At 42.4% G+C, this 57,671-nt stretch carries 50 protein-coding genes and 1 pseudogene (1 of these 51 cut by a window edge); 40 read left to right on the top strand and 11 right to left on the bottom strand.

Annotated features, from left to right (window positions below; all coding sequences use genetic code 11):
* The 9 genes from A5883_RS10010 to A5883_RS09970 all read left to right on the top strand — a co-directional run.
* A protein-coding gene (locus A5883_RS10010) for a MarR family winged helix-turn-helix transcriptional regulator (protein ID WP_016608175.1) crosses the window boundary here: on the top strand, window positions 1-211 show its 3' portion. 161 nt of this gene lie to the left of the window's left edge; 211 of the gene's 372 nt are visible here — the last part of the coding sequence; its start codon lies off the left edge, out of view; its stop codon occupies window positions 209-211.
* A 172-nt stretch (window positions 212-383) separates the two neighbouring features.
* A complete protein-coding gene (locus tag A5883_RS10005; RefSeq protein WP_016608173.1) occupies window positions 384-1,496 on the top strand; it encodes an NADH-dependent flavin oxidoreductase in 1,113 nt (370 codons plus the stop codon).
* 170 nt (window positions 1,497-1,666) lie between these two features.
* Window positions 1,667-2,977: an ABC transporter substrate-binding protein gene (locus A5883_RS10000; RefSeq protein WP_016608172.1), complete on the top strand. Its 1,311-nt coding sequence runs from the start codon at window positions 1,667-1,669 to the stop codon at window positions 2,975-2,977.
* A 30-nt stretch (window positions 2,978-3,007) separates the two neighbouring features.
* Window positions 3,008-3,892 (top strand): carbohydrate ABC transporter permease, encoded by an 885-nt coding sequence (locus A5883_RS09995; RefSeq protein WP_176323970.1) that lies wholly within the window; start codon window positions 3,008-3,010, stop codon window positions 3,890-3,892.
* Window positions 3,893-3,913: 21 nt separating this feature from the next.
* Window positions 3,914-4,729: a carbohydrate ABC transporter permease gene (locus A5883_RS09990; protein ID WP_015509354.1), complete on the top strand. Its 816-nt coding sequence runs from the start codon at window positions 3,914-3,916 to the stop codon at window positions 4,727-4,729.
* Between the two features lie 241 nt (window positions 4,730-4,970).
* Window positions 4,971-6,017 (top strand): hypothetical protein, encoded by a 1,047-nt coding sequence (locus tag A5883_RS09985; protein ID WP_015509355.1) that lies wholly within the window; start codon window positions 4,971-4,973, stop codon window positions 6,015-6,017.
* A gap of 227 nt (window positions 6,018-6,244) precedes the next feature.
* A complete protein-coding gene (gene licT, locus A5883_RS09980) occupies window positions 6,245-7,081 on the top strand; it encodes a BglG family transcription antiterminator LicT (RefSeq protein ID WP_010747835.1) in 837 nt (278 codons plus the stop codon).
* Window positions 7,082-7,197: 116 nt separating this feature from the next.
* Complete coding sequence (locus tag A5883_RS09975) at window positions 7,198-9,069, top strand: beta-glucoside-specific PTS transporter subunit IIABC (RefSeq protein ID WP_034857644.1); 1,872 nt, start codon at window positions 7,198-7,200, stop codon at window positions 9,067-9,069.
* A gap of 16 nt (window positions 9,070-9,085) precedes the next feature.
* Window positions 9,086-10,513: a 6-phospho-beta-glucosidase gene (locus A5883_RS09970; protein WP_016608167.1), complete on the top strand. Its 1,428-nt coding sequence runs from the start codon at window positions 9,086-9,088 to the stop codon at window positions 10,511-10,513.
* 80 nt (window positions 10,514-10,593) lie between these two features.
* Here the strand turns inward: A5883_RS09970 and A5883_RS09965 are convergent, their stop codons facing one another.
* Window positions 10,594-11,541 (bottom strand): AraC family transcriptional regulator, encoded by a 948-nt coding sequence (locus tag A5883_RS09965; RefSeq protein WP_016608166.1) that lies wholly within the window; start codon window positions 11,539-11,541, stop codon window positions 10,594-10,596.
* A gap of 117 nt (window positions 11,542-11,658) precedes the next feature.
* On the opposite strand from A5883_RS09965, the gene A5883_RS09960 reads away from it, so the two are divergent.
* The 4 genes from A5883_RS09960 to yicI all read left to right on the top strand — a co-directional run bounded on the left by A5883_RS09960 (window position 11,659) and on the right by yicI (window position 17,038).
* Window positions 11,659-12,933, top strand: coding sequence for an ABC transporter substrate-binding protein (locus A5883_RS09960; protein WP_034857642.1), 1,275 nt, complete (start codon window positions 11,659-11,661; stop codon window positions 12,931-12,933).
* Window positions 12,934-13,004: 71 nt separating this feature from the next.
* Window positions 13,005-13,871, top strand: coding sequence for a carbohydrate ABC transporter permease (locus A5883_RS09955; protein ID WP_008378847.1), 867 nt, complete (start codon window positions 13,005-13,007; stop codon window positions 13,869-13,871).
* On the top strand, window positions 13,868-14,743 hold the full coding sequence (locus A5883_RS09950) for a carbohydrate ABC transporter permease (protein ID WP_016608164.1): 876 nt from the start codon (window positions 13,868-13,870) through the stop codon (window positions 14,741-14,743). Before A5883_RS09955 ends, A5883_RS09950 begins: the two co-directional genes overlap by 4 nt.
* A 12-nt stretch (window positions 14,744-14,755) precedes the next feature.
* Window positions 14,756-17,038 (top strand): alpha-xylosidase, encoded by a 2,283-nt coding sequence (gene yicI / locus A5883_RS09945; protein WP_086338461.1) that lies wholly within the window; start codon window positions 14,756-14,758, stop codon window positions 17,036-17,038.
* A 109-nt stretch (window positions 17,039-17,147) separates the two neighbouring features.
* Here the strand turns inward: yicI and A5883_RS09940 are convergent, their stop codons facing one another.
* Both A5883_RS09940 and A5883_RS09935 read right to left on the bottom strand, forming a co-directional pair.
* Window positions 17,148-18,851: a sensor histidine kinase gene (locus tag A5883_RS09940; RefSeq protein WP_016608161.1), complete on the bottom strand. Its 1,704-nt coding sequence runs from the start codon at window positions 18,849-18,851 to the stop codon at window positions 17,148-17,150.
* On the bottom strand, window positions 18,848-20,371 hold the full coding sequence (locus tag A5883_RS09935) for a response regulator transcription factor (protein ID WP_074932056.1): 1,524 nt from the start codon (window positions 20,369-20,371) through the stop codon (window positions 18,848-18,850). Before A5883_RS09935 ends, A5883_RS09940 begins: the two co-directional genes overlap by 4 nt.
* Window positions 20,372-20,539: 168 nt before the next feature.
* On the opposite strand from A5883_RS09935, the gene A5883_RS09930 reads away from it, so the two are divergent.
* The 6 genes and pseudogenes from A5883_RS09930 (at window position 20,540) to A5883_RS09905 (ending at window position 26,547) form a co-directional block, all read left to right on the top strand.
* Window positions 20,540-21,829: an ABC transporter substrate-binding protein gene (locus tag A5883_RS09930; protein WP_016608159.1), complete on the top strand. Its 1,290-nt coding sequence runs from the start codon at window positions 20,540-20,542 to the stop codon at window positions 21,827-21,829.
* A gap of 61 nt (window positions 21,830-21,890) precedes the next feature.
* Window positions 21,891-22,766: a carbohydrate ABC transporter permease gene (locus A5883_RS09925; RefSeq protein WP_010747841.1), complete on the top strand. Its 876-nt coding sequence runs from the start codon at window positions 21,891-21,893 to the stop codon at window positions 22,764-22,766.
* Between the two features lie 2 nt (window positions 22,767-22,768).
* A pseudogene (locus A5883_RS09920) lies at window positions 22,769-23,584 on the top strand (carbohydrate ABC transporter permease); the annotation flags it as partial.
* 40 nt (window positions 23,585-23,624) lie between these two features.
* Window positions 23,625-25,817 (top strand): alpha-galactosidase, encoded by a 2,193-nt coding sequence (locus A5883_RS09915; RefSeq protein WP_086338460.1) that lies wholly within the window; start codon window positions 23,625-23,627, stop codon window positions 25,815-25,817.
* Between the two features lie 191 nt (window positions 25,818-26,008).
* Window positions 26,009-26,287 (top strand): (4Fe-4S)-binding protein, encoded by a 279-nt coding sequence (locus tag A5883_RS09910; RefSeq protein ID WP_034857635.1) that lies wholly within the window; start codon window positions 26,009-26,011, stop codon window positions 26,285-26,287.
* On the top strand, window positions 26,275-26,547 hold the full coding sequence (locus tag A5883_RS09905) for a GNAT family N-acetyltransferase (protein ID WP_010747845.1): 273 nt from the start codon (window positions 26,275-26,277) through the stop codon (window positions 26,545-26,547). Before A5883_RS09910 ends, A5883_RS09905 begins: the two co-directional genes overlap by 13 nt.
* A 69-nt stretch (window positions 26,548-26,616) precedes the next feature.
* Here A5883_RS09905 and A5883_RS09900 read toward each other — a convergent pair whose 3' ends face one another.
* From A5883_RS09900 to A5883_RS09880, 5 genes are all read right to left on the bottom strand, one after another.
* Window positions 26,617-28,371, bottom strand: a complete 1,755-nt coding sequence (locus A5883_RS09900; protein ID WP_016608155.1) for an ABC transporter ATP-binding protein — start codon at window positions 28,369-28,371, stop codon at window positions 26,617-26,619.
* Window positions 28,368-30,098 (bottom strand): ABC transporter ATP-binding protein, encoded by a 1,731-nt coding sequence (locus A5883_RS09895; protein WP_016608154.1) that lies wholly within the window; start codon window positions 30,096-30,098, stop codon window positions 28,368-28,370. The genes A5883_RS09900 and A5883_RS09895 overlap by 4 nt, the downstream gene beginning before the upstream one ends.
* A gap of 15 nt (window positions 30,099-30,113) precedes the next feature.
* Window positions 30,114-30,653, bottom strand: coding sequence for a GNAT family N-acetyltransferase (locus A5883_RS09890; protein ID WP_086338459.1), 540 nt, complete (start codon window positions 30,651-30,653; stop codon window positions 30,114-30,116).
* 149 nt (window positions 30,654-30,802) lie between these two features.
* Entirely contained in the window at window positions 30,803-31,162 is a 360-nt protein-coding gene (locus A5883_RS09885; protein WP_086338458.1) for a hypothetical protein, read from the bottom strand.
* Between the two features lie 74 nt (window positions 31,163-31,236).
* On the bottom strand, window positions 31,237-32,169 hold the full coding sequence (locus A5883_RS09880; RefSeq protein ID WP_086338457.1) for a helix-turn-helix transcriptional regulator: 933 nt from the start codon (window positions 32,167-32,169) through the stop codon (window positions 31,237-31,239).
* Between the two features lie 77 nt (window positions 32,170-32,246).
* Here A5883_RS09880 and A5883_RS09875 point away from each other — a divergent pair, with 77 nt between their 5' ends.
* The 8 genes from A5883_RS09875 to A5883_RS09835 all read left to right on the top strand — a co-directional run bounded on the left by A5883_RS09875 (window position 32,247) and on the right by A5883_RS09835 (window position 40,500).
* Window positions 32,247-32,711 (top strand): VOC family protein, encoded by a 465-nt coding sequence (locus tag A5883_RS09875; RefSeq protein ID WP_086338456.1) that lies wholly within the window; start codon window positions 32,247-32,249, stop codon window positions 32,709-32,711.
* Window positions 32,712-32,904: 193 nt separating this feature from the next.
* On the top strand, window positions 32,905-34,044 hold the full coding sequence (locus A5883_RS09870; RefSeq protein ID WP_016608149.1) for an LCP family protein: 1,140 nt from the start codon (window positions 32,905-32,907) through the stop codon (window positions 34,042-34,044).
* Window positions 34,045-34,222: 178 nt separating this feature from the next.
* Window positions 34,223-35,137, top strand: a complete 915-nt coding sequence (locus A5883_RS09865; RefSeq protein ID WP_074932029.1) for a cation diffusion facilitator family transporter — start codon at window positions 34,223-34,225, stop codon at window positions 35,135-35,137.
* Window positions 35,138-35,902: 765 nt separating this feature from the next.
* A complete protein-coding gene (locus A5883_RS09855; RefSeq protein ID WP_086338455.1) occupies window positions 35,903-38,569 on the top strand; it encodes a cation-translocating P-type ATPase in 2,667 nt (888 codons plus the stop codon).
* Window positions 38,570-38,778: 209 nt separating this feature from the next.
* Window positions 38,779-39,186 (top strand): MarR family winged helix-turn-helix transcriptional regulator, encoded by a 408-nt coding sequence (locus A5883_RS09850; RefSeq protein WP_008378808.1) that lies wholly within the window; start codon window positions 38,779-38,781, stop codon window positions 39,184-39,186.
* A gap of 14 nt (window positions 39,187-39,200) precedes the next feature.
* A complete protein-coding gene (locus A5883_RS09845) occupies window positions 39,201-39,836 on the top strand; it encodes a nitroreductase family protein (RefSeq protein WP_008378805.1) in 636 nt (211 codons plus the stop codon).
* Between the two features lie 14 nt (window positions 39,837-39,850).
* Entirely contained in the window at window positions 39,851-40,138 is a 288-nt protein-coding gene (locus A5883_RS09840; RefSeq protein ID WP_016608137.1) for a putative quinol monooxygenase, read from the top strand.
* A gap of 2 nt (window positions 40,139-40,140) precedes the next feature.
* A complete protein-coding gene (locus tag A5883_RS09835; RefSeq protein WP_086338454.1) occupies window positions 40,141-40,500 on the top strand; it encodes a DUF1304 domain-containing protein in 360 nt (119 codons plus the stop codon).
* Between the two features lie 132 nt (window positions 40,501-40,632).
* On the opposite strand, the gene A5883_RS09830 is transcribed toward A5883_RS09835, so the two are convergent.
* On the bottom strand, window positions 40,633-41,235 hold the full coding sequence (locus A5883_RS09830) for an ECF transporter S component (protein WP_005225613.1): 603 nt from the start codon (window positions 41,233-41,235) through the stop codon (window positions 40,633-40,635).
* Window positions 41,236-41,344: 109 nt separating this feature from the next.
* Between A5883_RS09830 and A5883_RS09825 the strand changes: the two genes are divergently transcribed.
* The 3 genes from A5883_RS09825 to A5883_RS09815 all read left to right on the top strand — a co-directional run bounded on the left by A5883_RS09825 (window position 41,345) and on the right by A5883_RS09815 (window position 45,750).
* Entirely contained in the window at window positions 41,345-41,965 is a 621-nt protein-coding gene (locus A5883_RS09825) for a TetR/AcrR family transcriptional regulator (RefSeq protein WP_086338453.1), read from the top strand.
* Window positions 41,966-42,330: 365 nt separating this feature from the next.
* Window positions 42,331-43,806 carry a C40 family peptidase gene (locus tag A5883_RS09820; RefSeq protein ID WP_086338452.1) on the top strand — a complete coding sequence of 492 codons (1,476 nt, stop codon included), beginning with the start codon at window positions 42,331-42,333 and terminating at the stop codon, window positions 43,804-43,806.
* A 33-nt stretch (window positions 43,807-43,839) separates the two neighbouring features.
* Complete coding sequence (locus A5883_RS09815; RefSeq protein ID WP_086338451.1) at window positions 43,840-45,750, top strand: glucosaminidase domain-containing protein; 1,911 nt, start codon at window positions 43,840-43,842, stop codon at window positions 45,748-45,750.
* 62 nt (window positions 45,751-45,812) lie between these two features.
* Here the strand turns inward: A5883_RS09815 and A5883_RS09810 are convergent, their stop codons facing one another.
* Entirely contained in the window at window positions 45,813-46,436 is a 624-nt protein-coding gene (locus tag A5883_RS09810) for a hypothetical protein (protein ID WP_015509378.1), read from the bottom strand.
* A 488-nt stretch (window positions 46,437-46,924) separates the two neighbouring features.
* On the opposite strand from A5883_RS09810, the gene A5883_RS09800 reads away from it, so the two are divergent.
* The 3 genes from A5883_RS09800 to A5883_RS09790 all read left to right on the top strand — a co-directional run bounded on the left by A5883_RS09800 (window position 46,925) and on the right by A5883_RS09790 (window position 49,614).
* Window positions 46,925-47,302: a DUF7006 family protein gene (locus tag A5883_RS09800; protein ID WP_016608130.1), complete on the top strand. Its 378-nt coding sequence runs from the start codon at window positions 46,925-46,927 to the stop codon at window positions 47,300-47,302.
* A 139-nt stretch (window positions 47,303-47,441) separates the two neighbouring features.
* Complete coding sequence (locus A5883_RS09795; protein ID WP_086338450.1) at window positions 47,442-48,209, top strand: putative ABC transporter permease; 768 nt, start codon at window positions 47,442-47,444, stop codon at window positions 48,207-48,209.
* Between the two features lie 205 nt (window positions 48,210-48,414).
* Window positions 48,415-49,614: a 3D domain-containing protein gene (locus tag A5883_RS09790; RefSeq protein ID WP_015509381.1), complete on the top strand. Its 1,200-nt coding sequence runs from the start codon at window positions 48,415-48,417 to the stop codon at window positions 49,612-49,614.
* A 223-nt stretch (window positions 49,615-49,837) separates the two neighbouring features.
* On the opposite strand, the gene A5883_RS09785 is transcribed toward A5883_RS09790, so the two are convergent.
* The gene (locus A5883_RS09785) at window positions 49,838-51,307 is read right to left on the bottom strand and encodes a helix-turn-helix domain-containing protein (protein WP_086338449.1); all 1,470 of its coding nucleotides are present in this window, start codon (window positions 51,305-51,307) and stop codon (window positions 49,838-49,840) included.
* An 854-nt stretch (window positions 51,308-52,161) separates the two neighbouring features.
* On the opposite strand from A5883_RS09785, the gene A5883_RS09780 reads away from it, so the two are divergent.
* The 7 genes from A5883_RS09780 to A5883_RS09750 form a co-directional block, all read left to right on the top strand.
* Window positions 52,162-53,031: a hypothetical protein gene (locus A5883_RS09780; RefSeq protein ID WP_086338448.1), complete on the top strand. Its 870-nt coding sequence runs from the start codon at window positions 52,162-52,164 to the stop codon at window positions 53,029-53,031.
* Window positions 53,032-53,077: 46 nt separating this feature from the next.
* The gene (locus tag A5883_RS09775; protein WP_086338447.1) at window positions 53,078-54,007 is read left to right on the top strand and encodes an LCP family glycopolymer transferase; all 930 of its coding nucleotides are present in this window, start codon (window positions 53,078-53,080) and stop codon (window positions 54,005-54,007) included.
* A gap of 16 nt (window positions 54,008-54,023) precedes the next feature.
* A complete protein-coding gene (locus tag A5883_RS09770) occupies window positions 54,024-54,803 on the top strand; it encodes a YveK family protein (RefSeq protein WP_086338446.1) in 780 nt (259 codons plus the stop codon).
* Window positions 54,804-54,816: 13 nt separating this feature from the next.
* The gene (locus A5883_RS09765) at window positions 54,817-55,521 is read left to right on the top strand and encodes a CpsD/CapB family tyrosine-protein kinase (protein ID WP_086338445.1); all 705 of its coding nucleotides are present in this window, start codon (window positions 54,817-54,819) and stop codon (window positions 55,519-55,521) included.
* 23 nt (window positions 55,522-55,544) lie between these two features.
* Window positions 55,545-56,309, top strand: coding sequence for a tyrosine-protein phosphatase (locus tag A5883_RS09760; RefSeq protein ID WP_086338444.1), 765 nt, complete (start codon window positions 55,545-55,547; stop codon window positions 56,307-56,309).
* A gap of 28 nt (window positions 56,310-56,337) precedes the next feature.
* Window positions 56,338-57,018: a sugar transferase gene (locus A5883_RS09755; RefSeq protein WP_086338725.1), complete on the top strand. Its 681-nt coding sequence runs from the start codon at window positions 56,338-56,340 to the stop codon at window positions 57,016-57,018.
* A 26-nt stretch (window positions 57,019-57,044) separates the two neighbouring features.
* A partial coding sequence (locus A5883_RS09750) for a DUF1972 domain-containing protein (protein ID WP_141108415.1) occupies window positions 57,045-57,671 on the top strand: 627 nt, incomplete at its 3' end.

Below are 57,671 nucleotides of genomic sequence, written 5' to 3'. Positions count from 1 at the left end.
CAATGATTTGATCGCCCATTTTGATCTGAGTCAAAGTGCGATGTCACGTATGATTATGCGCATGGAAGACAAGCTGTGCGGTGTGATCGAACGGCATTCTTGTCAAGATGACAAGCGGGGGATCTATATTGATTTGACCCAATTAGGGGAAAAGAAACTGCAGCGTTCAAAAGTCGTTTTTGAAAAAGTCTTGGAGGAAATGCTAGACTAATGATGTTTTTCACTTGTTTTCTCCTTGATTCTTTTGTAATATAGATGCATGTGCATGTATATTTTGATAAAGGGAAAAAAGATGCACCGATTTGCTTTAAGGATCTCCTTGAAAAACTAAGCCAGTCAGATCCAAAAAGCGAAATGAATCCAATGGAAAAGGTGGGAAACCCATGCGAAATGTAACAGACAAAGCAACATTTAAGCGCGGATTGCAGTTGAAAAATCGAATCATTATGGCACCAATGACGACCAAGATGTCCTTCTTTGATGGGGTGATTACGAAAGATGAGTTGGCTTACTATGGCTTACGCTCTGGGGAAGTCGGAGCAGTCATCACAGCGGCAGCCAATGTCCAAGAAGATGGCAAGGGCTGGGAAGGGGAATTAGGCGCTTACGACGATGCCTTTTTACCTGGATTAAGTAAATTAGCCAGCACCATCAAAACCAATGGGACCAAAGCTATTTTACAGATTTTTCATGCCGGTCGGATGACGGATGACTCGGTCCTACGAGGAACACAACCGATTTCTGCCAGCGCAGTTGCTGCCGAACGACCAAATGCCCAGGTTCCCCGAGAAGTCACAGTAGATGAGATTTTAACGATTATTGAAAACTTTAAAAAAGCTACCGAACGGGCGATCAAGGCGGGGTTTGATGGCGTAGAACTCCACGGAGCCAATACGTATTTGATCCAACAATTCTTTTCTCCGCACTCAAATCGTCGATCCGATGAATGGGGTGGCTCACTAGAGAACCGTTATCGTTTTATTGAGAAGCTCGTCGATGAAGTATTGGAAACAGTGGACCAATCAGGTGTGAAGGAGTTTATCGTTGGTTATCGTTTTTCACCGGAAGAATTCGAAGAACCAGGAATTCGCTTTGAAGATACGTTGTTCTTAGTGGACCAACTGGCAGAAAAAGGATTAGACTATCTGCACATCTCCCTTGCGGATTATACCCGCAAATCGATTTCAAAAGCGTACCAAGCAAAATCGATGTTGGCGTATGTCTATGAAAAAATCGCTCAGCGGGTTCCTTTGATTGGTGTAGGGGATGTCCGAACATCGAAAGATGCCGCGGGATTGCTAGAACATGCAGACTTTGTAGCAGTGGGCCGGGCATTGTTGATCGATCCTCATTGGGGACAAAAAGTCTTAGACGGTCAAGATGCGTTGATCCGCACCACAGTTTCTACTTACGAACGTGAGGAACTCGTATTACAAAACGGCGTTTGGGGTTTTATGGAAAACATGATGCCAGATCGCCTAAATGAAGAAAAATAAGCAGACAACCACCTTTGCCTTGGGCGAAGGTGGTTTTTTGATAGAAGGGGAGGAACGATCCGATTATTTTCAATTATGAACATCATTCTTTATAATTGATGTAATGGTAAGCGTTTGCTTTATTTTTATACTGATGGGGATGAGGAGAGAATCATATTGGAGGGAGAAAAATGAAAAAAAGTAGCTTGTTTTTGCTAGTAATTGTCACAGGGGTGTTGTTCGCTGGTTGTGGAGGAAATCAAGAAACAGCAGATTCACAAGATTTTGCCAGTACAGATGAGAATACGCTGACTGTTTGGGCTTGGGACACAAATTTTAATATTCCAATTATGGAAAAAGCTGGGGAATATTACAATGCGGACAATGATGCAATCGACCTTAATGTCGTCGAGATGTCCAACGAGGATACCAAGCAAAAAATGGTTTCATCCTTTACTTCAGGGGTCTCCGAAGGTTTGCCAGACATCGTTTTGATGGATGACTATGATGTGCAGAACTATTTGCTGAACTACGAAGGAAAATTTGCAGAATTATCGGAAGACATCGACTTTGATCAATTTGCTCCTTACAAAGTAACGAATGCGACCTATCAAGAAGGCATTTATGCGGTTCCCTTTGATTCAGGTTCTGCTGGACTCTACTACCGCAAAGATTATTTAAGTGAAGCGGGGATCGATGAAAGTGAACTCACCAATCTAACCTGGTCCAAATTTGTGGAGATTGGTGAGACAGTCAAAGAAAAAACGGGGAAATGGTTCGTTGCGTTTATTCCAAATCGCGGCACTCATTATATCCAGATGGCGATGCAGTCAGCCGGATTATGGTATTTTGATGAAGACGGAAACATATTTTTGAAAGACAATCCTGCTATTCGTGAAATGCTGCCGATCCTGAAGACGATCGAAGAAAAAGAGTTGGCAAAACCAGTAGATTATTTTGCGCCAGAAGGGATCGGTGCAGTGACGAGTGGAGAAGTGGCAGCAGTCAATTCAGCCATCTGGTTTTCTGCGACGATCCGATCCGCAGAAGATCAAAAAGGAAAATGGGGCTATACGAATCTTCCTCAATTAGAGACAGTGTCTGGAGCGACACCTTACTCGAACTTGGGTGGCTCTAGCTGGTTGGTGCTCAATGACTCACCAAATAAAGCGTTGGCCATTGATTTTCTCAAACAAGAATTTGCTGGAAATGATGAATTCTATCAAGAGATTTTAGTAGAAAATGGGGCAGTGGGGACTTACCTACCCTCACAAGAAGGAGAAGCTTATCAATATGAAGATCCTTTCTTTAATGACGCCCCAATCTATAAAGATTTCTCCAGTTGGATGGCGGACATCCCCGCCGTTGATTACGGGGTAAATACCCAAGCGGCAGTGGATGCCTTGCGTGGGGGAATGCAAAGCTATTTTGATGGTGCCATGTCATTAGATGACATGTTGACGGAAGCAGAAAACACCTACAAGATGCAAGTCGGCGAATAGCCGACTTGTGTTACTTAAGGAGTGATGAATATGCAAAATACGATCAGAAAAAAGCGCCCCAAAAACCAACAAGTCTGGGGATTTATTGGCCTTTCTTTAGTATTCAGTAGTGTCTTTTTGCTGTATCCCATCGTCTATTCCTTATACCTTTCCCTGCATCGGATGCAGGGACTACAATCGGTTTTTGTCGGCTTCGGCAATTACCTACGCATGCTGCAGGATACGATTTTTCAAAAAGCTTTACTCAATAATTTTATCTTTCTGATCTTTCAAGTACCGATCATGGTGTTGTTGGGTCTTCTGCTAGCGTTTGTTTTGAACACGCCGAAGCTTGTAGGACGCTCCTTCTTTAAATTGGCGTTGTTTCTACCCTGTGTCACCTCGCTGGTTTCCTATGCAGTTTTATTTAAAATGATGTTTCAAATTGGTGGGATCGTTAATCAAGGGCTGTTGAACATTGGCTTGATCACGCAACCGCTGGATTGGCTAAATAATGCGCTTCTAGCAAAACTGACCGTTATTATTGCCCTGTGCTGGCGTTGGACAGGCTATAACATGATTTTTTATTTGGCAGGATTGCAAAATATCTCGGATGACACTTTAGAAGCTGCTGCGATCGATGGGGCGAATGGGTTTCAAAAGTTCTTTTTCGTAGTGATCCCGCAACTGAAGCCGGTGATCGTTTTCACAACCATCACCTCCACCATTGGGACGATCCAGCTCTTTGATGAAGTGGTGAATCTAACAGGTGGTGGCCCCTCCAATGAGACGTTGACTGTCGCTCAACTGATCTATAATCACTCCTTTGTCTATACGTCAAATTTTGGGTATTCGGCTACGCTGTCGTGGGTCTTAGTGATCATCATCGCTCTTTTATCTGTGATCCAGTTGAAACTCGCGAAAACGAATCAATAAAAGCGATAGAAAGGAGCAGCTATGAAAGTTACTTTAAGTGGATGCATAAAATATGGATTTTTACTGATCGTCTCGTTTTTTTCGATTTTTCCGTTTTACTGGATGATGGTGGGCTCTACCAATACCGCCAATCAAGTTGCCGAAGGGAAGCTGACTTTTGGGAATCAGCTAGCAAGCAATTTTCAGGTGCTGTTCAGCAATTACGACATCCCATTGATCATGTGGAATTCCATCAAGATTTCATTGATCACCGTCCTCGTCAGTCTACTGGTCACTTCTTTGGCTGCCTTTGGATTTGAGAAGTTTCGAACGCGGGCGAGTGAAGGGATTTATGCGGTTTTTCTGTTATGTATGATGGTGCCACTGGCAACTTTGGTGATCCCTTTGTTTAAGATGATGGCAGGAATGCAGCTAGTCAATCAGCACGTGGCGGTCATTTTGCCATTGGTCAATAACCTGTTTCTGATTTTCTTTTTTCGCCAGAACTTCAAGTCTTTTCCTGACGGTATTTTAGATGCGAGTCGCATCGAGGGGGCAACAGAGTACACGATATTTTTCCGAATCGTTTTTCCTATGATGCGCTCGACCTATGCTGCCGCTGCCATCTACGCCTTTATGAACGCATGGAACAGTTATTTGCTACCCTTGGTCTTTTTGCAAACGGAAAGTCGTCAAACCATGACATTGCTGATTTCCAATTTATCGTCAGCCAGTTACGTACCAAATTATGGCGTTCAAATGCTGGCGATCGTGATTGCAACGATCCCAACGTTGGTATTGTTTTTGTTTATGCAAAAAGGTTTTGTGAAAGGCATGACCGGTTCTTTGAAACTATAAGTAGCAATAACCAGCTTGGCTACTTCTCCAAAAGGTTGGGGAAGGCTTAACGCAGGGGGTGAAATAGCTTTCCCCAGATAAAAAACAATTGCAGTGAGAGGCATTATTTTAATAAATAGTCAAACAATTCAGAATCATTCATTTTTCTTACAAAAAGATAGCGCAAGTCGAGTTGATTGATAAAAAAACAATCAGTTGTTAGACTTAATTCAGGTTAAAAAAACAAAAAGGGGATGTAATGATGAAAAGAGGATTTAGAAATTATTTAGGTTCAGATGAGCGGGAGGCAGGCTATAATTTGTCTTGGGGGTCTATCTTTGCAGGGGTCGTAACATTTATCGCATTGTTCATGACACTGTCAATGATTGGCTCAGCAATCGGTTTTGGTATGGTGGAACCAACCTCTAATAACCCATTAGATGGTGTTGGGACAGGATTATTGATTTGGACAGTGATTACCTTCGTCTTGGCATTATTCGGTGCTGGTTTTGTTTCTGGTGTTGCTGCTCGACGTGTCGGATTGGTTCATGGTTTCTTAACATGGGCAACAAGTATGATCGTGATGATGGTTATGCTCTCTTACTTAACGATCGGTGCTTTTTCTGTAGTTGGTTCACTTTTAGGAAACGTTGCTTCTGCTGTCGGCAGTGGTGTTGAAACAGTGGCCTCTGGTGCTGGCGATGTCGCTTCAAAAGCCTTCGATGAAATAACAGGAAACATGGAAGACGTCAATACAGATGAATTACAAGCGAACGTCAATGATGTTTTACAAGATACCGATGTTCCTGAATTGCAACCAGACTATTTGCAAAATCAATTGTCTGATGCGACAAACGACATCAAAGATGCCGGCAAAGACATTGCAACCAATCCAAATGATGCTGATAAAATCATTGATGATTTAGCAAGCAAATTACAAGATCGTGCTACAACGATCGGTGATTCAGTGGATGAAGAAGCAATTTCAAATGCGGTCGCTCAAAATACTGATTTAAGCCAACAAGAAGCAGAAGAAGCAACCAATAACATTGTCACTGGTTTGCAAGATGCTTCTGATGAAGCGCAAAAACAAATCGAAAATGCACAACAAAATCTTGAACAAGCCAAACAAGACATTGACCAAGCAGTGGAAGACGCTCGTCAAAAAGCGGAAGAAGCAAGTGATGCAACAGCCAAAGCATCCATTTGGGGCTTTGTGGCAATGGTCTTAGGACTCGTTCTTACGTCAATTGGTGGTATGGTGGGTGCAAACTTAGTCAAAACTGCTGACCACGAAAATCGTATCTAATTCACCTCTCACAAAGAGAGTTAGTGATCCATAAACCATTGAACAGCGTTCTGCCAAAGACTCAAATGGCAGCAGCGCTGTTTTCTGCTTTTAAACAAGCGGTTAAAAATCCCCATTGACGAGTGATTTTTCTCATGCTACACTGGCTCTGAGGATTGTTACCGCTTTAGGCGGGCTATACCTATTTTTTTGTGTGAAGAAATCTAAAGAAGAATAGGGTCGTTAAAATGAACGTAACAAAAGTGATCAATAACAACATTGTGATTTCTGAGAATGAGGAAAAACAAGAATTGGTCGTCATGGGCAAAGGCTTAGGCTTTAAGAAAAAGCCAGGCGATGTGATCGACGATACCAAGATTGAAAAAGTCTATCTCAGTACACAAGAGTGGAATGTCACAAAACTAACCCAATTACTTTCTTCTATCCCTATCGAACATATTCAAGCAGCGAATGAGATCATCAGTTTTGCAAAAGTTTCCCTTGGGAAAAAATTGAGCGAAAAATTGTTTCTGACGCTGACCGATCATATCAATTATGCTATCGAGCGCTATCAAAATGGCATGGAAATCAAAAATGCCTTGCTATGGGAGATCAAGCGGTTTTATAACCATGAATACCTCATTGGCAAAGAAGCGTTATCGATTATCAAAAATCGCTTGGCGATCGAGCTGCCAGAAGATGAAGCCGGCTTCATTGCATTGCACATCGTTAATGCGGAGTTGGATATGGCGCAGGTCAGTCAAGTATCGGAAATGGCGAAGATCATTCAGCATATCCTAAACATCGTTAAATATCATTTTTCAATGGAGCTTGATGAGTATTCATTGAACTACGAACGCTTTGTGACCCATTTGAAATTTTTTGTCCAGCGCTTATTCAGCGGAACAAAGCTCGATGATGCAGGAACCGGCAGTTTTATTTTTATGTTGAAAGACCGCTATATGAAGGAATATGCGTGTGCGCTGAAAATCAGCGACTACATCAACAAAGAGTTCGGTAGACCGTTAGAAGAAGACGAATTGATCTATTTAACTATACACATCAAACGAATAACAAGTGCTTAGGATTGTTACTGGATTGGCAGGCTATACCTAAATGAACTCCCAAGGGGTTCGTTTAGGTATTTTTTTATGTTTTGACACACGAAAAGCAAACGAAGGACCAAAATAGGAGGAACGACATGAATTACAAAGAGTTAGCAAAAACGATCATCACCAATGTTGGTGGGGAAGAAAATATCCAAAGCTTGACCCATTGTGCGACCCGCTTGCGCTTCAACTTGAAAGATGACAGCAAACCACAAGAAAGTACCTTAAAACATATACCAGGCATCATGGGTGTGGTCAACAAAGGTGGACAGTACCAAGTGATCATCGGCAGTGATGTTGGCAATGTCTACAACGAAATCACTGCCCAAACCAATTTGACTAGTGATCAAGAAACAGAAGAAGACGATCGGGGACGTGTAGCGAAAATTATCGATACGATCACTGGGATCTTCACCCCGATCTTGCCAGCCATCACGGCAGCTGGGATGTTAAAAGCGGTCCTTTCGTTGCTGGTGGTCTTCAATGTCTTGACGGCAGAAAGTCAAAGTTACCAAATCCTAAACTTTATGGCAGATGCTGCGTTCTACTTCTTGCCTATTTTGCTGGCTGCTTCTTCTGCACAAAAATTCAAAGCCAATATGTATTTAGCTATGATGGTGGGGGGAATTTTACTCCATCCGAACTTTATTGCGATGGTGACAGCAGTCAATGAGGCAGGCGGCGGCATCCATTTGTTCGGCTTACCGATTTCACCAGTCACCTATTCATCATCGGTGATCCCCATCATCTTAAGTGTTTGGTTTATGTCTTACGTTGAACCGATTGCCGATAAAGTCTCACCAAAAGCAATCAAATTCTTTAGCAAACCGTTGCTAACGATCTTCGTTGTAGGGACAGTCGCATTAGTTGCTTTAGGCCCTCTAGGCTACATGATCAGTGAAGCGATCTCTACAGGGATCCAAGCCTTAGAAACGGTTAGCCCATGGATCGTTCCATTATTGATCGGTGCCTTCACCCCATTGTTCGTGGCGACAGGTACCCACTATGGATTGGTTCCTATCGGTATCAACAATCGAATGACCACAGGTTATGACACAGTGATCTATCCTGGCATGCTGGCTTCAAACGTCAGTCAAGGGGCTGCAGCAATCGGCGTTGGTTTCAAATCAAAAGATTCTACGATCAAACAATTGGCATTTTCTGCAGGTCTGACAGGTCTATTCGGCATCACTGAACCAGCGTTGTATGGGGTCAACTTACGGTTTAAAACACCTTTGTATGCAGCAATGATCGGTGGCGGATTTGGGGGTCTGTTTATGGGAATCATGCGTGTCCGCAATTTCTCAGGCGGCTCACCAGGTCTATTGACTTTGCCAAGCTATATCGGCGATGACACCTTACGTCATTTGACCAATGCCTGCATTGGTGCGGCAATCAGTATCGTGGTCACATTTATTGCGACATTATTCTTATACAAAGACCCTGTCACAGAAGAAGCACCTGAAGCAACACCAGCAGACAAAGAGCAAGAACCAACCCATCAAATCAGCGGCGCGGAGATCAAAGCACCTTTAAAAGGGGAACTAAAAAGCCTGCAAGCAGTCAATGACGGCATGTTTTCAGAAGAAATTCTTGGACAAGGGGTAGCGATCGAGCCAACCGTTGGAGAAGTGCTAGCACCAGTCAACGGGACTGTCACAGCAGTCTTTGATTCCAAACATGCCATTGGATTGACCAGTGAGGAAGGCATTGAGCTGCTGATTCACGTGGGGATCGATACAGTGCAATTGAATGGCGAAGGCTATGCCTATCAAGTAGAAAAAGGACAAAAAGTGACAGTTGGCGAACCTTTGATTACGTTTGATATTGAGTTTATCAAAGAAAAAGGTTATCCAGTGATCACGCCGATCGTTATCACCAACAGTGCAGAAGTGGGCGACATTTTGACGGCAAACAGTGGTCCGATTACGTTTGGCGATCAAATCATCAAAGTGATCGGCTAAAAAAGGAGAATAAGACATGGGATTTCCAGAAAACTTTTTATGGGGCGGCGCTACAGCCGCCAATCAATGTGAAGGCGGTTTTGATCAAGAGGGGCGTGGACTTGCCAATGTCGATGTGATTCCGACTGGCAAGGACCGACGAGCAGTCATTACCGGCAAGCGTGAGATGCTTGCCTTTGAAGAAGGGTATTTTTATCCAGCAAAAGAAGCGATCGATATGTACCATCATTTCAAAGAAGATATCGCTTTGTTTGCGGAGATGGGTTTTAAAACCTATCGTTTATCGATTGCTTGGTCAAGAATTTTTCCGAAGGGCGACGAAGAAACCCCTAATGAAGAAGGCTTGCGCTTTTATGAGGAACTGTTTTTGGAGTGCCGCAAATACCAAATCGAACCCTTGGTGACGATCACGCATTTTGACTGTCCGATCCATTTGATCAAAGAATACGGCGGTTGGCGCAACCGTAAGATGATTGCCTTTTACGAAAACCTTTGTCGGGCGATCTTCACTCGCTACAAAGGATTGGTGAAGTACTGGCTGACCTTTAATGAAATCAATATGATCTTGCATGCCCCGTTTCTCGGTGCAGGGCTGACCTTTGCTGAGGGCGAAAATGAAGAACAAATCAAATACCAAGCTGCTCATCATGAGTTAGTCGCTAGTGCGTTGGCAACGAAAATCGCCCACGAGATCGATCCAGAAAACAAAGTAGGCTGTATGCTGGCAGCGGCTAGTTATTATCCTTACAGCTGCAATCCGAAAGATGTCTGGGAAAGCAAAAAAAGCGATCGCGGCAACTATTTCTTTATCGATGTGCAATCGCGAGGAGAATATCCAAATTATGGTTTGAAGATGCTAGCGGAAAAAGGAATCACTCTGGAGCAAACCGCCGAAGATACGGCTTTATTAAAAGCCCATACCGTCGATTTTATTTCCTTTTCTTACTATGCCTCTCGGGTCGCTGCTTCAGAAGATTCCGGTGTTGAAAAAACGGAAGGCAACTTGTTCCCGACCATTAAAAACCCGTATTTAGAAGCGTCGGAATGGGGCTGGCAGATTGATCCGCTTGGTTTGCGGATCACGATGAATGATCTTTATGATCGTTACCAAAAACCACTTTTCATCGTCGAAAATGGTCTAGGAGCGGTGGATACACCAAACGAAGATGGAAAAATCAATGATGTGTATCGCATCGACTATTTACGTGCGCATATCGCTGCGATGAAAGAAGCCATTGACCAAGACGGTGTTGAACTGTTGGGCTATACTTCATGGGGCTGTATCGATTTGGTTTCTGCAGGAACCGGAGAAATGAAGAAACGCTATGGCTATATCTATGTCGATCGCGACAATGAAGGCAATGGCACATTAGCCCGCAGCAAAAAGCAATCCTTTTATTGGTACAAAAAAGTGATTGCCTCAAATGGGGAAGATTTGGCTTAAGCCAGTTCATTTATAAAAAGTAAACAAGGGTGTTCCGCTTTTTCAACTAGCGGATACCCTTGTTTTATTGATTTTCAGAATTATAAACTCGTGGTGTTGCTCGGTCGTTTGCGATAGTTGGAAGGGGTCAAAGCGGTCTCCCTTTTGAAAAGTGTCGTAAAGTAATTCGGATCATCAAACCCAGTTTCCAATGCGATTTCGATGATTTTTAAATCCGTATGGAGTAAGAGATACTCCGCTTTTTTGATGCGGAACTTATTTAGATAGGTAAAAAAGCTCATCTGGAAATTTCTTTTAAAAAAACGGCAGAAATGTTCTTTGCTATAGCCAATATATTGACTGATTTCCTCAAGTGTCACTGGGCGTTGATAATTTTCTTCAATAAAAAGTAGGATTTTCTTGCATTTGTACGTATTGAGTTTGCTTTTACTGTCGATAGGTTTCTTATTGCGATTAATGTATTGGCTATTTTGACAAAGATATTTAATAAATAAAAAGAGTTCCGCTTTGATCGCCAGCTCATACAATGGTTCCTTTAATGCAAATAAATCTATAATATGAGTCAATGCCTGTTGAATGTTCATATGAGAAACGAAATCACTTGTGATGTGAATCGCTTGCTGATCTGCGGAATGGAGCAACGGGTCCAGATAGGACTGCTGGATCAAATCAGAGACGCGGCTCTCAATAAAGGTCGCGTCAAAGACGATAGCAAAGAAGGTACAAGCTGTTTGCTGATAATTTAATGCCTCATGTAGCTGATTGGCAGGGATAAATACAAGCTCGCCTTCTTTAGCGATATAAGAAACACCTTCGACCTTTATTTCCATCTTTCCTCGAAAAATATACAGGATTTCGAGCTCGCGATGCCAATGGGTGTGGATCATATTTGCTTGATCAGCAGGATGATTTGTCAAATAAACACTGACTGGAAACAAGCTGTCACCATGTTCTGTGATCTCTTTTAAAGAAGTATCAATATCATATTCACTAGGGTTGGGCGTAAAAATATAGGGTTGGGTTACCATCTGTCTCCTCCATTTTCATCAATATTACAAGGTATTTCGGTTAAGATAACGATTACAGAAGGGCCGAAATATCAATATAATCAATTTGTGATCGAATTGATTGAGGAGGAAACAATGATGAAAAAGAGAATTTTGTTGACGGCTGCTACTATGTTAAGTGTGATCGGAATTGCTGGTTGCGGAAATTCTGGAAGCGGTACCTCAGATGATGGTAGTGTAACACTAGAAGTTTTTAACATCAAGACAGAGACTGCAGAACAGATGGATCGATTGGTTGCGGCTTTTGAAGAAAGCCATGAGGACATAAAAATCAATATGACTACTGTAGGTGGAGGAACGGACGCCACAGCGGCTCTCCAATCAAAATTTTCATCTGGTGATGAACCGGACATTTTTATGCTGGGGGGACTAGCAGATACGCAAACATGGGAACACAAGTTATATGACCTTGGGGATACAGAATTAGCTCAAAAAGCAATTGAGGGAACGTTGGAAGGGGCAACACTGAAGGAGACAGTTTACGGCTTGCCGATGAATATCGAAGGCTACGGTTGGCTGATCAATAAAGAGCTGTTTCAGCAAGCGGGAATCGATAGTGAAGCGATTGAAACATTTGCCGATTTTAAGGAGGCAGTAGAAACGTTAGATAGTAAGAAAGAAGAGTTAGGATTAGACGGTGTATTCGGCTTCAGCGGCGGTGAAACATGGGTTTCCAGTCAATTCAGTTCGAACTTTTTTGCACCTGAATTTAATGATAGCTTGAAAGAAACACTGGAAGCCAAAGAGCTTCACTTAACTTATGAGGCGCAACTGAAAGAATACGCTGATCTGGCGATCCAATACAATGCTCAACCTTTGGAATCAATGGATTACAGCACGTCAGTCGAAGAATTATTTGCCAGTGAGAAGGTTGCCATCATTCATCAAGGCAATTGGATTGTTCCTACATTAAACAGTTTGGATGATACATTTGCAAAAGAAAAATTAGCGATCGTCCCAATGCAAGTGGGAGACGGCAGCAAAATCGTAGCCGGACCAGCTTGGTATTGGGGTGTCAACAAAGATAAGGAACAAGAAGTGATCGATGCCTCCATACAATTTTTGACATGGATGTATACCGATGAAGAGGCGATGACCGCGATCATCGATGATTTTGAGTTTATTCCAGCTTATACGAACTTCTCCAGTGACGATATTTCTGATCCGTTGTCCAATGACATTTATACGTATTTAACGAATGGACAAACGGTTCCTTGGGTCCATAACTCTTATCCAGATGGATACGGACAAAATATTTTTGGGGTTCAGTTCCAGGCCTATGCAGCCGATCAAATCTCATGGACTGAGTTCACTGATCAGCTGAAAAGCAGCTGGGCGCAAGAACGTCAATAACCAAAGTGATGCCTATCCTGCAGTGATGCGCGCAGGATAGGCAAAATCAAGGAAATCATAGGAGGAGCTGTATGTTAACAAATCGTTCAAAATCATTTTGGCTGCTGCTAGCACCGGCATTCGTCGCATTATTGGTCGTTCTGTTTATTCCTTTATTTACAGGGGGATATTACTCACTGACCAACTGGAACGGCAATACGATCAGCGACTTTATCGGATTGGAAAACTACTTGCGCGCTTTTAAAGATCAGGCGTTCATTAACAGCTTGTTGTTCACGGCGAAATTTTCTGTTTACAGTGTGATCTTGATCAATGTCATCGCGCTGTTGTTAGCAACTTTAGTCACGCAAAAACTGGGACGCTGGACCACTCTATTTCGGACCGTCTTTTTCATGCCGAACTTAATTGGTGGGATCATACTAGGATTTATATGGCAATTTATTTTTAACAAAGCATTCGAGAGTATCGCCGATTTGACTGGGATCAATTTTTTTAATGGCTGGTTGAATACACCAGAAACAGGTTTTTGGGGTTTGGTTATCTTGTTCGTCTGGCAGATGAGCGGGTATATGATGTTGATCTATATTTCGTTTCTAAATAATATTCCAGAAGAAATTTTAGAAGCAGCAGATATGGACGGCGCCAATCCGCTACAAGTCTTTTTCCGAATCAAACTACCCATGCTGATGCCCGCGTTTACCGTAACATTGTTTTTGACGCTGTCAAATGCCTTTAAAATCTATGATCAAAACTTGGCGTTGACACAGGGGGGACCGTTTAATTCGACTCAGATGGCAGCCATGAATATTTACAATGAAGCTTTTTCAATGAGAAAAATGGGCTTTGCTCAGTCAAAAGCGATGATATTTCTGGTGATCATTGTCATTATTTCCATTATTCAAATCTCAATTACCCGCAGAAAGGAGATCAGCGCATGATCGAGACTCGTCACTCCTTTACTAAAAAGGGGAATACAAAAAGTAGACGGCAGAAGAAAAAAAAGCTGCAGCACAGTCTGCTGATCGTAAGTGGTCTTTTACTTGCGTGCTTATGGTTTTATCCGTTTTTCTTGATCGTGATCAATTCATTTAAAACAAAAGCAGAGATCTTTCAGAGTACGTTGTCGCTGCCTGGCGGATTGTCCTTTGAGAATTATCAAGAGGCGTTAGAAAAACTGGATTTCATCAGAAGTTTAATGAATTCATTGTTGATTACTGTCGGTTCTTTGATCTTGGTGGTCTTTGTTTCTTCAATGGCAGCATACGCTTTATCGAGAAATACCAGCCGCTTAAGTTCAGTCCTCTATTTTGTTGTTGCCATCGGCTTGCTGATCCCTTTTCAAGGGATCATGATTCCACTGATTTCTCTTTTTGGACGAATGAATTTGTTAAACCAGCCGGGTCTAATGATAATGTACTTGGGATTGGCTGTCAGTATGTCGACTTTTTTGTATTATGGTGCGTTAAGAGGCATTCCACGATCGCTGGATGAAGCAGCGATCATTGATGGGGCGAATACCTTTCAGATTTATTGGAAAGTAATATTGCCTTTGTTGAAACCAACGACGGTAACGGTGATTGTTTTGAATACATTGTGGTTTTGGAATGACTATTTATTGCCTTCATTAAGTATTAATAAAGCCGGAATGTATACGATTCCCTTGCGGATGTTTTATTTCTTCGGCGAATTTAACAAGCAATGGCATTTAGCGCTAGCCGCTCTGGTGATCGTTGTTCTGCCAATCATTCTCTTGTTTATTGCCTTGCAAAAACATGTAGTGAAAGGCATCTCAGATGGTGCAGTAAAGTAGGAGGAAAAGAAGATGAAATTTACAAATGGCTATTGGCTGGCAAAAGAAGGCGTCCAACTCGAACATCCCCGAATTGCTTATGATCATAAGGTAGAAAAGGAGCAATTGACCCTTTATCTGCCCTATCAAGAGATTCAGCGGCGTGGCGATACCTTGAACCTTGGTTTAACCACACTCACGTTTTCGACTCCGAAAAACGATGTAATCAAAGTCAGCTTGGTGCATCATGACCAGACGATGCAGGCCCCGTCGTTTGCACTAGATACTCAACCGGCAGACGTGAAGATCGATACCGATAACGAAGACATGTATATCTTCAAATCTGGATCATTGGAAGCGAAAGTCCCTAAACAAGCGGCTTTTAAAATCGACTTTTTCGGAGAAGGTAGCTTGTTGACTTCTTCCATGCCTAAAGCACAGGCTAAAATTTCGGGAAATGACGGTAAGCAGTATATGCGAGAACAGCTTTCGCTAGATCCTTATGAACTTGTTTACGGATTAGGGGAACGGTTCACTCCTTTTATCAAGAACGGTCAAACCGTTGATATTTGGAATCAAGACGGTGGTACGGGTAGCGAGCAGGCATACAAAAATATTCCGTTTTATTTGACGAATAAAGGCTACGGTATTTTTGTTGATCATCCCGAAGCGGTTTCCTTTGAAGTGGCTTCTGAGAACGTTTCCCGCACGCAATTCAGTGTCGAGGGGCAGCGTCTGGACTATTACATCATCTATGGACCAGATATGAAAGCCATTCTAGAAAAATACACCGACATGACAGGAAAACCCGCCTTACCGCCAGCATGGTCTTTTGGCTTATGGCTATCCACTTCATTTACGACTGATTATAGTGAAGAAACAGTGATGCACTTTATCGATGAAATGCAAGCTCGTGATATTCCTTTTGATGTCTTTCATTTTGATTGTTTCTGGATGAAGGAATTTGAATGGTGTGGATTTGAATGGAATGACGAATTGTTTCCTGATCCGAAAGGATTACTAAAGAAAATCCATGAGAAAGGATTAAAAGTCAGTTTATGGATCAACCCTTACATTGGGCAAAAAGCCTCTGTATATCAAGAATGCAAAGAGAAAGGGTACTTTATTAAGAACCAAGCAGGTGAAGTCTGGCAGTGGGATCTTTGGCAAGCTGGACAAGGGATCATTGATTTTACCAATCCAGAGGCTCGTCAATGGTATAAAGATCGCTTAAAGGAATTGATTGAATTAGGTGTTGATTCCTTTAAGACGGATTTCGGTGAGCGGATCCCTGAAGATGCCGTCTATTATGACGGATCAGATCCAAAAAAAATGCACAATTATTATGCCTATCTATACAATGAAACCGTCTTTGAACTGCTGGCGGAAATGCGGGAAAATCAAGCCGTTCTTTTTGCTCGTTCTGCTTCTGTTGGTTCCCAAAAATTTCCTGTCCATTGGGGAGGCGACAATTTATCTGAATATTCTTCGATGGCAGAGTCTCTGCGTGGTGGCTTATCCTTTGTCTTATCTGGTTTTGGATTTTGGAGCCATGATATCGGCGGGTTTGAAGAACAAGCGACCCCCGACTTGTATAAACGTTGGACGCAATTTGGTTTATTGTCGACCCACAGTCGTTACCATGGCAATGTTGAATATCGGGTACCATGGAATTTTGGAGAAGAAGCAGCAAAAGTCAGTCAATCTTTTTCAAAATTGAAAAACCGCCTAATGCCTTATATTTATCGTCAAGCAGCAGACACTGCAAAAACGGGCATTCCCCTGATGCGTCCGTTGATGCTAGAGTTCCCAGAGGATCAGACGGTTTATGCCATTGATAAGCAGTATATGCTGGGGGATCGCTTACTAGTTGCGCCGATTTTTAATGAGCAAGGAAAGGTTCCGTTCTATCTGCCAGCTGGAACTTGGACAAATTATTTAGACAACAAACGCTATGAAGGCCAAAAATGGTGGGAAGAACGCTATGACTATTTCCATCTACCGTTGATGGTACGACCGAATTCACTGATCATTGAAGGAAGCGTTGAACAGACCGCCGCCTATGACTACACCAAAAACCTGATCGTTCATGCCTTTGAAATAACGGAAGCAGTTTCTGCTGAAGTCTATGATCAGCAAGGTGTGCCAGCTGGAACAATCTCTGTTGAGCCAGAGGCGAGCGGTTATCGAATTTGTATGGAAGGGTTGGGAAAGGTTCAGGTGCTGTTTCGCAATCGAAGCTTTGCAAATGCCCAACGACATCCTTTTGGCAGCTTGATCACTATGGACGGACAAGAAATGACCGTCTTTGAATAGGGAAACAAAACCTACCGTTCTTGATGGGTATCTATCAAGGACGGTAGGTTTTTTGTAGTGAACGAAGCATTGAAGAACTAACGGCAAAGTGCAGACCTAGTTCTTTGGCTCAGATTTGTTCCTCCCGCTGGATCGGCAGCAGCAAGCGAACGGTGGTTCCTTCGTTGATGCGTGATTCTACAGTCAATCCGTATTTTTCCCCATAGAGCAGCTTGATACGCTGATCAATATTGTCTAAGCCAATACCCGAATAGTGTTCAAAATGGTTGGCGGTGCTGGTTGGGTGCTCTTCATTGAACCCGATGCCCGTATCGATAATCTCAATTTTCAGGCCTTCCTTACTGACGCGAGAAAAAATCTGGATCAATCCTGAATCCTCTTCGGGAAAGGCATGCAGGTAGGCATTTTCGATAATCGGTTGCAAAATCATCTTCGGTACGAGAATATCTTCGCAGCCATCTTCTGAAAAAATCGTTGATTGGATGCGATTGCCGTAACGTACGTTCATTAACACGAGGTATTCTTCCACGATCGCTAGCTCATCCTTTAAGGGGACGATCTCTTTGCGGTTAAAGGTATGTCGCAACAATTGGACAAAGCTTTCAATCGCTTGGGTGGCGGCTTCTTGTTCGTTTTGCCAGATCAAAAACTTGATGGCAGTCAATGTGTTGTAGACAAAATGCGGTTGGATCTGCATTTGCAACGAGCGGATCTCGAACTTGCGTTTTTCGGCTTCTGTAACCATTAAATGATCGACATAAGATTCCAAGTCCTCTAGCATCAAGTTATACGCACGCCCCAATTCTCGCGTTTCGTACGTCCCGTTGATGGTAACCTTGTCGCTGAAATCGCCTTGTGTGACCGCAGGCAGCTTGGCAATCAGCTGATAAATCGGTTGGGTGATATTGCGGATGATCCAAAATGCCAGCAGACTAAAGAGTAAAATACTGACGACAGAAATCAAAAGAGCTGGCTTGATCAGATTCATATTGCGTACTAGATGCGATTCATCCAAAACATCGTAAAAAGTAAAATGATACGAATAAAGGGGCAGCTGATTGATGCTAGTATCTCTTTTGACCGTGACGAGACGATCTTCAAACGGCTTGCCTAAAAGGCTCGGATCAGAAGTGGAAAGAATTTGATTTTGCTCATTGACGATATAGATCGAGTGGAGACTGGTATCTAAGAGTTGACGATAGATCGAAGAAAAATCGGATTCTTTTAAGAAAATCAGGGCATAGCCGAAAATCGTTTCTTCTTTCATTAATTTGCGCACGTACATCAAGCCAGGGGAGTCGCTGGTGGAGGTACTTAAGCCTTGGTCCAAGAAATAATATTGACTGATGGCGTCATTGTCATTGATCTGCTGGATAAAGGCACTGGCGAGAAAATCATCTACTGATTGATTGCGAACCGCATCGTTTTGAAAGAAAGTGCCCCCGTTGACCCCAATCAACACTAAATTCGAGGGGATGTCTTGAAACAAAGAGCGGGTGTCTTTTAATTGCTCGTTTAATTCTAAAATCGTACGGCCTTGATTCATGTCGCCTTCTAAGTATGTTTCAACGGCTTTGCTTTCATCGACGATGTCAAAAATCCGATGGATATTCTCGTTCAGACGCTCATAATCTTCTTGGATTTTTTCCAGTAGCAGCTGATTGGAACTCTGGTACGAAGCAACATAGGCATCTTTCGAGCGACCATAGATCACGACGACGGTTAGCAGACAAACACTAATGACCCCGACGACAACAAAGAGGAAGATCCGACTGAATAATTCATTTTTCTGAATCCATTGGTTGATTTTCATAATTGATTCAACCGCCGATACTTCGATGGGGTGACTTGGCATTCTTTCTTAAAGATGCGAGAAAAATAGCTAATATCCGAATACCCGACCGCTTCACTGATTTCAGATAGATTCAGATCAGATTGTGTCAGTAGTTCTTTGGCTTTATCCAAGCGGGTTTTCTTTACATACTCAGAAAAGCTCATTTTCAGTTTCGCAGAAAGAAAAGCCGAAAGGTAGGTGTAACTAAAATGAAAGGTTTCAGCCAGTTCAGACAAAGACAGACTTTTAGTGTAATTGTCTTGAATGAAGCGCTGGATCGCAACGAGTAGATCATCTTCATCCAATGGTGATAAGGTCGTCAGCTGTTGACGAATATCATCAATGGTCGCCAACAACAAATCAGAAAAATCTTCCAAATACTGCACGTGACCGATGGCATGCAAAAATTCGGCTTTTAAGCGGCTAAAGCGTGGAGCAGTGGGAAATTCTTCTTCCAAGCGGGACAGTAACGTGTAAAAAATACTGCTGGCCTGCTGTTTTAAGAATGTCGGATCGACATTGGATAAGATCATGTCATTAAAATATTCCTCGATTCTGGTGATTCCTAACAAAAAGTTGTTGTCTAACAAAGCCCGCAAGAACTTCTTCGTATCAAAGCGATCACTTTCGATGTACAAAAAGAGTTCTTGTTCTGGCACCAACCGTTGTCGTTTATAAAAAAACGATTGTCCTTGGCTTTTGGCTTTAAGGGTCACAAAATGGTCCCGCAACTGTTCAATCTTTTGAAAGGGCACACTGAGAGTAAAGAAGGCGTCTGGCTCGGTAAAACGCAATTGTTCCAACGTTTCTTTCAAAGAGGAATAAACATCCGTTCCTTCAGGATAACTGATCACTAAGCCGGCATCTTTGTTACTGGTTTGAAAAAAGAGCGTCTTTACCTGCGGTTGTGATTGAGTAAATTCCGTTAATGCATGCAGCAGCTGATCATTGGCACGAAAGCCACTAAAATTGGTGGTCAAAATTTGGGCTTGCTGTTGCGACTGATCTAATGCAAGGTAGTCCGCCAAAGGAGCCAACGGTTCTTCATACCCTGCTAAATAGCGATTCAACGATTCTTGCAGCTGCGTCTCCTCAGTCACGGAGCCTTTCGTATGTGACAGCTTTTGTGAGATGTTGTGCAGCGTCTTCAACAAGAGTGTCGGTGTCAGTGTCGGTTTTAAAAGATAATCTACGGCACCATTTCTAAAAGACTGACTGACGTATTGGAAATCATCGTAGCTGCTCAAGACCAAAAAATGGACTTCTGGATATTGTTGTTGAATGATCGTTGTGAGTTGAAGACCGTCCATTTGTGGCATTTTCAAATCCGTGATCACGATGTCGGGATTCAGTTCATGGATCAGCGCCAATGCTTCTTGCCCGTTCGCTGCATCGCCTAAGAGACGGAACCCTTCTTGCTCCCAACGTATCATATGTTTCAATCCATCTCGGATCGTTGCCTCATCATCAACGACTAAGACCGTGCGTAAAATAGTCATGGTATCCCCCCTATATCTCTTCTTTATTATAAACGCTTTCAAAAAAGAAAGGTATTGTAACTTTTTTCTATTTTTGGACAAATTTAGTAAGCTCTTTCATAATCGTTGAATACGGTTACAAAATCAGTGTATAGTTAGCCATGTAAATAAAAGGAAAGAGGGATAAAAATGAAAAAACTACTTGCATCGATGGTAACGGCGGCTGCAGTGCTGACTTTGGCGGCTTGCGGAAACAGCAACACAAGCTCAGGGGATTCTGGCGAGTCCTCAAACAAAGTCACGGTCTGGGCATGGGATGAGACCTTCAACATCAAGGCAGTCAATGAAGCCAAAAAAGTATATGAAAATCAAGATGTCGATGTGGAAGTCGTGACGATGTCGCAAGATGATATCGTCCAAAAATTAAATACGAGTCTGGCATCTGGAAATACGGACGGACTACCAAATATCGTTTTGATCGAAGACTACCGCATCCAAGGATACCTTTCTTCTTATCCAGATGCGTTTAGTGATCTAACGGATATCGTGAATGAGGAGGATTTCTCCAGCTATAAATTTGCGGTCAATAAAGTCGACGATGTCATTTATGGGGTGCCATTTGACAGTGGCGTCGCAGGACTATTTTACCGCACAGATTATTTGACCGATGCAGGCTATGAGCAAGCTGATCTCCAAGATATTACTTGGGATGATTTTATCAGCATCGCCAAAGACGTCAAAGAAAAAACGGGTCACGCTATGATGTCGTTAGACCCAAGCGATCTTGGCTTGGCACGAATCATTATGCAATCGGCAGGCGAATGGTATACCGGTGAAGATGGCTCCACCGTAACCATCAAAGACAATGAATCATTCAAAGCCGGTCTAACTGTCTTAGCAACATTGTTGAATGAAGGCTTAGTTGAACAAGTTTCTGATTGGGATGGCGGGGTCAATGCCGTTCAATCGGGGAATGTCGCCTCTGCGCCAACTGGTGCGTGGTATTCCAGCACGATTCAAGGCGCTGAAGACCAAAGCGGCAAATGGGCGATCGCTCCAATCCCATCTATCGCTGGCAACAGCAATTCAGTCAATGCTTCTAGCATCGGCGGAGCAGGCTGGTACGTGATCAAAGGGGTTGACGGCGAAGAAAATGCCAAAGACTTTTTAGCTAATACCTTTGCTTCAAACAAAGAATTGATGGGTACATTAGCTACCGAGATCGGTTTGGTTTCAACCATGAATGCTGCAGAAGAAACGGAAGAATATACGTCGGGGCTTGATTTCTATGGCGGTCAAAAAGTCTTCCAAGATTTCTCTCAATGGTCACAAGAAATTCCAGCCGTGAACTACGGCAATCACACCTATGCCATTGAATCTGTCTTGACTGAAAGCTTGCAACGAGTGATCAACGGCGAAGACATCGATAAAGTATTAGAAGAAGCACAATCACAAGTGGAAGCACAAATTGCAAACTAATCGAACAACTTTGCAGAAACTCGTGAGCGATCGCGAGTTTCTGTGTTAAGGGGGAATTACAATGAAAAACAAAACAAAAAATTGGTTTGCAAACGGCAATGCCTTTATTACCTTACCCGTCATTTTGATCACGATGCTGGTCTTTATTCCGATGGTCTCGGCATTGTTCACGTCATTCCAATCAGGACCACCGACAGCGATGACCTTTAACGGTCTTGGCAACTATCAGCGGATGTTGAGCGACTCAACCTTTAAAAAAGCCTTTGGCAATACGTTTTTATACTTATTAGTCCAAGTTCCGATCATGCTCTTTTTGGCGCTGATCGTATCGAACATACTGAATGACAAAAAATTGAAATTTAAAGGGCTATTCCGCACCGCCTTGTTTTTACCCTGTATCACATCCTTGGTTTCTTATTCCTTGATCATGAAAAGTCTCTTTTCGGCAAATGGGTTAGTCAATAACTTTTTGACGCAACTACACCTGATCGATGCACCGATCCAATGGTTGACGGACCCCTTCTGGGCAAAAGTACTGATCATTTTTGCCATCACGTGGCGTTGGACTGGCTACAATATGATCTTTTTCATCTCAGGCATGCAAAATATCGATCCAAGTATTTACGAAGCGGCAGAGATCGATGGTGCCACGAAATGGGATCAGTTCTTCAAAATCACGATTCCCAACTTGCGTCCAATCATCTTATTTACCACGATCACCTCAACGATCGGTACGCTGCAATTATTCGATGAAGTTCAAAATATCACTGGCGGTGGACCAGCCAATGCCACGACGACCTTGTCGCAATATATCTACAATTTGAGTTACAAATTCACGCCAAACTTTGGGTATGCCGCTGCGGTCTCCTTTGTTATCGTGATTGCGATCGTGATCTTATCGATCATCCAAACGAAAATAGGAGGAAAAGAAAATTGAAAACAATCTCACTCACTTTAAAATACGTCTTTCTGGCGATTTTGGCTTTCATCTCTATTTTTCCATTTGTTTGGATGATTCTAGGGATGACCAATCAAACCTTTGATATCGTTGCTGGAAAAATCATGATTGGCGATCAATTGGTCATCAACTTCCAAAATCTCTTTTCTTCCGATTTGAATTTTACTCGCGCATTAGGCAATTCCGCAGTGATTGCCGTGATTACGACCGTCTTTGCGCTGTTGTTCTCCTCCATGGCAGGGTATGGCTTTGAGATCTATCGGACGAAAACCAAAGACCGCATCTTTAATATTCTCCTGCTGTCGATGATGGTGCCTTTTGCCGCGCTAATGATCCCGCTCTATCGGATGTTCAGCAAACTTAGCGGCACACCGATCGGGATCAATACCTTCGCTGTCGTGATTTTGCCCTCAGTCTGTACCGCCTTTTTGATTTTCTTTTTCCGCCAAAACATCAAGGCATTCCCTAGAGAATTAGTCGAAGCTGCTCGGATCGATGGCTTGAATGAACTGAGTATTTTCTTTAGAGTCTACATGCCTACGGCTAAAAATACTTATGCAGCTGCTGCGATCATTACGTTTATGGGCAGCTGGAACAATTATTTATGGCCATTAGTTGCCCTGCAATCACCAGACAAACGGACCGTTCCACTGGTTCTTTCAGCAATGGGTGCTTCTTATACCCCTGATTATGGCATGATGATGTGCGGCATCGTGATCGCCACACTGCCAACGGCCATCATTTTCTTCGTTTTACAAAAACAATTTGTCCAAGGGATGCTGGGATCCGTGAAATAAGCGGGACATCAGCAAACAAATACAAAGTAGAGGGTACGATATGATTCTTTTTGACAAACAATTAAACGTCTTTCATTTAAGCAACGATCAAATCAGCTATCTCTTACAGATAGAGGAAGGGGGCAATGTGGCGCACCTTTATTTTGGGAAGAAAATCGCCCATTATTCTGGTGGCTATCGCTACCCACGCCTTGATCGGTCCTTTTCACCTAATCCCCCAGACAGTAGCGATCGGCTTTTCTCATTAGACACCTTGATGCTAGAGTTTCCTGGTAATGGCTTCGGGGACTTTCGAGAAGCTGCCTATACGATTCGCCAGTCTGACGGCAGCCGAGTCAGCCATTTTGTCTTTAGTGATTACCAGATTCAACAAGGCAAACCAGCCTTAGCAGGATTGCCTCAGACCCATGGGGCCGACGACGGCATCGAAACACTGATTCTGTTCTTAAAAGATGATGTGGCGGGACTCGAGCTGCAGCTGTTTTACACGATTTTTGAGGGGGCGGCAGTGATCGTCCGCTCAAGTAAAATAATCAACCACGGAAACCAGCCTGTTACCATCGAAAAGCTGGCGAGTCAATCCCTGGATTTTCCTAACCGTCCCTTTGATTTGATCCACTTGCCAGGGGCGTGGGCGAAGGAACGCCAAGTGACTCGAGAACCAATCCATCGCGGCATCAAGCGTTTAGACAGCAAGCGGGGTTCCAGCAGCCATCAGCAAAATCCCTTTGCCGTCTTGCTGGAACCTAATGCTACGGAGTTTGCTGGGGAGTGTTTTGGTTTTAGCTTGCTGTATAGCGGCAATCATGAAACCATCATCGAAAAAGATCCTTACCAACAGACCCGTGTGATCATGGGGATCAACAGCCATCAATTTGCCTGGCAATTGCCGCCAACTGAAAGCTTTCAAGCCCCAGAAGCCGTGATTGCTTATAGTGAGGCTGGCTTGAATCAGCTGTCAGCCACCTATCATGATTTTTATGACGAGCATTTGATTCGGGGCAAATACAAAAAGCAAGAACGGCCGATCCTGATCAATAACTGGGAGGCAACGTACTTTGATTTCAATGAAGAAAAGCTAGATGCCCTCGTTGATGAAGCCAAGGAGCTGGGAATCGAACTGTTTGTTTTGGATGACGGCTGGTTTGGTCAGCGAGAAGACGACCAAACCTCATTAGGCGATTGGTTTGAAAACGAAGGCAAGCTGGCTTCTGGCTTGGCAGGATTTGCCCAAAAAGTCCATAACAAAGGGCTACAATTCGGGCTTTGGCTGGAACCAGAAATGGTTTCTGGTGACAGTGAACTGAACCGACAGCACCCTGATTGGCTATTACAAGTACCCAATCGCAAGCCAGCGCTTAGCCGCAGTCAGTATGTGTTGGACTTTTCTCGACAAGATGTCAGAGACCATCTCTATCAGCAATTATCCCAACTGTTTGATACGGTTGCCATCGACTATATCAAATGGGACATGAACCGCAGTCTGTCGGATGTCTATTCCTTGCTCCTCGATCCTGCCCAGCAAGGGGAGGTTGCACATCGCTATCTGCTGGGCTTGTATGAATTTCTAGAAAAACTGACCACTGCCTATCCAACGATCCTGTTTGAAGGCTGTTCTGGCGGTGGCGGGCGCTTTGATGCTGGCTTCTTGTATTATATGCCGCAGATTTGGACCAGCGACAACACCGATGCCATCGCCCGCCTGAAGATCCAATACGGAACCAGTCTGGTCTATCCGCCATCCACCATGGGTGCCCATGTCTCAGCGATCCCGAACCATCAGACCCAACGGGCAACGGATCTAGCGATTCGTGGCAATGCTGCGATGTCTGGCTTGCTGGGCTATGAGCTTGACTTGACACAGCTGACACAAGAAGAAAAAGCGCAGATCAAAGAACAAATCGCTTTTTATAAAAAACATCGGCGCCTGCTGCAGTTGGGCCGCTTTGTTCGACTGCTCAGCCCTTATGAAGGCAATGACGCCGCCTGGCTGTATGTTTCCCCAGATAAAAAAGAAGCGATCGTCTTTTACTTCCGAGTCTTAGCCGAAGCCTCTGCACCATTGGTTACTTTAAAGCTGGCTGGCTTAGATCCAGACCTTACCTATCAAAGTGGTGGAGAGACCTTCGGTGGCGATGAATTGATGCAGCTCGGGTTATATATTGATCCTCATTTAGCAGGGGATTACGCCACACAGCGGTTTCATTTTGTTGCAAAAGCGCCTCACGAATGAAAATCAGCGTCCTGTCAAAGCAACATGTTTTGACGGGACGCTTTATTGTGCTGCCGCAAGCTTTTGGCTAATGAACGGCGACTGAGAAGTTATTTTTGAACAAATGATTTATTTTTTTCTCGAGAAGTCGTATGATGAAGGAGGAGGCAGGCAGTTTGCTTCTGACAATCAATAAGAGGAGGGTGTTCAACATGGACGAACAGCCACTAGGCAAGGAAACAGAAGCAGGGTTGATTGCTGCAGGATATCGGAAGTATCGTGGCGAAGCGATCGATATTTATTACAACAAAGAGATCTGCACTCACAGCGGCAACTGTATACGGGGCAATCCCGCTATTTTTGAAGTTGGACGGCGCCCATGGGTGATTCCTGATAACGGGGAAGCAGCGCAAGCGGCACAAGTGATCCACACTTGCCCCAGCGGTGCATTAAAGTACATATTAAAGGAGGAAGAACCATGGAAATCTTAGAAGAAAACACTCGATTTGTGTTAAAAGACGGCGACAAAGAAATCGGTGAAATGACGTGGTCGGAAGCGGGCGAAACGCGCTTGATCATTGACCATACCTTTGTCGATCCCGCTTATCGGGGCCAAGGTCTGGCCGAAAAATTAGTGGCAAAAGGGGTGGAAAAAGCCCGCAAAGAACAAAAGAAAATCATTCCTTTGTGTCCCTTTGCCAAAAAAGAATTTGAACGCAAACCAGAATATGCCGATGTTTGGAACCAATAAATAAAAAAAAAGACCCCCGTCAGCTCAAGCAGGTACCTTTGAGCTGATGGGGGTTTGTGGTATGGCTGATCAATGTTGGAATTGAGCATGGTACAGGCGATAGTAATAGCCTTGTTCTGCCAGTAATTCTTCATGGGTTCCTTGCTCCACGATTTGACCGGTATCCATCACCAGGATCTTGTCTGCTGCTCGAATCGTTGATAAGCGATGGGCGATCACAAAGCTGGTTTTGCCTTCCATCATTTTCAAGAAAGCATCTTGGATTTTTTTCTCAGTCAGAGTATCAACCGAACTGGTTGCTTCATCCAAAATCAGCATGGGTGGGTTGCTGATCATCGTGCGGGCGATCGTCAAGAGCTGTCGTTGCCCGTCAGAGATCTTGATCCCTTGATGACCGATCGGTGTATCTAGTGTTTCTGGTAGGCGCATCACATACTCATACATATAGGCATGCTTTAAGGCATCGTAGATTTCTTCATCTGTGGCAGTGTCATTGCCGTATTGCAGGTTTTCTCGTAAAGAGGCATCAAAGAGCCACGTATCCTGCAAGACCATTCCGAAGCTTTGCCGTAATTCTTCTCGTTTCAACTGACGAATATCGGTGCCATCGATCTTGATTGCCCCTTTATCGACATCATAGAAACGCATCAGTAAATTGACCAGCGTTGATTTACCAGCACCAGTTTTTCCGACGATCGCGACGGTTTCTCCAGGTTTTGCGGTAAAAGTGAAATCTTCAATCAATTTTTGACCAGGATCATAAGCAAAAGAAACCTCCTCAAAGGCAATCTCGCCTTTGATCTCACCCAGTGATTGAGATTCTTGGTCATCGGCTGTTTCTGGCTCTTGATCCAATAGTTCAAAGGTTCTGGAAAGTCCAGCTAATGCCGTTTGGATCTGGGTGGTAATTCCCGACAATTCAATGAATGGTTTCGAAAACTGACTGGAGTAGATCGTAAAGCTGGAGATCACCCCAACCGTGACGGCACCTGAACCAGAAAAGTAAAGCAGACCGCCGACAAAGCCGACTGACAGATACGCCAAGTGATCGACGAATCGTGAAAGGGGATTGGTCAAAGAAGAAGAAAACTGTGCTTTTTGCCCCCGGACATTCAATTCTTGGTTGATCGTTTCAAAACGGTTTTGGTTGATGGTTTCTCGATCAAAGGCTTTGACGATTTTTTGATTGCCGATCATTTCCGTAACAAAGCCAGAAATTTCGCCGACGATTTCTTGTTGGCGAGCAAAATGCGATTGAGACGTTCGTGCCACGATCCAGTTGACCAAAAAGATGATCGGGGTCGAAACCAATACGACCAACGTTAAGGGCACACTCATTTGCAGCATGACGACTAAGGCGATCAAGACGACCGAAATACCAGAGAACAACTGGTTAAAGACTGCAGCGACGGCAATGGAAATATTGTCCATGTCGTTGGTAAAACGACTGACGATGTTGCCGTGGGAGTTTTGGTCATAATAGCGTAACGGCAATGTATTGAGATGGGCAAAGCCTTTTTTACGTAAGTCGGCGACGGATAAATACGCCACGCGGTTGCCTAGTCGCTGGATCAACCATTGACTGACCACAGTCACTAAAACCACTCCGGCAAACAAAAGCAAAATACGATAGAGGGCGCTGAACTGCACTTGATCGGCACCTATCAGCTGATCGACGGCTTGACCGATCTGATACGTCATATAAACCGAGGAAACACCAGCAGCGATCCCGAGGACAACTGCTGCCCAAGTTTCCTTCGCGTAGGCAGTCAAATAAGGGAGGTAGCGACGAAAGGCCGACCAATCGAATGATTTCTTTTTCATGCTTCTTCCTCCTCTGCCTGTGATGCCACGATTTCTTGGTATTCTTTTGACGTTGCCAACAGCTCTTCATGGGTCCCTTTGCCTACCAAATTCCCTTGGTCTAAGACTAAAATTTGCTGCGCATCTTGGATGGAGCGAACCCGTTGGGAGATGATGATGACCGTACCACGAATGCTTTCTTTTAAAGCCATCCGCAAATCAAGATCGGTTTGATAGTCAAGGGCGCTTAGAGAATCATCTAAAATCAAGATATCTGGTTTAGCGATTAATGCTCTGGCGATCGTTAACCGTTGTTTTTGTCCACCAGAAAAGTTCTTGCCGCCTTCAAAAATAGGGGTATCCAGTTGCTGCGGCAAGGCTTCAACGAAGTCGCGGCTTTGAGCGATTTCGAGTGCTCGCCAACACTCTTCATCGGTGGCATCTTTTTTGCCCCATTGCAAGTTTTCTCGAATCGTTCCCGTAAACAGCACGGCGGTTTGAGGCACCATGGCGATTTTTTGGCGTAATTGCTGTAAAGGCCATTTCCGCACATCGTGCCCGTCAACGATCACTTTGCCATCAGCCACATCGTAGAAGCGGGGGATCAATTGGGTCAAGGCAGATTTCCCGCTCCCGGTTGGTCCAGTGATACCTAAAATAGTCCCCGGCGCGACTTGGAAATCAATGTTTTTCAAGGCTAATCCGTATTCTTTTGAAAAGCGGAAATCAACGTGCTCAAAGCGAATCGCTCCGACGTTGTTTTTCGGCTGATCCATAAAGACTTCTGAAAGCTCATCGCCGATCGACGGCTCAGTGGCTAACACTTCATTGATCCGTGAACCAGATGCTGCAGCACGGGTAAAGATGATCACTAAGTTGGAAACCACGATCAATGCTAAGAGCATTTGATTCATGTAATTGACCAGTGCCAACACTTGTCCTTGCTGCAAATTGCCAATATTGACCTTGAATCCACCGATATAAAACAACGCGATAATGCCGACATTCATGATCAAGGTGGTGGCAGGCGTCAATAAGGCGGAGAGATTTGTGACCCGTAAATAGACATCACTTAAATCATCAGTTGCTTTATCAAAACGTTTCGTTTCCGTTTTTGTGCGGGCAAAGGCACGAATCACCCGAATCCCGCTTAAATTTTGACTCACTAGTTCGTTCAATTCGTCGAGATGAATTTGAACTTTCTTATATAATGGCACGGTTTTGGCGATGATCCAGAATAAGACGATACAAAAGAGCGGTAAGACGAGTAGGAAAATCAAGCCAGCTTGCCAATCAATGACAAAGGCCATAATCACCGAACCGATACTTAAGAAGGGCGCCCGGACCACCAGCCGAATCAGCATCGCCAAAGCAATCTGCATCTGATTGATGTCGTTGGTCATTCGGGTGATCAAGGTATCCGTACCGAATAAGTTCAGTTCGCTATGGGAAAGGGTGTTGATTTTTTTCATCAAACGATTGCGTAATTCCGTCCCGAAGCCTTGAGAAGCGACGGAAGCATAATACTGACAGATGACGGCACAGATCATGCCTACCACGGACATCACGATCATCCAGATCGTCATTTCAACGACTTTCGACCAATTGTTTTGCCGTAGCCCCTCATCGACTAAAGCGGCCATCTGCAAAGGCAGGACCAATTCAAACACCGCTTCTAAAAATTTGAAAAACGGACCAAGAATAATCTGTTTGCGATAATCCTTGGCATAGCGTAACAAGCTAATCATAAAAAACCTCCTAAATTATTTCGGATGAGCAGGATGTTCACTGGCCAAACAGGCAAAAACCAAACTATCGGTCCATTCCCCCTTGTTCCACCAGTCTTGGATAAAATGTGCTTCTTGGCGTAATCCAATGCGTTGGCAAAGCTTAGCTGAGGCCTGATTGCGGGCGTCTAGCGTCGCTTGGACCCGATGGATCTTCTGACTGGCAAACAACCAGTCCAATAATTCCTTCAATGCTTCTTGAGCAAACCCTTGTCCGCCAAATGACGGATGGAAGGCATAGCCGATTTCAACGGAAGATGGCTGACCAGTAGCCCACACCGACAAATCGCCGATGACCGTTTGATCGTGTAGTACCGCCAAAGAAAGTCCTGCTTGGTCCGTCAAGGCGTGCTGTTGGCATTTCTTGGCAAAAGCTGCCACTGCCGTTTCTGTCTGCCAAGGCTCATGAAGTAAGAAACGGCAGACTTCCGCTTGCCGATAAATAGCAAAGGTATCGGCAAAATCACTTTCTTGAAACGGACGAAGCAGTAAACGTTCACTTGCAATAAAACCCATAACAGCCTCCAATTCTTTAGGGACATCTTACCATAGAACGAAATAGCCGAAAACATCCCTTGAAAAATCTATTCATTTTCTTGCAAAAAAAATGTAAATCACTTGAAAAGTCTTTTTCTAGGAAACGAACCTTGCCAGTTGCTGCTCATTTACCACGACTGCCAGCGGGCAAGAAAGGTTTTTTGCCAATCTCCCAAGGGCAAGATCACTCGCTGCATTTGAAAACGGTAGGTTTCCCCTTTATAAGTAAAGCGAATCGGGACGAGCATCCCTACAACAGGATTTTTGTGCTGTTTTTTCAGCTCAGCAAGCGGCACGCTTTTGTGCTGCACGACTTTTGTCGAGAAAAGATTCAATGCCAAAATCGTCAATTGCTGATCATCTAGAACGAGCAGGCTACGGCTGGTGATGGCGTTGAAGGACTGCCATTTTGCATAGCCGATTACAGCTCCTTCTGTCATATAGGGGGCTGCCAACGCTTGGAAGGTTTTTTTATTTAAAAGAAACATGGGTAGAAAACTCCTTATCAGTTAGAATCAGTTTCGGCGCAGGCAAGCAATCAATAATCAATGCAGGAAAGCGGTCAGTCCGTTGCAAATGGCTGCAGCATCTGCCGAACGTTTTCAGTATACGCTTGTTTGAGGTCTAACGGTTGGATTTCTTTGATGGTTGGACCAAATTGCAAGAGAAAATCAGCCAGAAAACCCAGCTCATTGTCGGCAATGTGTCCTTCTAAGCAAAGCTCACTAGGACGTTCCACCACTGCCATATCAGGATATTTTTCTTGCCACAAGCGTTCCTTTACTGATAGATCAAAGCGGATGTGATAGCCCAGTGTTTGTGTCAATACTTGTTGCTGCAGCTGTTTTTCAGTTAACTGCTGCAAGGTATAGCCGGTTTTTTCAGTCGGAGCAAGTCCCTGCATTGCATCACAGCGATAGCGGCGAAAAGCCTGCTTTTGACAGTCATAGGCCAAACAGTACCAGTAGCCAGCACGAAAATCCAGTTGATAGGGTTGTACGGTCTTGTTCGTTTTTTGATAACGCTGATAGGTAAATTGGATGACCTGTTCTTGTACGATCGCTGAAAAAAGCGCTGAGAGGATCGGCGCACTCGTCAATTGAGGAACCCCTTGAAACGAAACCGCCGTCTCCATTTTTTCTAACCACTCGGTGTCTCCTTGATAAAAAGACTGCAACAGTTTTCGCCGTAGCCCTTGATAGCTCCGATCAAAAGGAGAATCGGTTAATTTTTGTAAGAGCTGTAAAGCAAAGAAAAGGGTATACCGTTCGTTTTTGTCAAAGTACAACGGGGTCAGTTGATTTTTCAAAATCTGATAGCCGCCATAACGACCGGTTTCTACCACGAGAGGCAAGCCCAGCTCTTCCAAAGATTGGACATCACGGACGGCTGTACGTTTTGAGATTGCGAAGGTTTCCATCAAATCGGCTAGATGAAAAGTGGTTTTTCCTTGTAAATACAATAGTTCCTGTGTTAAGCGTTCTGATTTTTTCATTTCTTTCTCCAATGGTGCCAAGTTTTGGCAATATTCACAGTTACACTTATGGTAACAAGAAAAGGAGGAACCAACAAATGATCGAACCAAAAATCGCTTTGTTTTTAACGTTAGACGGCAAAGCCCAAGAAGCCATTCAATTTTATCAAGAAACACTAGACGCAACCCTCTTATTTGCCATCACCAACCAGGAGTATCGTGAGAGACTTGATCCAACGCTGGAGATTCTTGCGGGACAAGAACAGTATCTTTCTCACTCCATCCTACAGATCGGAGATTTTCAGTTACAGCTGGCAGACAATCCATTAGTTGAAGGAGAGACGATTCAGCGAGGCAATCACTTGTCACTGAGTTTGACGCTAGCGGAGAGCCAAATAGCTCAGAAGCTTTATCAACGATTGAGGCAAAAAGGCAGTCAGACGATCCAAGCACCAAGTGAGAATGCTTTTGCGTTTTTTTATGCAAGTGTTCGCGATCCCTTTGGTGTAATTATTCAGCTGACTGTCGAAAAAGAAGTTGATCCCTCCAAAAAGGGTGAATGAAAAAACTCGTTTTTTAATAAAATATCCATAGAAGTTGACTAATTATCCATGTTTCTTTCAATCCCAGAATTTTTTTTAAGGAATGTTTAAAGGACTTCACAGAAAAAGAATAAAACTTCTTAAAAAAATAGGCGGATCGTAAAAATTCTGGTACAATCGGGGAGAGCAATTCAGGAGAAATGAAGGAGGCACTATGGATAGAAAGACGAGATATAAACAGCAAAGAGCCCACAAAGCGCGCAACAAACGCGTGATTATTGGAGGAATCTTTCTTTTCGCCATTGCAGGCATCGTTTTATTTGCCGGCTATACGTATTATGCAGCAAAAAATTCAGTGGATAAAATGTTTAAAGAATCCGCTGTGATCAGCTCTAATAAAAGTAAACAGGACAACTCATTAAAAGCTTCTGACGTGAATTCAAAGTTTGGGATCTTGTTAATGGGTGTTGATAATGATGCGGAACGTGAAAAGACAGAACATTTGGACAGTGCCCGTACCGACAGTTTGATTTACATGGTGTACGATGGCGAAAACAAGAAAATCGATATGGTCAGTCTCCCTCGAGACATTTGGACCAACATTTATGATGGAACAGGAACCGGGACGATTGCTGCTACCGCCAAGATCAATAGTGCATTCACGATTGGTGAGGAAGACGCAACGATTGAAACAGTCCAAAACTACCTGCAATTGCCAATTGACTATTACGTAAACATCAATTTTACCAGTTTTGAGAAAATCATCGATGCCATCGGAGGGATCACTGTTGATGTGCCTTACGATATCAACAAGAAATATACTTCAGACAACACGGGAGAAACATTGATCCCAGAAGGTCGTCAATTGTTGAACGGTGAACAAGCCTTGATTTTTGCCCGCATCCGTAAAATGGATACCGATGTGGATCGAGGAAATCGTCAGCAAGAAGTTATTGAAGCAGCGATCCACCAAGCTTTGAAAATCAATAATGTCACCAAGTACCAAGAAATCTTAGACTCAGTCAGCGAAGACGTGAATACAAACTTTAAGTTTGAAGACTTAGTATCTTTAGCAGGCAATATGTTGTCTGGATTCGATATTCAAAAACATACCTTTGAATGGTACGATGGGGAATCTTATGATGGACAATCGATCGTATATATTCAAGACTATTCTTACAATGAAATTCGTAACGATATGTTGAAAGCATTAGGTCAAGCGCCAGCAGATACACAAGCAGATGCGAATACAGAAGCGCAAACCGGCGTAGGTACCGATACAGGAACCGAAACCGGTGTAGGAACTGGTGACGGATACGGCTCGGAAGTCGTTGATGACGGAACTGGCTACTAATCAAGAGAAAAAAGTCAGGAGCGATCCTGACTTTTTTTTGTGCCCGCAGTCCTTCTTAAACCCGAGTGAACACAAGGTCAGACCCGCAAGCCACTTTCGTTTTCATCTAGGAAGTGCAGTGCTATGCTTAAGAAAAGAGATAGCTTGTTACAGCGAGTTCGACACCGAAGGAGGAACCATGATGGAAAAACAGCAAGAACAAAAAGCCCGTAGAATCGTTTTGCTGACCCATGTCTTAGGGTTGATCATGAAAGCCATCGGCTACTTCTTTAGCGGCAGTGCTGTCTTGATGAACGAAAGTATCCATAGTCTGATCGATTGCATCAATCAAGGACTTCTAGCCATCGGTGAAAACCGAGCACAGCGAGGACGCAGTGAACTGCATCAGTTTGGTGAAGGACGAGCGACCTATTTTTTTAGTACTGTAGTTGCCATGACAGTTTTTTTAGGTGGTGGGATTTTAGCAGTTGTTGAAGCCAGCCGTGATCTGCTAGACCCCACCCACGAAGTGGAACAGCTCCAGCTGGTGGCAGCGATCTTATTTGTCAGTTTGTTCATTGAAGTGACGGCTGTACAAGAGGGATGGCAAGAAGTCAAAGAACAAAACAAGCAAAACCAGCCCCTCGTCCGTTTCTTAAAAGAAAGCCGCGATTCCGATCTGCTTTTAGGCTTCACGGAAAATTTGTTTGCCTTAGGTAGCGTGACGATCGCCATCGCAGGGATCTTATTGACCGCATTGACGGACAATCCAGTATTTGATTCCCTCGGCGGCATTTTGGGTGGATTGTTGCTGATTGCTGCTGCTGTCTTTTTAGCCAAAGAATTTTATAGCCTCTTGATTGGAGAAGGCGCTTCTGCTTCTGATTTAATGGCGATCAAACAAATTTTAGCCGACCCTGCCATCATTCAAATCAAAGATTTGCGAACCCTCCATCTAAGTCCAGAAGAACTTTTGATCGTCGCCGACCTTACCTTGAAGCTAGGACCTGAAGAACCAAGCGTATTTATCGATACCATCGAACAGCGGATCAAACAGGCTTTGCCTGATCTGCGAGTCTATTGCTACATCGAGAGTGAGGAAGTTCCCTCTTAAAGTAGAATAGATACGAAGTATTCCTCGGTTGGTGATTTATCATTCAAACGAGGAATGCTTTTTTGGGGTATTGGCGTGCTTGTTTTATATGAACACAATGGATCATGACTAGTTTTGATTCAACCTTTTCAGACGATCAGCAAGGAGAATGTCAGCGAGAGGTCGCAATTCAATTGTTTTTTTAGCAATAAACACTTTTTTTGTTCAAAAGTTTGTTGTTTTTTGTTAAAATAAAGTAAGGACAGCAAGCGTTCTCTTTTTAAAGTTATTTTTTTGCTAGAGTTGTAACATTGTAAATCACAACATAGCAAAAGCTTAGATTATTAAGAAAACACCGAAACGAGTACCTGTTTGGCATTACTGACATGCTGCCCAATCGTCACCAAAAGCGGTGGTGCTAATTTTGTTACGACTGTTTTTTTACACCACTTGTGAAGCAAAATCCTTTGCGAACATCTTCATCCATGATAGGTTAGAAGTAGGCCGAATGGTTTTTTCACAAAGTACGTACATAGAAAGATCACTTGCGACGATTAAAAGAAGCGACTTCATTGCTCGCAAAATGATCGATGCTCAACACACATACCTTTTCCCTCAGCCAGTCAACCTGCGCTTGCTTTTCTTATTGGTTATATTCCCTTCATTCAGCGATCGCCTGAACCGATTCAAATCAAAAAATGACTGTGCAAGGTATCTGTACCGATTTATCCCTTCAGAAACGTGGAAACCCTCGGCAAGAAGTTTACAATTTAAAGGAGGAATTTGATGGAAAAATTTTACCAGCAAAAGACTGAAGAGACCTTGAAACATTTTGAAAGTGACCGCAAGCAAGGCCTAAGCGGGAAAGAAGCCGACAAACGCTTAGAAAAATACGGAGAAAACACGATCCAGCAACAAGAATCCCTTTCTGTATGGGAATTGCTGTGGCATAACTTGAACAACTTGATTGTTTATTTATTGCTAGCAGCTGCGTTACTCTCTTTTGCGATGGGGGAAACGATTGAAGGAATTGCAGTATTGATTGCCGTGGTGATTGCTGTAATGACAGGTTTTATCACAGAATTACGAGCACAAAAATCAATTGATTCTCTTCAAAGCATGATTTACACTACCGCAAAAGTGATTCGTGATGGAGAAGTAATGGAGATCGAGTCGGCAAAAATCGTTCCAGGCGATATTCTCGTTCTGGAAGAAGGGGATGCCATTGCGGCAGATGCCCGCTTACTTGAAACGAGCAACTTTGCCTGCATCGAATCAGCGCTGACCGGTGAATCAGAAGCTGTTGAAAAAGATGCACGAGAAACCTATGAAGAAGATGTTCCACTAGGCGATCGCCGCAATGTCGTTTTCGCAGGAACTGCGGCAACTCGGGGAAATGCCTATGCTGTAGTGACTGAAACCGGTATGAAGACCGAGGTTGGAAAAATCAGTGACATGCTGACGGGTGACAAAAAGCGTCAAACGCCGTTAGATATCGAATTGGACAAGCTAGGAAAAGCAATCATTATTGCCGCGCTTTTTGCTGCGGTGACAGTTTTGATCGCTGGGGTCTTGACGAATCAACCATTTGTCGAAATGATCCATATCTCGATTATTTTGGCGGTCGCAGCGATACCTGAGGCAATGCCAGCCGTTTCGACGATCACATTGTCCCGAGGCATGCGGACGATGGCCGAGCACAAAGCACTGGTCAAATCGTTATCAGCTGTTGAGACCTTGGGCGCCACCAGTATCATTGCCAGTGACAAAACGGGGACGCTGACAGAAAACCAAATGACGGTTGCTGAGATCATTTTAGGTTCAGGAGAAATGTTCAAAGTAACAGGAAATGGGTATGAACCCAACGGAAAATTTTACAAGGCAGACTCGGAGGATGAAACCGAGATCGATGCAGCCAATCATGATGCGCTGCAAGGGATGATCGAAAACGGTGCTTTATGTACCACCGCCACCTTACGTGAAAACGAAGGGCAATACGAGATCCTCGGTGATCCAACAGATGGGGCGTTCGTCGTTTTAGGTCAAAAAATCGGCATCGATCGCCAAAAAGAGCAGGACAGCGGGCTGAAGAAAATCGCAGAAATGCCCTTTGATTCCGACAACAAATACATGGTGACCGTGTATGAAGGAAAGCAACGGACATTGATCATCAAAGGGGCACCAGATGTCTTGATTGATTTAGCCGATGCTGATGCCCAAGAAAAAGAACAGCTTCATGAATACAATGACACGTTAGCCAGTCATGGGCAGCGGGTGATCGCTGTCGGATGCATCAAGGATTATCAAGGTGGAACGGACGAAGCAGAGCTGAAAGCAGCACTGCAGGAAATCAAGATCCAAGGCTTTGCGGGCATCGTCGATCCGCCGCGAACAGATGTCAAAGAAGCAGTGAAGGTCGCACAAGAAGCGGGGATCCGAGTGAAAATGATCACTGGGGACCATCCAAAGACGGCATCCATGATCGCCAAAGAAATTGGCTTAAAAGACCATGAAAAAACCATGACGGGTCGTGAGATCGATGAATTGGCAGGGCAAGAAGGCTTTAACGAAAAAATCGAAGAAGTCGCTGTCTTTGCTCGAGTTTCACCAAAAAATAAATTACAGCTTGTGGAAGCGTTGCGTGAAGAAGGCGATATCGTTTCAATGACTGGCGATGGGGTCAACGATGCGCCAGCACTCAACGGCGCCGATATCGGGATCGCCATGGGGATTCGGGGGACAGAAGTAGCCAAAGAATCTTCCGATATGATTTTGACGGATGACCGTTTTGGAACGATTGTCGATGCTATCAAAGAAGGACGCATCATTTTTGACAACATCAAAAAATATGTTTCCTTCCTGTTCTCTTGTAATATGGTTGAGATCGTGACGATCTTTCTAAGTGTCATTTTCTTGATGCCCATGCCGATCCAACCGCTGCATATCCTTTTCTTGAATCTAGTCATCGATATTGCTCCAGCCATGGCATTAGCCTTTGAACCAGCTGAAGACGACATTATGAAGCGCCAGCCCCGCACAAAAGCGGATGGCCTCGTAAACAAGCGTTTCTTAGGACGCATCATTTTAAGTGGGGTCGTGATTGGTTTGGTGGCGTTTGGCTTCTTCAACTTCCTGATGCTGACGGATCACGAGTTGCTTTATGCACAAACAGCAACCTTTACCTTTATGGCAGTGGCGCAATTGATGCATATTTTCAATGTTCGTAAAAGCAGCGGCTTTGGTTTAGACAAAACCCTCTTGAAAAACAAACCATTGATGGGGGCATTGCTCCTTTCCGTGGGCTTACAGCTTTCAGCGGTCTATGTACCGTTTATGAATGAGCTATTGGATACGATGCCGATTCAAGCTGGCACGTGGGGCATTATCTTCGCAGCAGCAGCGATCTCTACACTGATCGTGATGGGCTTGAAGAAACTCTTCCAATTAAAATAAAATAAATTCTACCGTATTTTCTCAAAACTGGAGTCACGAAGACCCGCCGCCTGATGGTGTACCTTTATCAAAGAATTTCTGTTTCGATTCTTGATGAGGTTCGCCTAGCTGCGGGTCTTTTTTGCTTACTCTTTACAAGCAAAAGAAAATGATTTATACTTGACTAGTCAACAGTTGACAAGTCAATGATGAAAGGAGCGGTTTATGCAATGAATTTACGTGAGCTAAGCGGATTGCTGTATCGGATGAAAATCGTGAATCAAGAATTAACGGCGATATTTGAAAAAGAGACTGGCTTTAGTCTGACCCGTTATCAGTTGCTGCAGTTTTTGAATGAGCAAGGACGCTGTACCCAAAATCAAGTACAGAATGAATTGAAGATCGATAGTGCAGCGGTCACTCGGCATTTGAAGATTCTCGAAGAAAAACAATTTGTGACACGGGAACGAAACAAAGACAATAACCGCGAGATTTTTGTTTCTTTGACACCGAAAGCACAAGCCGATTTGGCTAGTTGTGCTTCAAAGCATGCCAGCTCTGAGGAGTCGTTAGGCATCAATTTGACCGAAGAAGAAGAAGCACAGCTTCTAACATTACTTATGAAATTAGTTCCATGAAAGAAGGCAAACCCATGACAGAATATAGCAATAACAATTTTTCAGAGATCACCTTTGGCCGAAAATCGGTTCGTGTCTATGATGAAACATACAAAATCCCCCATGAAGAAATGTTGACCATGATCCAAGAGTCAACGACAGCACCTTCCTCAGTCAATATGCAGCCTTGGCGCTTTGTCGTTGTGGAAAGCGATGAGCAAAAAGCAAAATTGAAACCGTTGATTCGTTTCAACGTCCGTCAAAATGATACCTCTTCTGCAATGGTCTTGATTTTTGGTGATATGCTTTGTCATGAACTAGGAGAAGAAATCTATAACAAAGCAGTAGCAGAAGGCAAAATGCCAGCGGAAGTACGTGACCAACAATTAGCAGCGATCATTCCGCATTACGAAAATCTTACAAAAGAACAAATGAATGATGTGGTGAAGATCGACGCTAGTTTAGCAGCGATGCAATTTATGTTAGTTGCGCGGGCGCATGGCTATGAAACCAACCCAATCGGCGGCTTTGAAGCAGATCAATTAGCCGAAGCTTTTGGCTTAGACAAAGAACGTTATGTTCCTGTCATGATCCTTTCAGTCGGAAAAGCCAAAGAATTAGGCTATGAATCCGTTCGGTTAGACGCAGAACAAATTACGACATTTCTATAAGAGGAGGGAAAACGATGGAAATCATCAATGCAACGTTTTACATCAAAGAAGAAAAGCGGGCAGATTTTTTAGCCGCTGTTACGCCATTATTAGCATCGGCGAGAGCTGAGGAAGGCTGCCACGGCTATCATCTCTATGAATCATTGGAAGAGAACAATCGGTTTGTCATGGTCGAAAAATGGGCGAATCAAGAAGCGATCACCGCCCACAATCAAAACCCGCTGCTGCAACAGTTATTCCAACAAATGCCTGACTTTGCAGCCAAACCGAGCGAAATCGTTGTCGCTCATCAAGGAGAATAAAGATGACGATTTTATCGACGATTTTGATTGTACTGGTTGCCTTAGAGTTTTTCTATATTCTTTATTTAGAAACATTTGCCACTACGTCCAAAGCAACGGCGCGGGTCTTCAACGTGACGAAAGCAGAGCTTGAACGACCGATCGTTGTGACCTTGTTCAAAAACCAAGGAGTTTACAATGGGCTGATTGGTTTGGGGTTACTGTATAGTATTACCTTTGCTTCAGCACCACTGGAAATCAGTCGCTTGCTGTTGATCTACATTATCTTAGTAGCTGCATATGGCAGTATGACTAGCGACAAGAAAATTATTTTGACCCAAGGCGGTCTAGCGATCCTTGCCTTGCTGTCCACCTTTTTTTAACCAATAAAAGAAGAAGTCCCCCGATCGAAGAAAGCTTTTCTATACAATAGAAGCTTTCTTCGATCGGGGGCTTTTAATGTTTGGGCAAAGAGTACTCAGAACGTGAAAAAAATGATAGGATAAGAGAAGGGACTAACGATTTTCTGGACGTAAGCTGGTTGCTGCAAATAAGGCTTTTACTAGAATGGGTGTTAAGATCGCAGCTGTGATCACCTCAGAGATTCCATTCGTTACAGCAATTCCACCGAGGGTCACGAATAAAGCCGAAGCATCGACACCATAGGTAGTGGCAACTAAGCCAGTATACAAGGTTCCCATTAACGTTAAGACCAAAACTGTATTGGTGATGGTCCCAAAGATTGCTGCAACAATCGAAGCAGCGACGACTTTTTTGGTCTTTTTGTAAATGATCGTAAACAGGAGACCAGCCACTAAGCCAACCAATACACGGGGAACCACCGAGATGATTGGGTTGGTGAAAACAGCAATGTCTAAGGGCGTTGTCGGAGAGGTAAACGCACGGATCATGGTGAAAATCCCCCAGACTAAGCCGATGAACATCCCGTCTTTTGTCCCTAAAACGATGGCAGCGACGATCACCGTGATATGGATGATCGTTAAACTAGTGATACCGATCGGAATAAATCCAAGGAAAGGCACCATCGTCTGTAAAATAATAATAGCAGTCAAAATGGCACGAATGACAAGGCGATAGGTTTTGCTTTTTGTATTCATTGTAAAAACTCCTTTTTTATAATGACACTCGTGTCATTTTTAAGTTAGGTTGATTATACAACAAAATGACACGAGTGTCATTAATAATGTGATGAAAGGAGCCAAAAAAATGGCAAAGAAGCAACAGAGCGAATTGACTACAGCGGAAAAGAAAAAACAACAAAAGCGTTATTTGATTCTTGAAAGTGCCAAAGTCGTCTTTAGTAAGAAAGGCTTGATCGATGCGACAATGAAGGACATTATCGAAGAGTGCGGCATTAGTCGTGGTGGCATTTATTTATACTTTCGTTCGGTGGATGAGATTTTTTTGGCAGTGTTAGAGCAGCGCTCCAAACGAAAATTTGATGATGTACGAGAGATGATCATGGAGCAAGTGCCCTTTGAAACGATTTTAAACAAATATTTTTCCGACCATCGCAAGCGTCTACTCCACAGCATTTCTGACGGTATGCTGCGAGCCGTCTACGAGTATTACTATACGCATAAAACCGAAGCCTCCAGTTCCCTGCAGCAAGCACAACTTTCGGAGACGAAACGGACGATCCATGAGATCTTTCAAGTCGGCGTTCAGCAAGGTGTGTTAAAAGATGAAAACTTGGCAGTGATTGCAGAAAACTATATGTTCGTGATTGAAGGATTGGGGATTTTGGCTCTGACCGGTCACATCACAGAACAGACCATAGATGACCAAATCGCCGTAATGAGACAACTACTCCCTTATCGCGAATAACCCAGACAAAAAACTCGCTCTTTTCTAGAAAACTCTAGGAAGGAGCTTTTTTCATCTGTAAAACTTTTGTGAATCAAGCATATTTTGCAGAAAATTAATGTAATAAAAGTGAAATCTACAACATTATTTATTTTTTCTTAAGAAAAAGGACTTTTTCTATGAAGTTTTCTTGAATAGGTGATATATAGGCATTCACTAGGGGTGTCGATCGCAGAGGAGTGGGGAACATGCAATAAAAAAACAGAGTTTATTTGTGTAACTAAAATGTAAATCGCTTACGGATTGGGTTTGCTGCTGAACTATGGTAAAATGAAAATGGTCAAATAAATGAAAAAAAAGTTTTAAAATTGAATTTGGAGGATCAGATGAAGAAGAAAATCTTTGCAACAGTGTGTATGTGTGGCATTGTATTGTCATCATTCGGCGGACCTGTGACCGTTTTTGCTACGAATCACGATCAATTGATCGAACAAAAAAATAACGAAATTGATCAGTTGAGACAGCAACGTCAAAGCGTACAAGGGGAAATTGATGGATTGTCTGCAGAAATTGATACATTAAATCAAGAAGCAGCAATCATTTTAGCGCAGCAAAGTGATTTGTTGCAAGCGATCGAAGGATTGGATCAGGAAATCAGTCAGTTAGAAGAGCGGATTGCCAAACGCTCAGAAAACATCGAAAAGCAAGCCAGAGAAACACAAGTCAATGGAAAAGGCGACAATTTTCTAACAGCCGTACTAGAAGCTGATTCTGTCAGTGATCTAGTGGGTCGGGTACATGCCATGACGACGATCATTCGAGCGAATAATGAAGTGATCGAACAGCAAAAAGCCGATCAACAAGCAGTTGAACAAAAGCGTGCGGAATCACAAGAAAAAGTGGCAGAATTGCAAGCAGCACAGAGCCATCTGGAAGCACAAAAAGGTGTCTTGGAAGCAAGCCAAGCAGAATTAAATGTCTTGGTTAGTCAGTTAGCCTACGAAGAAGCAACGAAAGAAGAAGAAAAAGAACAGCTGCGGGCGGAAAAAGAAGCCTATGAAGCGGAGCAAGCAAGAATCCGTGAAGAAGCTGCCCGTGTTGCTGCTTTACAAGCCCAAGCGGAACAAGCGGCGCAACAGCAGGCAGAACAAGCTGCAGCGGAAGAAGCAGCCTTGAATGAAGCGGCTGCTCAAGCAGAGGGCACCGAATCTGACGCAGAAGCAGAGAGCCCAGCGCCAGTGGAAGAGCCAGAAGCGCCAGCAGAAACGCAGCCAGAGGAAACGCAAGAATCTGAACCAGTTGAAACACCAGAGGCTCCAGAAGAAGCACCAGTAGATACACCAGAAATTCAAGAGCCAGAAACACCAGTGACAGCAGCACCAGAGACGCCAGCGGACAGTGCACCTGCAGTTCCTGCACCAACGCCAGTTACACCAACACCGGCACCAACGCCTGCTCCGTCACCTGCACCGATCGTGACGCCGCCAGCACCTTCTGCACCAGCATCAACAAATGGTGCTGCAATCGTGGCAGAAGCTTATAAGCATATCGGAAAACCCTATGTTTGGGGTGCCAAAGGACCGGACAGCTTTGACTGTTCTGGGTTTACTCGCTATGTCTTTTTACAAGTAACAGGGAGAGATATTGGTGGATGGACGGTACCACAAGAAACAGCGGGTACAGTGATTTCCGTTAGCCAAGCACAACCAGGAGATCTATTATTCTGGGGTTCATCAGGCAGCACCTATCATGTAGCCATTGCTTTAGGTGGCGGACAATACATTCATGCACCACGCCCAGGACAAAATGTTTCTGTTGGCAGTACCGCTCATTTTACACCTAGCTTTGCAGTAAGAATGTAAGGAGTAGCTAGCTGTAGTTTTAAGGAGAGACAAATGGAAGAAAGAAAACAGCTTCGTTATCGTGCGAAGAAACAAAAAAGAGGGCTTCTTTACCGTAAAAGTGCGGCGGCAACCGCTGCACTTGTTAGTACGGTGAATATTTTGCCGATGAATGTTTTAGCAGATACACTTGAGTCAGCAGAAACCCAAAATGGTGTTCAAGTAGTTGAAACAGCAGAGTCAACCCAAGACACATCGACGCATGATTCAGTGAGCATTGTAGAAGATCAAGAAGTGAACGAGGGATCACCAGCAACGCAAGATAGTACCGATCCATCAGAAGCTGAAAGTTCGGATGTAGTAGAAAGTCAAGACGTACCCGAAAATGAACCAGCAGATGATGCTTCCGAACAGAATGAAGCAGAAATCGATCGTGACATTCCTGTTCTGTCAGAAGAAGAGCGGATCGCCATTGAAACGAAGGTCATGCCCAACTACAACAATCCAATGGCACGATCCAATAATCAGCAAGCATTTATTCAGCAAGTAGGACCAATGGCACAAGAAGTTGCGGGGGCAAATGACCTCTACGCTTCGGTCATGATTGCGCAAGCAATCTTAGAATCAGGTTGGGGGCAATCCACACTGACCACTCTTGCCAATAATATGTTTGGTATCAAGGGATCTTACAATGGACAGTTTGTAGAGATGCAAACCATGGAAGATGACGGGAATGGCAATCTCTATCCGATTATTGCGAAGTTTCGTAAATACCCCTCATTAAAAGAATCTTTTCAAGACAATGCGCACGTTTTGAGAACCACCTCATTTTCGCCAGGTGTTTTCTTCTACCATGGGGCATGGAAGTCTAATACGAATTCTTATCGTGACGCGACACAATGGCTGCAAGGACGTTATGCCACCGACACGGCTTATGCAAGTAAGCTAAACAACTTGATTGAAACGCACAATTTGACCCAGTATGATACATCAAGTGGTGGCGGTTCAAATGATAATAACAATAACAACAATAACAATTCTGAACAGGCGATCAATAAGCAATTCAGAACAAATGCAGCACTCAATATCCGTTCGGATGCTTCCACCAGCGCCTCGATCGTGGGTTCATTGGCTGCCAATGCAACATTTGAAGCAGTAGCGCAAAAAAGCGGCACCAGTGTGAACGGCAATACGACGTGGTATCGAATTCAAGGACGTGGCTGGGTAAGTGCCGCTCACGTGACGGAGATCTCATCGAATACGGGTGGGAATGATAACAACAATAATGGTAATAACAACGATAACAACAATGACAACAACAATGATGATAACAATGATAACAGCAACGGCAACAACAGTGCCGAACAAAGCATCAACAAAGAGTTTCGCACCACCGCTGCCTTGAACATCCGTTCCGACGCATCGACTAGCGCTTCTGTTGTCGGCTCCTTGGCAAGCAATGCAACATTTCGAGCAGTCGCTCAAAAGACGGGAACGAGTGTCAACGGCAACAATGTGTGGTATCGAATCCAAGGACGCGGCTGGGTGAGCGCTGCGTACGTGACAGAAGTGACCGCTGGAAGTAATAGCTCTGAACAAAGCATCAATAAAGAGTTTCGCACCACCGCAACATTGAATATTCGCTCTGATGCGTCTACCAGTGCTAGAATTGTTGGTTCTTTGTTAAACAACTCCTCTTTTCGCGCAGTTGCGCAAAAGACCGGAACCAGCGTCAATGGTAACAATGTCTGGTATCGAATTGAAGGGCGTGGCTGGGTAAGTGCAGCGTATGTTCAAGAAACGAACGCTTCCTCATCAAACAGCACCACCTATACCGTGCGTTCGGGAGACACTCTATGGGGGATTTCGCAACGCTATGGTGTGACTGTCAATCAGTTGATGCAGTGGAATAATCTTTCTGGCTCATTGATTCTTGTAGGGCAACGACTTGTAGTCCGTAGATAAAAAAAAAAAACATCTGCAACCATTTTTGCGGCTATTTGCCAAAATGGTTCCAGATGTTTTGTTTATTCTTCTTTGAAGCTGTTCATGATCGCTGTTAGTTCCTCTTTTGAAGAGTCGTATAAGCTTTCTAACGTCCAGCCATACAACTGAACGTAATTATTTTCGGTTTCAAGTACATAATAAATATAGTGGATATTTAGCCCTTCAACTGTCGCAGGAAAATCCACGAAATAGGCCTTTGTGTCAGGAATTGGTAAAAAGGTGGCAGTCGTATCGAAGCTTGTTGCCAAATTTTCTTGAACCAATCCGAGGTAAGTTTCTAAATCGGCAAAATCCTGTTTTGATTCAACGACTGCAGCTAAATATTTCGTTTCTAACGCATCGGACAACATGAAATCATTGTCAGGGTTCAATGAAGTGAAATCAGGTACCTCTTGCCAATTGCTAGGCAAATCGATGGTATAGTTTGTTCCACTCACGCCTGTGATGGTCTGTTCCGAACTTGGTAAAGCCGCTTCGCTAGAAGAGACCGTCGATTCTTGGGCGACTTCGGTTGACGATGTCATAGATAAGCTTGTAGCGCTTGCATTTTCCGTACTTTCTGAAGCTGGTTTCTCCTCTTTTGGCGTGCAGCCAGCAAAAAGAAGTGTGAACCCCAATAAACTAAAAACAACACTTTTTTTCATTATTCTCACGTTCCCCTTTGTTTTTTATTTTCAAATAACCAACATTATTTAGTTAATCGTATAATAGGAAAGGAAATAACGCAATAAAATATTCTCAGTTATTGCATGAATCGAAAAAAATAAAGGGTTGCTAAATAGTAAATTTAAAAAAATAAAGCGGAAATAACGGACTGTTACCGCTTATTTTCACTTTTTTCTTAGATTGATGCAAAAGTTGATTATAAATACGGGGCGACTTTTGCTATGCTTTAGAAAAGAAAGGAAGCATTAAAAGAATAGTGAAGTTAAAAATTGTGCCGGTTATATCTATAAAATAATAGTGTGTTTTTTATGTATCTTTTTGTTTTGAATAATTGTCAGAATTTTGTTGCGAAATACTATGGCTTCTTTCGATACAAAAAAAGGCGACATCAGTGACAGTTGGATAGAGAAAGATAGCTTAAAGTGGCGAAGAAATAGAAGAAACATAGGATCAACGTTTAAAAATAATGGAACTAGGGGGAAGGAAATTGTTTTATCAATCAGTAAATGAGTATCTAGTAAAAATGAGAGAAGGATTATCTGCTGAAACCATTAAAGATGAAATGCCATCAGTCTATGCGTACTGGTTAGCACAGGAAGCAGAATTGAAAAAAATATTGAAAAACAAAGACATGGCTTTTTGGATGGATATCCAAAGAGTTCTCTTGATCGATGCAAAATTAGTATTACTTCGCAGTTACATCAATGACTACGATTTTCATGGATTTTCCGAAGATGAGATCATTGCCAATGTGGAACAAGATCATTTTACTTTTAACAAAGAACTGTGTGGCTATAGTTTGAAAGAACAAGTACACCCATCAATTATTTTTGGTGATCAATAAGCAACGAAAAAAAGAACGTTCAAACGAGGAATAAGCTACTGCACTGATTCAAAATAAGACCGATTGATTTGTGGTATGATTGTGATGACAAGTACGATTGCACAAATCATTGTGATAGTTTGAAAAGGAGCGGAGAGGTATGGTTCAATTTGAACGGATCATTTTATTGTTTTTCTTGTACTCATTTATCGGATGGCTTTGGGAAACCATTTATTGCTCACTAAAAGCCAAGCACTTTGTGTATCGGGGGTTCCTTATTGGTCCGATCACACCCATCTACGGCTTTGGTATTCTTGGCGTTGTCTATTTGCTACGGCCATTGCATGAGCAAGTGATTCCACTGTTCTTTGCGGCAGCGTTGTTGGTCACCGTGCTTGAATATGTGACAAGCTATTTACTTGAGCGGTTTTTTCATGCCTCATGGTGGGATTACAAAGAAGTACCACTGAATATCAATGGACGGGTGGCATTGCCGATTTCTCTTTTTTGGGGCGTGTGTTGTGTGCTGATTGTTCGATTTGTTCATCCACAAATGCTGGAGGTCGTGCAAATATTGAGTGCTCGGGTCGGATTCTTATTGCCCGTTTTCTTATTAATGGTTCTTTCTTTTGATATGGGCTATACCCTTGCTAACTTGGTTGCCTTTCAGAAAGCGGTGCAACAAGTCAATCAAGCCTTCGAACAGCACAAAAAAGAATTGGCTGAAAATATTGAGCAATATAAAAACGATTGGCAAGGGCGCTTCGCAGCGTTTCCAGAAGAATGGCGCGTTTTAAAACAAAATCTACCGAGATTGAATTTTCATCAAAGAAGACTCTTAAAAAACTTTCAAAAGTTAGAAATCAATCAGATAAAAAGCAGTCAGGAATTGTCTCGATTTATTGAAGCCATTCGTAAGAAAAAATAGGTTTGTTACGGTTAGATTACAAAAAATAAACCCTTATCAATGCTGATTCTTCCCACTTCTGACTGATTTCAGTTGAAAAAGACGATGAAAACACCCACTTTTACGATAATTTGTAATAAATTGTAAAGGTCCTGCAATAAAATTCTTCTTAAGAATTTGTATAATAGGATATGTTGGAAACCATAGTGAGAAGTGAGGGAATTTTTTGAAGGCAAAGAAACTACGAACAATCGTTGTCGCTGTCTTTGCGGCAGGAATCGTTTCTCCAATCTTTGCGCAGGCTGAGTCACTTGAATCATTGCAAGAGCAAGAAAGTGCCGTCATGCAGCAAAGTCAGGAAATCAGTACGGAAGTACAGATTGCATTGACTGATGTGAATGCGAAATACAGTGAGGTAGAAGAGCTAAAAGCTCAAATCGCTGAAAATGAAGAATCATTAGCAACAACCAAAGCAGAAATCAAAACTGCACAAGAAACAATTGAAAAGCGTGAAGCAGTCGTTGCGGAACGTATGAAAGACATCCAAGTCAATGGCGGGGCAACCAGAGACTGGACGGTACTGTTAGAATCATCCAACATCCAAGATTTTATCAATCGTGCCTATGCGATGACGATGTTACAAAACTTGGAAAAAGAAAAGATCGATTCGTTGACAGCAGAAAAAGAAAAGCTGGAAGCTTTAGAAGAAAAAGCACAGTCAACACAGCAATCATTGAAAGAAAATCAAACCGCATTAGAATCAGAAGCCAAAACACTGGATTCAAAAATTGCGAATCTACAAGCCCAATTGAAAGAAAACGAAGCAACCTTGGCACAAATCGCTTCCAGCAAAGAAGCTGAAACAGCTCGCTTAGCTGCTGAAAAAGCAGCAGAAGAACGAGCAGCCAAAGAAGCGGCGGAACAAGCTGCGAAAGAAAAAGCTGAAAAAGAAGCAGCCCAAGCTGCCGAACGTTCAAGTGCTTCTGAATCACAAGCGTCTGCTTCATCGAGCAGCAACACGACTGAAAGCAGTAGCTCATCATCGAGCAGCTCTTCAAGCAACAACAATAGCTCGAACAGCAGCTCAAGCAATACAACTAACAACAGTAATAACAATAGCAACAACAGCAATACAAGTAGTGGTCGAACATTGATGATGGAATCAACTGCTTACTCGTATAAAGAAGCTGGCTCTAGTTTCTTTACAGCAAGTGGTACAGACTTACGTAAAAATCCAATGGCAGTTGCCGTTGATCCAAGCGTGATTCCATTAGGCACCTTAGTCAATGTTGAAGGCTATGGCGTAGCACTAGCGCTTGATACGGGTGGTGCGATCAAAGGAAACATCATTGATGTTCACTTTGATAACGTCGCGCAATGTATCCAATGGGGACGTCGTCAAGTAAAAGTAACGATCCTCGATTAATCAATCAACTAGCAAGAAGCAGCTCACTGAATGAAGTGGCTGCTTCTTTTTTTGGCTTTTAATGTAGGAAGGCATAAGAAAAGAGCGTATCGCTGCGTCAGTGACGACATAGACGATATGCTCTGGATGTATTGTTAAACTGCTCACAATCTCTTACGCTCGTTCTCAGGAGCATTTTTTTAGCAGTTTGGTCAGATGGAGGGAAACGGAGGGGGTTCGCTTATCAAGGATTGAAATTGGCATTCAGTTTTTCCTCTAAAGCTTCCCAGTCGTGCTCATCGGGAAAGGTTTTGAATAGTAAATAATCAATGTCTTGGGCATATTCGGTAATGTATTCCGTATAGTTGGTAACGATCAAATCAATTTGATTTTTTTCCAAATAGCCTGCGGACAATTCATTGGAGTCCGGAAAATAAAAGGTCCGAGAGCTGCGCAAATAACGAACAGATTTGCATTTTAATAATTGGCATAAATAAAAGGGGCCTTCGAACAAAAAAGCGATATTCTTCTTCGCTTGCCAGTACAAAGATTTAATAGAAGTAACGTACATCGTAAGGCTCGTTCCTAAGTGCTCCAGTGTGTTACTGTCCCAAATTTCTCTAGCTAATGGTTGCGTCAACAGATAGTTTTTAAATAGATGGTAATCGTCCGTATATGCTTCTTCGACAAATTGAACGGTATCAGAAATCATATGGTTTAATAAAGGGGATAATAATTGCTTGATTTTTGCTACCGTAAAAAAGGACTCTACTAAGAGTCGGTCGCGAGCGCTATCTTGTGTACCTGGCAAGCAATCCTTGACAAAGGCTGCCGCAAGCTGCTTGATTTCAGGCCAATGATTATACTCTCTACAAAAGGTTTGCTCGATCGCTAAGTTACTGATCGAGCGACGGGTTTTCACTAATAAGAACAAATAAAGGACTTCCTCATAGGGAAGTTCTTTTTGGTATTGTTCACTTACAGCCTCATTGATTTCAGAAAATAGCCGAAAATCATTATACTGTTCAAATAGTTTTTTTATTTGCTTAGGCAACTCGATACGTTGACCTGCACAATGGCGCTCAAAGGTGATATACAAGTAATAATTGAATTCACCAAATGAACAAGCATGCTGGTCGAGTTGATAACATCTTGAAAAAGCACTAGCAGTGATATTTTGGATGGCGATCGGTGGAAAGATCGTATGGGCAGTAATTTCCGATTCATAATAGAAATCATGGAAAAACTTGCGAATGTTGATCTCCTCACCAAGAAAGCAAATAGGATTGGTTTGGATCTCCAAACGATAGAAAGAAAAAATAGGTTGCACCTTCCGCAAATAGCGAAGAACGGTGCTTTCTGATATATGGTACTTCTCTGCCCATTCCGATGAGCTATAAAGATCATTGTGGAAAATACTTTCGATGATATGGAACAAAATCTCATCGGCAATCAGCGCACGTTTTTTCGTTAAATACACAGCGGACTGCTTGATTGAAAAAATATACCCCTTATGAGAAGAGTCGATCGATAAACAGTTGCCAAAATACTCTTTGAGATCTGTCACGTCCGTTACGATCGTTCGCGTGGTACTTCCTGAAATCTTTGCCAAACCTTGAGTCGAACATTGATAATTTTTCTCGAATGCCATCAAAATTTTCAGCCATCGAATCGTTGCAGTGTTGGTAATGAAATTAATTTGAAAATTTCTCAAGACGTGGCTCCTTTCATGAATAAAATCGCAAATCTTACTTATTCATCTTAAAGAAGATAGGGAAGAAAAAACAAATCACGTATTTCATCGGTTGGTGAAATCTATACCTGAATATGCGCAAGATTTTTTGCATTTTCTATAAATCAACTGATGATCGGCATATATATAGGTAGAAACACGTTTTTTCAGTGCAAAGAAGGAAATTGATTGGCATCGAATAGTAAGAGAGAGGTGACAATTTTATTACGATAAAATAAAAATTGAGTGATTAACTATATTTAAAATAAACCGATAGAAGTTGGTGAGGTGAAATTGAGGGGGAAAGTCAGTTTACAGAAGATAACTTATAATTTTAACAGGAACGATTGGTGTAAATAAATAGTATCCGCGAAGGAAACCCTAAGTGCGCCAAGAAAAATATTCAGTTTTGCCCAACCGATTTATAATAACAACAAAAGCATTTAACTTTTCTTTCTGAAATTCTTATCTTTTCTATTTATAATGAAAAGATGTTGAGAAAATGAATGAATATAATCGCTCGAGGTTATTTTTCTATGATGTGACAACTCTCAAAGACGATGAGAACAACGATTATCACTGAATTATTTATTATTTAAAATGAGGGTTTAAAAAAACTGTCAAGTATGCTACGCGTTATTTATGTATATTTAAAATAACTGATGTTTGCCATTATATAAGTCTTTTATTGACGAAAAATATACCTTAAAAAAGAAAAAACAGGAATTTCCTTTATTTAATGATACATTTCTCTTATAATAAACTAGAATTGCCTTTATTATGTGAGACGAAGGCAGCATGCTTAAACAAGCACAATTGAAGTAGGGAGTGTGTTCATGGGAAAGCCGTTAGTAAAGACTTTGACTGTTTTAGCCGTGGGTATTGGCGCAGTTGCAATATGTTTCATTGGTTACCGACAAAATAACCAAAGGCAATATCAGCAGCGAGTCGAATACGCACAGACAGCGATTGCCAGCGAAAAAGATCGCATCAATGAGTTGTCTAATGAAATTGCTGAATTATACAGCAACGAGGATCAAACATTTTTAAGAAAAGATCTTAAAGAGGAAGACGTTCTTAAAACAGTCGCAAAACTTTCTGCAGTGAAAGTATCTGCAGACGATTATGGGATCGATGATGATGCATTACCAAGTGAGTCAGTCGAGATCCAACAAGAAAAAGCCGCCCTTGATGATCAACTAAAAGACATCGAGGCAAAATTAAAAGTACAAGCGGATACGGAAGCCTTATTTACTGAAGGCGTTTCAAATTGGCAAAGTGCTGAGAATGATGTCATCATTAGAGCCGATCTAAAAGAAACGGATGTTGGGAATGTCCGTGAAAATCTGAGCTTTTTTGAAGATAGTAAGTGGAAAGAGTTAGTTGTTTCCTATTTAGAGTATGCGGATACTCAATTGGACCGCATTGCAAAATTACAAGAAACTTTTGATGAAATGCTTGATGGGGATGAGGTGACCAGTGAAGTCACCTTAGAAAAATACCTGAGTGCAGTCGACAGCATCAGCAAAGTTCGCAATGAAGAATTGAAAGAGAAATACACCGAATTAGCAGACAAAGTCGCTACCCTAATGGGGTACACAGGATACAGCACGTATACACCCCCCGCTTCAACGGAAAGTTATTCAGAGGATACATCAGCAGGAGACGGCACCTGGACAGATCAAAGTTCAGACATTGTCTACTAATTGAAAACATGTATCAAAGAAAATAGAGATAACTGGAGGAAAGCAAATGTCAAAAGGAAAAAAAATCTTTTTAATTATCTTTACAATCGTTGCAGTTTTAGTCATCGGATTGATCGGTGTCGCCGCCAAACTATATTTTGATGTATCAAACTCAATTAACGAAACTTATCAATCAGTCGAGCGTGATCGAGAAGATCGCCTACGTGAAAATGATGTCGATCTATCCCAACAAGAGTCCTTCTCGGTTTTACTGATGGGGATCGATACCGGTGATTTAGGCAGAGTCGAACAAGGCCGTTCCGATACCATGATGGTTGCGACCATCAGCCCACAGGACAACCAGACGACGGTGGTGAGTATTCCGCGCGATACCTATGTTGATATCGTAGGACATGGAACAACAGATAAAATCAATCATGCCTATGCCTTTGGAGGGGCTGCCATGTCTATGGACACGGTTGAGAAGTTTTTAGATATCCCCATCGATCATTACGTGTCCCTTAATATGGAAGGCTTGAAAGAGTTAGTTGATGCAGTCGGCGGTATTGAAGTTGATAATGATTTGACTTTTTCAAAAGATGGCTTTGATTTTACAATTGGTCGTACAAAATTAAACGGGGAACAAGCACTCGCTTATTCAAGAATGAGATATGATGATCCCAATGGAGACTACGGCCGACAAGACCGACAACGTAAGATGGTTGAAGCAATCGTAAAAAAAGTTCTCAGTCTAGATGGGGTTAGTCAATATCAGACTATCTTGAATGCAGTTGAGAACAATATGAAAACTGATATGAGTTTTGATGATATGCGGACATTGGCAATGAGTTATCGCAGTGCGTTTCAAACGATCAAACAAGACCAGCTTCAAGGTGAAGGATTCATGCAAGATGGCATCTCGTATCAGCGTGTAAGTGATGAAGAGTTAAATCGTGTGCAAACTATCCTTAAAGACCAGTTAGACATCAATAACTAGAAGAAAGTGGAGAAATATGGAAGAGACTATTAGTTTAAAAGAAATATTTGATATATTACGGAAACACCTGACCTCAATACTAATCTCGATGTTTGTCGGCTTGGCGTTAGCATCGATCGTTACCTTTTTTGTTCTTACGCCCAAGTATCGTTCTCAAGCACAATTGATCGTTACTTTGCCACAAAGCGAAACAACAAATGCAAATGATGTAAATATGAATCTACAAATGATCAACACGTATAAAGAACTAGTTACAGGTGATTTGGTTATCAATCAGGTCAAAGACCGAATAGAATCAGAATATGGCATTGATAAAAGTGTCCAAGAACTGAAGGATTCTGTCGATGTGACACAATCGCAAAATTCACTAATGTTTTCTATTAGGGCCACAGATACTAGTTCTGTTTATGCTGCAAATATTGCAAATACAACAGCATTAGTCTTCCAAGAAAACGCAAAAGATGTATTGAGCGTAGACAAAATATCAATCATCTCCAATGCAGAAGCAAGTTCTTCCCCGGTATCCCCAAACAATAAACTTAATTTAGCAATTGGTTTAGTCTTGGGAATCTTAGTCGGTGTTGGTATTGCTTTCTTACTGGAATTGTTGGATCGAACGGTCAAAGATAATAAGTATGTTACAGAAACATTAGGCTTTACGATTCTTGGAACAGTTCCGCAAATGTCTGCCAAAGAAGTAAATGCAACGATCCAAAAGAAACCATCAATACAAATGATCAAAAAAAATACTGGTGACAAGGCAGCTGAATCGCGCCGTAGCCGTACAAGAGTTTAAGGGGGGAAGATGAATGGCGAAGATAAAAGAGCATAAAGGGACACAAACACATGCGGTTAGCTTAATTACATTGGTTGATCCATCGTCACCTATTTCAGAGCAATACAGAACAATACGGACGAATATTCAATTTGCATCCTCAGCTGATCAACAGATCAAAACATTAGTAATTACATCTTCTGGTCCAGGAGAAGGGAAATCTACGACTTCTGCGAATTTAGCAGTCGTCTTTGCAAAATCTGGTCAGCGGGTGTTATTAGTTGATGCCGATATGCGTAAGCCTACGGTTTATAAAACATTTAACCTAAACAACGCTTCTGGTTTAAGTACGGTGTTAAGCACGACGACAAGCGTCTTAGAAGCATCACAAAAAACGGTTATCGATAATCTTTCTGTGTTAACTAGTGGACCTAAACCCCCAAATCCATCCGAGCTTTTAGGATCTTCTCGAATGAATCAAGTAATCGAAGAAGCAAGGAATTTATATGATGTAGTTATTTTCGATATGCCTCCTGTGGTCGCAGTTACGGATGCACAGATCATGGCATCGAAAGCAGATGGCACTTTGCTAGTTGTTCGGGAAAATGTTTCCCGTAAGGAGTCTCTTGCAAAAGCAAAAGATTTATTAACTATGGTTCAAGCGAGAATTTTAGGGGTTGTTTACAATGGCGCCGAAAATAGTAAAGATTCAGGCTATTACTATTATTATGGAAACTAAATGATATAAAGGAGACGGGAGAAATGATTGATTTACATTGTCATATTTTACCAGGTGTTGATGACGGAGCAGAAAATATTGAGGCAAGTATTGCCATGGCTGAACAAGCTGTTAGTCAAGGTATTACACATATTTTGTGTACACCACATCATAATAATGGGAAATATACAAATCTTAAGTCAGAGGTCATTTCTCTTGTCGCATCTTTACAGGCAGAATTAGACAAAAGAAATCTGCCGTTAACTGTACTAGAAGGACAAGAAGTTCGAATTACAGGTGATTTAATTGAGGATATACGAAATGATAAGATTTTATTTACTGACCTTGAGGATACGTATATCTTGATAGAATTTCCTACAATGGAAGTTCCTTCATATACAGAACAAGTTTTTTTTGAGCTATTACAAATGGGGAAAATTCCTGTGATCGTTCATCCAGAAAGAAATGCTCATTTTCGAAAGGATCCCAATAACCTGATTCCATTTTTAGATATGGGGTGTTTGGCACAACTTACTGCTCCAAGCTACGTCGGGGTATTTGGTAAAGATATTCAAAAAACAGCTAAAATAATGGTTAAAAATAATTTAGTTCAGTTAGTTTCTTCAGATGCTCACGGTATAAAAAGACGTCCTTTTAAATTAAAAGAAGCTTACAATCAAATAGAAAGAGATTTCGGAAGTGAAAAAGTATCGATGTTACAATACGTAGCGAAGGATTTGTTAAATGGAGATCGAGTAAAATATTTTGATTATATTAACGTTAAAAAGAAAAAGTTTGGATTATTTTAGGAGGGAAAGTTTTTTGGAGGATACAAATATGTGTAAGAGTGAAAAAATAGATGAGAATTTTTCTCCAGAAATTTGGTTGGATAAGACAGACCTTGAATCAAGATCAAGATATCGTTTTGTAAAGAGAATTGTTGATATATTCGGAAGTGTTTTAGGCCTGATTTTACTTTCACCAATATTCTTATACGTTGCGTTTAAAATCAAACAAGAAGATTCGAGTGGGCCAGTTTTTTTCTCTCAATATCGTGTTGGGCGAAACGGGAAAATTTTTAAAATGTATAAGTTTCGTTCTATGTGTGTAGATGCTGAGGAGAAATTGATAGATTTACTACAACACAACGAAGTTGATGGTGCAATGTTTAAAATGAAGGATGATCCTCGTATAACAAAAATAGGTAAATTTATTCGTAAAACAAGTATTGATGAACTTCCTCAGTTCTGGAATGTTCTAAAGGGAGAAATGAGTATAGTGGGGCCAAGACCCCCTCTTTTAAGAGAACTAAATGATTACTCAGAATATGATAAACAACGATTGCTTGTTAAGCCTGGGTGTACTGGTTTATGGCAAATCAGCGGAAGAAATCATGTTGGGTTTGATGAAATGGTTAAACTAGATTTAGAATACATCAGTTCACAAACATTATTGCTAGATATAAAGATTATTTTAAAAACTATTTCAGTAATAGTGCGTCCGAATGGAGCTTACTGAAATTAAAGTAAAGTTAAGGAGCAAAGATGACAAGAAGTGTTTATATAATAGGATCAAAAGGTATTCCTGCTAAATATGGTGGTTTTGAAACTTTTGTTGAAAAACTAACTGAATTTCAAAAATCTGAAGATATTCATTATTTTGTTGCTTGTATGAAGAGTAATTCTGATAAATCACAGATAAAAGAAGATATATTTGAATATAATGGAGCAACTTGTTTTAATATTGAGGTACCGAATGTTGGACCGGCTAAAGCTATTTTATACGACATTCTTGCTCTCAGAAAGGCTATTAAAATTTCGAAAAAGAACAGAGATGAAAATCCAATTTTTTATATACTAGCCTGTAGAATAGGACCGCTTATTAACTATTTTAAAAAAACTATTGATAACATCAATGGTCAATTGTTTGTAAATCCTGACGGGCATGAATGGTTAAGAAAAAAATGGAGTAAACCAGTTAGGATGTATTGGAAATTATCTGAAAAAATGATGGTTAAAAAATCTGATTTAATGATTTGTGATAGCAAGAATATTGAAAAATATATTCTAAAAGAGTACCAAAAATATAATCCAACTACTATTTATATTGCTTATGGAACAGATTTAACATTTAGTACTTTGAATAGAGATGATAGCTTAGTAAGAAATTGG

Origin of the sequence: Enterococcus sp. 5B3_DIV0040, assembly GCF_002140755.1 — a bacterium.
Taxonomy (GTDB): Bacteria; Bacillota; Bacilli; order Lactobacillales; family Enterococcaceae; genus Enterococcus_D; species Enterococcus_D casseliflavus.
This window is presented reverse-complemented; position numbering and strand designations above follow the sequence as displayed.

Bases quoted from the DNA above. Each gene is read 5' to 3' on its own strand.
- A5883_RS10005 (WP_016608173.1), top strand. From the start codon at position 384: ATGCGAAATGTAACAGACAAAGCAACATTTAAGCGCGGATTGCAGTTG.
- A5883_RS10000 (WP_016608172.1), top strand. From the start codon at position 1,667: ATGAAAAAAAGTAGCTTGTTTTTGCTAGTAATTGTCACAGGGGTGTTG.
- A5883_RS09995 (WP_176323970.1), top strand. From the start codon at position 3,008: ATGCAAAATACGATCAGAAAAAAGCGCCCCAAAAACCAACAAGTCTGG.
- A5883_RS09990 (WP_015509354.1), top strand. From the start codon at position 3,914: ATGAAAGTTACTTTAAGTGGATGCATAAAATATGGATTTTTACTGATC.
- A5883_RS09985 (WP_015509355.1), top strand. From the start codon at position 4,971: ATGAAAAGAGGATTTAGAAATTATTTAGGTTCAGATGAGCGGGAGGCA.
- licT (WP_010747835.1), top strand. From the start codon at position 6,245: ATGAACGTAACAAAAGTGATCAATAACAACATTGTGATTTCTGAGAAT.
- A5883_RS09975 (WP_034857644.1), top strand. From the start codon at position 7,198: ATGAATTACAAAGAGTTAGCAAAAACGATCATCACCAATGTTGGTGGG.
- A5883_RS09970 (WP_016608167.1), top strand. From the start codon at position 9,086: ATGGGATTTCCAGAAAACTTTTTATGGGGCGGCGCTACAGCCGCCAAT.
- A5883_RS09965 (WP_016608166.1), bottom strand. From the start codon at position 11,541: ATGGTAACCCAACCCTATATTTTTACGCCCAACCCTAGTGAATATGAT.
- A5883_RS09960 (WP_034857642.1), top strand. From the start codon at position 11,659: ATGAAAAAGAGAATTTTGTTGACGGCTGCTACTATGTTAAGTGTGATC.
- A5883_RS09955 (WP_008378847.1), top strand. From the start codon at position 13,005: ATGTTAACAAATCGTTCAAAATCATTTTGGCTGCTGCTAGCACCGGCA.
- A5883_RS09950 (WP_016608164.1), top strand. From the start codon at position 13,868: ATGATCGAGACTCGTCACTCCTTTACTAAAAAGGGGAATACAAAAAGT.
- yicI (WP_086338461.1), top strand. From the start codon at position 14,756: ATGAAATTTACAAATGGCTATTGGCTGGCAAAAGAAGGCGTCCAACTC.
- A5883_RS09940 (WP_016608161.1), bottom strand. From the start codon at position 18,851: ATGAAAATCAACCAATGGATTCAGAAAAATGAATTATTCAGTCGGATC.
- A5883_RS09935 (WP_074932056.1), bottom strand. From the start codon at position 20,371: ATGACTATTTTACGCACGGTCTTAGTCGTTGATGATGAGGCAACGATC.
- A5883_RS09930 (WP_016608159.1), top strand. From the start codon at position 20,540: ATGAAAAAACTACTTGCATCGATGGTAACGGCGGCTGCAGTGCTGACT.
- A5883_RS09925 (WP_010747841.1), top strand. From the start codon at position 21,891: ATGAAAAACAAAACAAAAAATTGGTTTGCAAACGGCAATGCCTTTATT.
- A5883_RS09915 (WP_086338460.1), top strand. From the start codon at position 23,625: ATGATTCTTTTTGACAAACAATTAAACGTCTTTCATTTAAGCAACGAT.
- A5883_RS09910 (WP_034857635.1), top strand. From the start codon at position 26,009: ATGGACGAACAGCCACTAGGCAAGGAAACAGAAGCAGGGTTGATTGCT.
- A5883_RS09905 (WP_010747845.1), top strand. From the start codon at position 26,275: ATGGAAATCTTAGAAGAAAACACTCGATTTGTGTTAAAAGACGGCGAC.
- A5883_RS09900 (WP_016608155.1), bottom strand. From the start codon at position 28,371: ATGAAAAAGAAATCATTCGATTGGTCGGCCTTTCGTCGCTACCTCCCT.
- A5883_RS09895 (WP_016608154.1), bottom strand. From the start codon at position 30,098: ATGATTAGCTTGTTACGCTATGCCAAGGATTATCGCAAACAGATTATT.
- A5883_RS09890 (WP_086338459.1), bottom strand. From the start codon at position 30,653: ATGGGTTTTATTGCAAGTGAACGTTTACTGCTTCGTCCGTTTCAAGAA.
- A5883_RS09885 (WP_086338458.1), bottom strand. From the start codon at position 31,162: ATGTTTCTTTTAAATAAAAAAACCTTCCAAGCGTTGGCAGCCCCCTAT.
- A5883_RS09880 (WP_086338457.1), bottom strand. From the start codon at position 32,169: ATGAAAAAATCAGAACGCTTAACACAGGAACTATTGTATTTACAAGGA.
- A5883_RS09875 (WP_086338456.1), top strand. From the start codon at position 32,247: ATGATCGAACCAAAAATCGCTTTGTTTTTAACGTTAGACGGCAAAGCC.
- A5883_RS09870 (WP_016608149.1), top strand. From the start codon at position 32,905: ATGGATAGAAAGACGAGATATAAACAGCAAAGAGCCCACAAAGCGCGC.
- A5883_RS09865 (WP_074932029.1), top strand. From the start codon at position 34,223: ATGATGGAAAAACAGCAAGAACAAAAAGCCCGTAGAATCGTTTTGCTG.
- A5883_RS09855 (WP_086338455.1), top strand. From the start codon at position 35,903: ATGGAAAAATTTTACCAGCAAAAGACTGAAGAGACCTTGAAACATTTT.
- A5883_RS09850 (WP_008378808.1), top strand. From the start codon at position 38,779: ATGAATTTACGTGAGCTAAGCGGATTGCTGTATCGGATGAAAATCGTG.
- A5883_RS09845 (WP_008378805.1), top strand. From the start codon at position 39,201: ATGACAGAATATAGCAATAACAATTTTTCAGAGATCACCTTTGGCCGA.
- A5883_RS09840 (WP_016608137.1), top strand. From the start codon at position 39,851: ATGGAAATCATCAATGCAACGTTTTACATCAAAGAAGAAAAGCGGGCA.
- A5883_RS09835 (WP_086338454.1), top strand. From the start codon at position 40,141: ATGACGATTTTATCGACGATTTTGATTGTACTGGTTGCCTTAGAGTTT.
- A5883_RS09830 (WP_005225613.1), bottom strand. From the start codon at position 41,235: ATGAATACAAAAAGCAAAACCTATCGCCTTGTCATTCGTGCCATTTTG.
- A5883_RS09825 (WP_086338453.1), top strand. From the start codon at position 41,345: ATGGCAAAGAAGCAACAGAGCGAATTGACTACAGCGGAAAAGAAAAAA.
- A5883_RS09820 (WP_086338452.1), top strand. From the start codon at position 42,331: ATGAAGAAGAAAATCTTTGCAACAGTGTGTATGTGTGGCATTGTATTG.
- A5883_RS09815 (WP_086338451.1), top strand. From the start codon at position 43,840: ATGGAAGAAAGAAAACAGCTTCGTTATCGTGCGAAGAAACAAAAAAGA.
- A5883_RS09810 (WP_015509378.1), bottom strand. From the start codon at position 46,436: ATGAAAAAAAGTGTTGTTTTTAGTTTATTGGGGTTCACACTTCTTTTT.
- A5883_RS09800 (WP_016608130.1), top strand. From the start codon at position 46,925: ATGGAACTAGGGGGAAGGAAATTGTTTTATCAATCAGTAAATGAGTAT.
- A5883_RS09795 (WP_086338450.1), top strand. From the start codon at position 47,442: ATGGTTCAATTTGAACGGATCATTTTATTGTTTTTCTTGTACTCATTT.
- A5883_RS09780 (WP_086338448.1), top strand. From the start codon at position 52,162: ATGGGAAAGCCGTTAGTAAAGACTTTGACTGTTTTAGCCGTGGGTATT.
- A5883_RS09775 (WP_086338447.1), top strand. From the start codon at position 53,078: ATGTCAAAAGGAAAAAAAATCTTTTTAATTATCTTTACAATCGTTGCA.
- A5883_RS09770 (WP_086338446.1), top strand. From the start codon at position 54,024: ATGGAAGAGACTATTAGTTTAAAAGAAATATTTGATATATTACGGAAA.
- A5883_RS09765 (WP_086338445.1), top strand. From the start codon at position 54,817: ATGGCGAAGATAAAAGAGCATAAAGGGACACAAACACATGCGGTTAGC.
- A5883_RS09760 (WP_086338444.1), top strand. From the start codon at position 55,545: ATGATTGATTTACATTGTCATATTTTACCAGGTGTTGATGACGGAGCA.
- A5883_RS09755 (WP_086338725.1), top strand. From the start codon at position 56,338: ATGTGTAAGAGTGAAAAAATAGATGAGAATTTTTCTCCAGAAATTTGG.